Source organism: Mitsuokella apri, from assembly GCF_047974105.1.
Classification (GTDB): Bacteria; Bacillota; Negativicutes; order Selenomonadales; family Selenomonadaceae; genus Mitsuokella.
Window position 1 is genome coordinate 1 of record NZ_JBHYRS010000008.1, and the last position, 57671, is coordinate 57671.

At 49.1% G+C, this 57671-nt stretch carries 47 protein-coding genes, 1 pseudogene and 1 CRISPR repeat array (1 of these 49 running past the window's edge); of the genes and pseudogenes, 43 read left to right on the forward strand and 5 right to left on the reverse strand.

Annotated elements, in window-relative coordinates; all coding sequences use genetic code 11:
- Positions 1-618: pseudogene (locus ACE419_RS09840) on the forward strand (IS701 family transposase); the annotation flags it as partial.
- A 715-nt stretch (positions 619-1333) separates the two neighbouring features.
- On the opposite strand, the gene ACE419_RS09845 reads toward ACE419_RS09840, so the two are convergent.
- Positions 1334-2092, reverse strand: a complete 759-nt coding sequence (locus tag ACE419_RS09845) for a zinc ribbon domain-containing protein (protein ID WP_435721876.1) — start codon at positions 2090-2092, stop codon at positions 1334-1336.
- Between the two features lie 193 nt (positions 2093-2285).
- Here ACE419_RS09845 and ACE419_RS09850 point away from each other — a divergent pair, with 193 nt between their 5' ends.
- From ACE419_RS09850 to ACE419_RS09925, 16 genes are all read left to right on the forward strand, one after another.
- Complete coding sequence (locus ACE419_RS09850) at positions 2286-4172, forward strand: hypothetical protein (RefSeq protein WP_435721877.1); 1887 nt, start codon at positions 2286-2288, stop codon at positions 4170-4172.
- A gap of 1 nt (position 4173) precedes the next feature.
- Positions 4174-6384: a hypothetical protein gene (locus tag ACE419_RS09855; protein ID WP_435721878.1), complete on the forward strand. Its 2211-nt coding sequence runs from the start codon at positions 4174-4176 to the stop codon at positions 6382-6384.
- Positions 6385-6404: 20 nt separating this feature from the next.
- On the forward strand, positions 6405-7469 hold the full coding sequence (locus ACE419_RS09860; RefSeq protein WP_435721879.1) for a DUF4145 domain-containing protein: 1065 nt from the start codon (positions 6405-6407) through the stop codon (positions 7467-7469).
- 321 nt (positions 7470-7790) lie between these two features.
- Positions 7791-12904: direct repeats of the CRISPR family, unit length 37 nt; unit sequence ATTGAGCCTTACCTGATACCGTAGTCGGTATTGAAAC.
- A 478-nt stretch (positions 12905-13382) separates the two neighbouring features.
- A complete protein-coding gene (locus ACE419_RS09865) occupies positions 13383-13760 on the forward strand; it encodes a CRISPR-associated protein (protein WP_435721880.1) in 378 nt (125 codons plus the stop codon).
- Between the two features lie 24 nt (positions 13761-13784).
- On the forward strand, positions 13785-15398 hold the full coding sequence (locus tag ACE419_RS09870) for a Cas10/Cmr2 second palm domain-containing protein (RefSeq protein WP_435721881.1): 1614 nt from the start codon (positions 13785-13787) through the stop codon (positions 15396-15398).
- 2 nt (positions 15399-15400) lie between these two features.
- On the forward strand, positions 15401-16333 hold the full coding sequence (locus ACE419_RS09875; protein WP_435721882.1) for an RAMP superfamily CRISPR-associated protein: 933 nt from the start codon (positions 15401-15403) through the stop codon (positions 16331-16333).
- A gap of 16 nt (positions 16334-16349) precedes the next feature.
- Positions 16350-17993 (forward strand): hypothetical protein, encoded by a 1644-nt coding sequence (locus tag ACE419_RS09880; protein WP_435721883.1) that lies wholly within the window; start codon positions 16350-16352, stop codon positions 17991-17993.
- Positions 17993-19378: an RAMP superfamily CRISPR-associated protein gene (locus tag ACE419_RS09885; RefSeq protein WP_435721884.1), complete on the forward strand. Its 1386-nt coding sequence runs from the start codon at positions 17993-17995 to the stop codon at positions 19376-19378. The genes ACE419_RS09880 and ACE419_RS09885 overlap by 1 nt, the downstream gene beginning before the upstream one ends.
- Positions 19379-19380: 2 nt before the next feature.
- Positions 19381-19941, forward strand: coding sequence for a type III-D CRISPR-associated protein Csx19 (csx19, locus tag ACE419_RS09890; protein WP_435721885.1), 561 nt, complete (start codon positions 19381-19383; stop codon positions 19939-19941).
- A 1-nt stretch (position 19942) separates the two neighbouring features.
- Entirely contained in the window at positions 19943-21820 is a 1878-nt protein-coding gene (locus ACE419_RS09895; protein ID WP_435721886.1) for a TIGR03986 family type III CRISPR-associated RAMP protein, read from the forward strand.
- The gene (gene cas6, locus ACE419_RS09900; RefSeq protein WP_435721887.1) at positions 21817-22653 is read left to right on the forward strand and encodes a CRISPR system precrRNA processing endoribonuclease RAMP protein Cas6; all 837 of its coding nucleotides are present in this window, start codon (positions 21817-21819) and stop codon (positions 22651-22653) included. Before ACE419_RS09895 ends, cas6 begins: the two co-directional genes overlap by 4 nt.
- 94 nt (positions 22654-22747) lie before the next feature.
- Positions 22748-23722: a CRISPR-associated endonuclease Cas1 gene (gene cas1 / locus ACE419_RS09905; RefSeq protein WP_435721888.1), complete on the forward strand. Its 975-nt coding sequence runs from the start codon at positions 22748-22750 to the stop codon at positions 23720-23722.
- Positions 23719-23997, forward strand: a complete 279-nt coding sequence (cas2, locus tag ACE419_RS09910; RefSeq protein ID WP_435721889.1) for a CRISPR-associated endonuclease Cas2 — start codon at positions 23719-23721, stop codon at positions 23995-23997. The genes cas1 and cas2 overlap by 4 nt, the downstream gene beginning before the upstream one ends.
- 22 nt (positions 23998-24019) lie before the next feature.
- Positions 24020-25312, forward strand: a complete 1293-nt coding sequence (locus ACE419_RS09915; protein ID WP_435721890.1) for a hypothetical protein — start codon at positions 24020-24022, stop codon at positions 25310-25312.
- A gap of 12 nt (positions 25313-25324) precedes the next feature.
- Positions 25325-27400 (forward strand): hypothetical protein, encoded by a 2076-nt coding sequence (locus ACE419_RS09920; protein ID WP_435721891.1) that lies wholly within the window; start codon positions 25325-25327, stop codon positions 27398-27400.
- A gap of 127 nt (positions 27401-27527) precedes the next feature.
- Positions 27528-28454, forward strand: coding sequence for an HNH endonuclease signature motif containing protein (locus ACE419_RS09925; protein ID WP_435721892.1), 927 nt, complete (start codon positions 27528-27530; stop codon positions 28452-28454).
- Here the strand turns inward: ACE419_RS09925 and ACE419_RS09930 are convergent.
- The gene (locus ACE419_RS09930; RefSeq protein WP_435721893.1) at positions 28445-29398 is read right to left on the reverse strand and encodes a WYL domain-containing protein; all 954 of its coding nucleotides are present in this window, start codon (positions 29396-29398) and stop codon (positions 28445-28447) included. The two genes, ACE419_RS09925 and ACE419_RS09930, sit on opposite strands and share 10 nt — an antisense overlap.
- Positions 29373-30641 carry a helix-turn-helix transcriptional regulator gene (locus tag ACE419_RS09935; protein ID WP_435721894.1) on the reverse strand — a complete coding sequence of 423 codons (1269 nt, stop codon included), beginning with the start codon at positions 30639-30641 and terminating at the stop codon, positions 29373-29375. The genes ACE419_RS09930 and ACE419_RS09935 overlap by 26 nt, the downstream gene beginning before the upstream one ends.
- Positions 30642-30837: 196 nt before the next feature.
- On the opposite strand from ACE419_RS09935, the gene ACE419_RS09940 reads away from it, so the two are divergent.
- The 10 genes from ACE419_RS09940 (at position 30838) to cynS (ending at position 38974) form a co-directional block, all read left to right on the forward strand.
- Positions 30838-31755 (forward strand): hypothetical protein, encoded by a 918-nt coding sequence (locus tag ACE419_RS09940; protein WP_435721895.1) that lies wholly within the window; start codon positions 30838-30840, stop codon positions 31753-31755.
- A 14-nt stretch (positions 31756-31769) separates the two neighbouring features.
- Entirely contained in the window at positions 31770-32723 is a 954-nt protein-coding gene (locus tag ACE419_RS09945; protein WP_435721896.1) for a DUF1848 domain-containing protein, read from the forward strand.
- Between the two features lie 73 nt (positions 32724-32796).
- Positions 32797-33771 carry a ribonuclease HI gene (locus ACE419_RS09950; protein WP_435721897.1) on the forward strand — a complete coding sequence of 325 codons (975 nt, stop codon included), beginning with the start codon at positions 32797-32799 and terminating at the stop codon, positions 33769-33771.
- Between the two features lie 162 nt (positions 33772-33933).
- Positions 33934-34776, forward strand: a complete 843-nt coding sequence (locus ACE419_RS09955) for a hypothetical protein (protein ID WP_435721898.1) — start codon at positions 33934-33936, stop codon at positions 34774-34776.
- Positions 34777-34879: 103 nt separating this feature from the next.
- Entirely contained in the window at positions 34880-35044 is a 165-nt protein-coding gene (locus ACE419_RS09960) for a hypothetical protein (protein ID WP_435721899.1), read from the forward strand.
- Between the two features lie 257 nt (positions 35045-35301).
- Positions 35302-35583, forward strand: a complete 282-nt coding sequence (locus ACE419_RS09965) for a DUF1294 domain-containing protein (protein WP_435721900.1) — start codon at positions 35302-35304, stop codon at positions 35581-35583.
- Between the two features lie 4 nt (positions 35584-35587).
- Complete coding sequence (locus ACE419_RS09970) at positions 35588-36466, forward strand: metallophosphoesterase (RefSeq protein WP_435721901.1); 879 nt, start codon at positions 35588-35590, stop codon at positions 36464-36466.
- A gap of 255 nt (positions 36467-36721) precedes the next feature.
- Positions 36722-37978 (forward strand): RNA-guided endonuclease InsQ/TnpB family protein, encoded by a 1257-nt coding sequence (locus ACE419_RS09975; RefSeq protein ID WP_435721902.1) that lies wholly within the window; start codon positions 36722-36724, stop codon positions 37976-37978.
- 90 nt (positions 37979-38068) lie between these two features.
- Positions 38069-38329 carry a PhzF family phenazine biosynthesis protein gene (locus ACE419_RS09980; RefSeq protein ID WP_432648259.1) on the forward strand — a complete coding sequence of 87 codons (261 nt, stop codon included), beginning with the start codon at positions 38069-38071 and terminating at the stop codon, positions 38327-38329.
- Positions 38330-38494: 165 nt separating this feature from the next.
- Positions 38495-38974: a cyanase gene (gene cynS / locus ACE419_RS09985; protein ID WP_435721903.1), complete on the forward strand. Its 480-nt coding sequence runs from the start codon at positions 38495-38497 to the stop codon at positions 38972-38974.
- A gap of 86 nt (positions 38975-39060) precedes the next feature.
- Here cynS and ACE419_RS09990 read toward each other — a convergent pair whose 3' ends face one another.
- Complete coding sequence (locus ACE419_RS09990) at positions 39061-39669, reverse strand: Ltp family lipoprotein (RefSeq protein ID WP_435721904.1); 609 nt, start codon at positions 39667-39669, stop codon at positions 39061-39063.
- 470 nt (positions 39670-40139) lie between these two features.
- Between ACE419_RS09990 and ACE419_RS09995 the strand changes: the two genes are divergently transcribed.
- Both ACE419_RS09995 and ACE419_RS10000 read left to right on the forward strand, forming a co-directional pair.
- Positions 40140-41324: an ATP-binding protein gene (locus ACE419_RS09995; protein WP_503128873.1), complete on the forward strand. Its 1185-nt coding sequence runs from the start codon at positions 40140-40142 to the stop codon at positions 41322-41324.
- Between the two features lie 128 nt (positions 41325-41452).
- The gene (locus tag ACE419_RS10000; protein ID WP_435721906.1) at positions 41453-42097 is read left to right on the forward strand and encodes a cyclase family protein; all 645 of its coding nucleotides are present in this window, start codon (positions 41453-41455) and stop codon (positions 42095-42097) included.
- Positions 42098-42172: 75 nt separating this feature from the next.
- Here ACE419_RS10000 and ACE419_RS10005 read toward each other — a convergent pair whose 3' ends face one another.
- Positions 42173-42358: a hypothetical protein gene (locus ACE419_RS10005; protein ID WP_432647673.1), complete on the reverse strand. Its 186-nt coding sequence runs from the start codon at positions 42356-42358 to the stop codon at positions 42173-42175.
- Positions 42359-42986: 628 nt separating this feature from the next.
- Here ACE419_RS10005 and ACE419_RS10010 point away from each other — a divergent pair.
- From ACE419_RS10010 to ACE419_RS10075, 14 genes are all read left to right on the forward strand, one after another.
- Positions 42987-44474: a hypothetical protein gene (locus ACE419_RS10010; RefSeq protein WP_435721907.1), complete on the forward strand. Its 1488-nt coding sequence runs from the start codon at positions 42987-42989 to the stop codon at positions 44472-44474.
- A gap of 128 nt (positions 44475-44602) precedes the next feature.
- A complete protein-coding gene (locus ACE419_RS10015; RefSeq protein WP_435721908.1) occupies positions 44603-45187 on the forward strand; it encodes an OTU domain-containing protein in 585 nt (194 codons plus the stop codon).
- A gap of 34 nt (positions 45188-45221) precedes the next feature.
- Entirely contained in the window at positions 45222-45788 is a 567-nt protein-coding gene (locus ACE419_RS10020) for a cyclase family protein (RefSeq protein WP_432647670.1), read from the forward strand.
- Between the two features lie 21 nt (positions 45789-45809).
- Positions 45810-47330 (forward strand): Y-family DNA polymerase, encoded by a 1521-nt coding sequence (locus ACE419_RS10025; RefSeq protein ID WP_432647669.1) that lies wholly within the window; start codon positions 45810-45812, stop codon positions 47328-47330.
- The gene (locus tag ACE419_RS10030) at positions 47327-47743 is read left to right on the forward strand and encodes a YolD-like family protein (RefSeq protein ID WP_432647668.1); all 417 of its coding nucleotides are present in this window, start codon (positions 47327-47329) and stop codon (positions 47741-47743) included. The genes ACE419_RS10025 and ACE419_RS10030 overlap by 4 nt, the downstream gene beginning before the upstream one ends.
- A 128-nt stretch (positions 47744-47871) precedes the next feature.
- Complete coding sequence (locus tag ACE419_RS10035) at positions 47872-48120, forward strand: type II toxin-antitoxin system Phd/YefM family antitoxin (RefSeq protein ID WP_432647667.1); 249 nt, start codon at positions 47872-47874, stop codon at positions 48118-48120.
- Complete coding sequence (locus tag ACE419_RS10040; protein WP_435721955.1) at positions 48120-48383, forward strand: Txe/YoeB family addiction module toxin; 264 nt, start codon at positions 48120-48122, stop codon at positions 48381-48383. The genes ACE419_RS10035 and ACE419_RS10040 overlap by 1 nt, the downstream gene beginning before the upstream one ends.
- Positions 48384-48485: 102 nt before the next feature.
- Complete coding sequence (locus ACE419_RS10045) at positions 48486-49913, forward strand: M61 metallopeptidase family protein (RefSeq protein ID WP_435721909.1); 1428 nt, start codon at positions 48486-48488, stop codon at positions 49911-49913.
- A 41-nt stretch (positions 49914-49954) separates the two neighbouring features.
- Positions 49955-50557 carry an RNA 2'-phosphotransferase gene (locus tag ACE419_RS10050; protein WP_435721910.1) on the forward strand — a complete coding sequence of 201 codons (603 nt, stop codon included), beginning with the start codon at positions 49955-49957 and terminating at the stop codon, positions 50555-50557.
- Positions 50558-50606: 49 nt separating this feature from the next.
- The gene (locus tag ACE419_RS10055; protein WP_435721911.1) at positions 50607-53111 is read left to right on the forward strand and encodes an excinuclease ABC subunit UvrA; all 2505 of its coding nucleotides are present in this window, start codon (positions 50607-50609) and stop codon (positions 53109-53111) included.
- 37 nt (positions 53112-53148) lie between these two features.
- A complete protein-coding gene (locus ACE419_RS10060) occupies positions 53149-54093 on the forward strand; it encodes an ADP-ribosylglycohydrolase family protein (protein WP_435721912.1) in 945 nt (314 codons plus the stop codon).
- 47 nt (positions 54094-54140) lie between these two features.
- On the forward strand, positions 54141-55610 hold the full coding sequence (locus ACE419_RS10065; protein ID WP_435721913.1) for an ATP-binding protein: 1470 nt from the start codon (positions 54141-54143) through the stop codon (positions 55608-55610).
- A 98-nt stretch (positions 55611-55708) separates the two neighbouring features.
- On the forward strand, positions 55709-56476 hold the full coding sequence (locus ACE419_RS10070) for a helix-turn-helix domain-containing protein (RefSeq protein ID WP_435721914.1): 768 nt from the start codon (positions 55709-55711) through the stop codon (positions 56474-56476).
- Positions 56477-56624: 148 nt separating this feature from the next.
- Positions 56625-57671, forward strand: the 5' portion of a protein-coding gene (locus ACE419_RS10075; RefSeq protein ID WP_435721915.1) for a glycoside hydrolase family 43 protein. Its footprint extends 612 nt past the window's final position; only the first 1047 of its 1659 coding nucleotides appear in the window; its start codon is at positions 56625-56627; its stop codon lies off the right edge, out of view.

Here is a 57671-nt window from a genome sequence, read left to right on the forward strand (position 1 = left end):
CGAAAATATGGCAGACGGCTGACGCTGGACGATTTGTACGAGAATATTTGGAAGAAGACTTGCCAAATGGACCAGCTCCTGGTGACACACAAGGTGGTAAAAGCCAAGATTTTCGGCGATTGCCAGGTCCACGCTTACGTGACTCTGAGCAAAAGCGGCTCACGCCGTCTCTTCCTCAGTACGGTTGAGCCCATGGCTCTGCATATGAGCGTTGCCTGGCAGAGCAGCAAAATACTGCGTGATGCCAGCTCCAGAGAAATGGAATTCTACCCACTTCGTCTCTACAAGCTCCGCTGGGCCATTGAGACGAACTATTACGAGCAGAAGATGTTTTGGCAGCTGAGCCATTACATGGTCCGCAAGCAGACGAGCATTGAGCATCTGATGAATCTCACAAATGCGGGGCATGCCGTGGTGAAAATGCTGCCGTATCTTGACGATGCCTTTCAGTCCCACCAGAATGACAGTCCACAAGAGCTGCGGCATTTACTAAGCTGGCAGATCCAGCGCGAAATAATTTTTGCCACTTTGGCCCAAAAGGCCAAAACTAGCAAAAATCCGAAGGCCTTGCTCAAAGCCTTGCAAGACGTAATTCGGTCTGATGAAGAGGCTGCTTAAAGTTGTAAACTACTGCCCCCTCTAAAAATGAATGTTTCCCTCTTGAGCAAACTAGGACAGCGGCTGATATTTGGCGGCAAAAACTGCGGACTCCCAAGAAAAGAAAGTACCCGTCATCATCGCTGCTATGATATCCCTGCATAGCCAAATGAAAAATGACGGCTTCGATCATCCGTACCATCGAAATCAGCCAACGGCAGGTTCAGGAGACGCAGGTCTCCGGCAAGTTTTGAGTGGCCGCCGGGGCGCGCCATATCTAGGTTAAAAGAGCGTTTCACAGCGTGAAATGCAGAAGTGCGCCTAACAAAAGCCAGGGCGATATTCCCGGCAGCTGCTGTTTTGGATTTTTGCCGAAGGAAGAACTTCTTCTTTCGCCTCAGGAATGTCTGAAAAATGGCAGCATGATGAAGACCGTGTAAAATGATTTGGCAAGGCCTTAGACGAGATCCTGGGAGGTTACAGAGGCGGCTGCATCATGTAAGGGAATTGGAATGCTCAGGATAGATGAAGCTTTTCCCGATGGCCGGTGTCTGTTTTAGAATAGTATAGCACAAAAAAGGCAGCAGTGAATTTTTTACTGCTGCCCAATCAACGTAAGTTTGTTTTGCGGCTTTTACTATGATTTTATTTTATACAGTTGCTTGCCAATTTAAGCAGCATTCCTGCTTAGGCTGCTTCAGAAGCTGTAAGCTGCTGTTGACTTTATGAAGATGCTTCAATTATCACGGTCACCCGGAAGGTCGGTAAGGTACCATTCGCCGTTCACTTTTTTCATCGGCTGCGTACCGAGGCTGACGCCGTTTTTATTGGCGAGAGTAACGATTGCACGATCCCCCTGAATCTTCACGGACTTGACTTTTGCATCGGCCAGCATGTCAATCAAAGAGCTCTTGAGTGCCGTATTTTTGCTGGCTGCACCTGGATGACGGAAGGCCTTGTCGCGGCCCTGCTGCATGCCCTTCACGATGAGGTCACGCTTCTCTTCCGGATAAAGAGAAGCGAACTTTTCAATGTCGTCGTCACTCAGTTCGTCCGGTGTCTTCGCTCCGATTTCAGTCATGACCTTGATGCTGTGGTCTACGGCACGCTCAACCTGTTTTTCTGGTGAAAAATACTCATATCCGCCAAAAGCAATGCCACAGAGAATGGCAACGATGAGGACCAGTTTTACAAGACCGGAAAGTGAATGGAAGCGGCTGACGCCATCATTGAGCATCTGCTTGCCCTTTTCGGCATCCATGTTCTTGATGCTGTCGGCCGCAGCCGAAGCTTTGTCATGGAGCTTCTGACGATTTTCCTCAGAGAAGGCTTCTTTTGCCTTGCTGCCAGCTTCGGACAGAGCCTGTGAGGCACTCTCTTTGATATCATTCAGGCCGGAGCTGTCCGCTGCGCCCTGTGTCAGTTTGATGCCGCAGTCCTTGCAGAAGTTATCGCTGTCCTTGTAGTGTCTGCCACATTTGCTGCAAAATTTCATGATGCATATCTCCTCTCATCTCTCTGCATATGATTCCCGCTCCGGTACCTCGCGGCTCGGAAGCTTATGGTTTTATCATAGAGGATGTGAGGCGCGGCAGTCTGTCAAAAAAACTGTGAGGTTGACAGGGATTTGAGGATTTGCATCGTATATTAAAAGTATGATTACATAACGATTAGAAGGAGTGGGGCTTGTGCGCAGAAATATCATGGTCATGGTTCTGAGTGATGTGCAGTTTTCAGGGCCGAATGTACGTGAATCGTATTATTCGGATCTCGGACGGCAGGTCAGGACTACGAATGAGTCGGCAATCCGGGCCTTGCAGAGGGAGCTGGCAAATAAGGGAGAAAACCTTGACCGGATTTACGCTTTTGCCACACAGACGGTACAGGGCAGGATGATGTATGCGCCAGACAAGAAGAACCATCCGAACGATATGATACCGTATCAGTATAACGGCAAAGAGATTTCACATCTTGCTTACATAGAAGAGCAGGTCAGGGATATTATCCCGAAAGACCGTTGGCATATTATCGAGGAGCGGCATCTCGGTGAAGATAATGTTTCGCTGCCGATGAATCGGACTCTTTTTTATACGCTGCAGATTGCTGACCGGATCCAGCAGGACGTTAGGGAAATCCGTCAGGCAGATCCTGAGGCAAAGATTGTCCTGCATGCAGACTGTACAGGCGGCCAGCGTCATGCCATCATGATGCTGGTCGATATCATCCGTCTCCTGCAGTACAATGATGTTGAAATTGGCGAATTGTTTTACTCGAACTGGAACCGCGATACGCAGCAGGGAAAAGTCGAAACTGTAAACGATGTTTACGCCTTTTATAATCTGATTGCCGGTGCGGAAGAATTCGTGAACTTCGGCAGTGTCAAGGATATGCAGGGATATTTTGAACATCGGAATATCTCAGAAGAATTGCAGGAACTCCTGGAGGCCATGGCTGAATTTGCAGATGAGGTCAAGCTCTGCCGCCGCTGGCGTTTCGTCGATGCTGTTGACCATTTAAAAGCAGCAGTTGAGCGGTTTGAAGCAAAATGGCAGGGCCGGGAAATCTTTGCAGATGAGGTGTTTTTAGCCAATGATGATGTACGCCTCAATGATATGCTGATGTTCCAGCTGCTGCCGCAGATTCACAAGGATTATGGCCAGCTTTTGCAGGAAAGCAAACATACCTCATTGGATTTGATTCGCTGGTGTTTGCAGCAGAATCTTCTGCAGCAGGCGCTGACTCTCTACACAGAAGGAATTCCGGATATCCTGTTCGACCGCGGCCTGATTGCGATGACGGATGAGCCCGCGCAGCATAAAAATCTGGAAAAGATTTATAAGAAACATGGCGGCGAACTGACACAGGGTTTTTATTTTCTCAATCATTTCGGCTATGGCAGTCCCGAGGCCAAGAAAGAGCATGATAAAAAAGTTTCGCAGAATGTACAAGCACAGACATCAGCGCTGAAAATATTATTCTGCGAACAGGTCAATAAGTGTGCCAGTGTTGAAATGGCAGAAGCTGCTTTTCGCGAGCTCGATGAGCAGTCGGAATCCGTGCATATCCAGGGCATTCATGCTCTTGGCAAAATATTTTCCTGGCTGGCCATGCTTCAGAAAGATAATGAACGGATCCATAAGCCTGGCTCGTATCGTGTACTGCAGCAGACCATCATGAAAATGTATTGGCGTACCTTGAATAAAGAAAGAAAAGCGGATAAGCCAAAAGACTGGGATATATTGTCTGCCAGAAAAAAATGCAAGAGATTGACGGGGTTCCTTAAGGGCAATATCACGGAACAAAATGTTGTCAATCTGGCCGGCGGCATTGGCGAAAGAGGGTCGTTCAACATCAGGTGGAGACTATTTGCACACGACGACTTTATCATCCGCACAGACCCGCAGCAGCTGTATCACTTTCTTGATGAGTACGCTGTCATCAAAAATGAACGAAACCACGCAAATCATGCCAAAGAGCAGCAGGGCGTTTTCGATACTGCAGAAAGTCTGATGAGCTTCATGTGGGAAAATCTGAAACAGCTTACATCGTTAAAAGTAAAAAATCCGGAGGAATGAAATGATTACAATTGCACTTGACGAAAATGGAGATTTTGAAGGCTTGGGCAGCGCCGCAAACGAGCCGGTATTTTTAGCCGGACTGCTCTACGATGACGGCGGCGATGAGCAGGACACGGAAAATGAACGCGACCGCGTTGTGGAATATTATCAAAGAGTATGCGCGACCGTTGGCGGCCGTTTCCCTGAAGCTCTGCACATCAGCCATGCCGGCAATAACGGCGGCTATGTCGCAAAAGTCAAAGAGGAAGTCGGCTCAAGCTTAGGCGAATTTTTGCGTCATGGCACCTATAAGAAAAAAGCCCTTTCCCGTTATCCGCGCCGCGGCAAATATCTGCTCTTTATGCAGCTGAAAAGCAATCAGGGCAAGAAGAGTCTGCGCGGCAAAGAACTCTGCCAGCTAGTCAAAGATGATTTTGCCAGCAATCTCTATATGCATATGGCCGAGGATGTCGTATCGCGTTTGATTTTTCATAATCCGTATCGTCAGGATGTCCATAAGGTTCGCTTTGATCTGCCGACCCGTATGATGGTACTCGACAACCATCAGGAGAAAAAGATTGATGAATACCGTAAGATTGGCTATAAAGACTATATTTTCGACGGCAATCCTCCGGCCGATGCCGATAAAAATACGTATCTGCAGATTGCCAATGACAACAACTACCGTGCAGCCATCAGTCGTGAAATCATGGCGTCTGGAAAGACGGACCTCGATGTGGAACGCATGAGTGTAAGCTCCATCTATTACGGTCCTATTGACCTGAAACGGGCCAAACGCATGGCCTTCCTTTATATGGCAGACTCGATCTGCTCTCTTTTGAACTGGAACCGGACGGGCAATAATCCGGTCGAATGGCTTGCATGCTTTGCCAAACAGGCACATGAACTCAACGGTTCTTCGCAGAATATCTTTTTTGCCTATGATGACGTCGACACGCTCTTTAGTCAGGCCTGGCATGCCGCAGAGCAGGGCGATTATTTCAAGGCCCTGAGCCTGAGCTTTACGGCGCAAAAATCGCCGAGCAAGTTTGCCGAGTTTTACCAGAAGAACTGGTTCCCCATTCTTGAAAAAGAAATCTGCCAGCATGCGGAAAAAACAGAACTCGCCCTGTCCCTGCGCCGTTTTCAGGAGTATTCGTATGAAGAAAATCTCGAGCAGGAACGGCTCTGCTATATCTTTGAAAAAATGCAGCAGGCGGTAGAACAAAGAATGCAGGCAGGGGAGATGGACAAAGCAGCGGCCTTTGATCTCTATGATGCCGGTTTCTCTGCCTATAACCATACGGGCCAGAGCAGTCTGGCTGAGCATTGTTTCTACAAATGTAAGGAACTTGCTCCTGCTGTCGATATCGAGGCCTATCTGCGCATGCTCAATAAATATGCCGTCTGGCGCAATGATGTGCTGGACTTTGAAGCAGCAAAAGAGACGGCGGAAATCATCGTGCTCTATGCAAAGGATTTGTCGAAGATGCGTGGGGAGCTCTTTGGCAACGAGTCGGCAGAGTCGGCTACCTACGGCCGTGCCAAGAGTCAGTGCGGTCAAGCGTATGCTTTCCTCAAAGACACGCAGGCCGAAGATGCTTTTCTGGAAGCCCTGAGTCATTTTGATAAGGATTCTGCCGACTACTTCATCACGCTCTCGTATCTGCTTCATTATTATATCGAGCAGGGAGATACCGAGAAATACGACCATTATGCGGAGATTTACTTTGGCGGCCAAAAAGAACCGAAAAAGCAGTTCGACTTCCTGATGCAGGCAGGGCAGGGAGAGCATCCGCGCTTCACGCTGAAATTTGCCTTCTTCGTATTCATCAAGGGACTTTGCAAGCTGCATCGGGCTGAAGTCAAAGGACAGCTGCGCACAGATTTGCTGGAAATCGAAAAAACCTTCCATCGCTATCATGCGGATGAGCAGATCAATGGCCATCCATGGGAGATTATCTATAAATATCTCGGCATCCTGGCGGCACAGCAGGGCAAAAAAGACATTGCAGAAGCCTATATGGATAAAGCTGCAGCCATCATCCCGCAAGGCGGCCCCATCATCGAAGCCATCATCGCCAATGGCAGGAGGGAATTTGCCCTGCTGGTCAATGATAAAGAAAAAGCGCAGCAGGCACAGAAAAAGATGACGGAAGCCGTAGGGCAGACAGGCAATCCTCTGGAGGATGAGGAGATTGTCGAGAGACTCTGCTATATGTATGACTGATCGAGAAATGGGGAATTGCTTTGATTAAAGAGAATCCTTATGGGATAGATACACCGTATGGCTTTAAAAGGTTTGTAATATCCAATGGTGATATCCTCGAATATGAGCAACCGTATGACCTATTAGTATTGTCCGCTAGACAGGGAAGCTATGTGCCGATGGAAGGAACTCTGATTAAGAGCTTATATCAGATCGGCATTGACGTGCATAGGCTTACCCAAAATCTGGAGTTTGATTGGCGCTATGGCAAGCATGTATGGCTGTCTAAGACAATTGATTTTATACCAGTGCCTTTTGACAGAATCGCAGGAATCGAGTTTACACGAAGAAATTGTCATGAACCAAATGCAAGCACTGTTCATAAACGCTTAAAAGCCTTTTTCAGTATGCTGATGGCAGCCGAGTATATGGGAATTCATATCCATAAGATTGTCATGCCAGTATTAGGTGCAAATTTGGAACACGTACCTGCTGATTTGGTCATAGAGGCAATAAAAGACGAGACAGAAGAAGCTTTTATGACAATTCCCTCATTGCTTTCTGTACATATCATAGAACGGGATCCTGAACGTTACCAAATCCTATCAAATGCATTTGATAGGATTGTTGGACGTCAGAAGGTAGATCTGTCTATCGCTAATTTAGATGATGGTGCTCGTGAAAAAATCGTTCAGATTGTCGAACAGGTAAAACAGATTATGACCTTTCGCAAAAGAACGCCAGAGGAAGAAAAGTCTTTTCTGGATGTGATTCATCAATTGGAAGAGATAAAATCTTATCCCTTACATAATGTTCGTTTTCAGATTCGTCTATTAGCAGAGCTCATAGCAACGGATTTGATCGGACTTAAGGGAAATCGCAAATGGAAAAAGAAAACGTTGCTTGAACAAATCGACATTTTAACAAATGAGTGTGGTCTATCTACATGGATTCGTTCGTATTGGCATATTATGCGGGAGTTAGGCAATGAAGCCGTACATATCACCGAAAAGCATCCGAATAGTGAAGATATGAATATCTTGTTTCGATGTGCAGCAGAGGTTGTACAGGCTTGGATGCAGGTTTATCAACAAATGAAAGGGTAGTCGCTTGACTAGAGCAAATACGCTGCATAGCTGTAATGACAGCTGGGGCAGCGTATTTTTATGGTTGACTGATTTGACAAAATCTTATGCCGATGATATACTGCAAAAAGTAGAAAACCTTTTTCAGGCGAAAAAACGGCGTAGGTTTTCCGATTTATTTTCGAACACCTTCATTCCTTGTGATATAAGCGCTCTGGCAGATGCGATTCACTGAAAAGCGAACATCGCATTCGTTCAGGAGTGTCAAAATGCACGGATTTTGCCGAGGTTTTCCAATTTACTTATCTGGGGCCAGTAACCCCAAGGGCTCACAGGCTCAGTATTGAGCCTTACCTGATACCGTAGTCGGTATTGAAACAGCTAGTGTGCTCTTTACCAAATACACGAATGATGTATTGAGCCTTACCTGATACCGTAGTCGGTATTGAAACGCGAAAAAGAGCGGCAGAAAGGAGGCTTCATCATGAAATTGAGCCTTACCTGATACCGTAGTCGGTATTGAAACCGTGGCCGTGTAGAGAACGCCGTTCACGTACTCTTCTATTGAGCCTTACCTGATACCGTAGTCGGTATTGAAACATTGATGGTGTGCGGGGTGAGGTTAATGAGTTCCATGAATTGAGCCTTACCTGATACCGTAGTCGGTATTGAAACAGATCGACAAGATTTGACAGCGTACCGATATCCGTATTGAGCCTTACCTGATACCGTAGTCGGTATTGAAACCTCCTAACGGTAAGAATCTTCTTCTCTCATTCCTTCATTGAGCCTTACCTGATACCGTAGTCGGTATTGAAACGGCATAAGCCTCAGCAAAAGAAACAACAGAAACGTTATTGAGCCTTACCTGATACCGTAGTCGGTATTGAAACACGCAAAAATAAAATATCTTAATTGAGGGCACGAAGATTGAGCCTTACCTGATACCGTAGTCGGTATTGAAACTAACGGTGAATTAATTCTGGCGTGATACGAACGCCACATTGAGCCTTACCTGATACCGTAGTCGGTATTGAAACGTTTTGATACCGATACCAGTCTTGCCGAATACAATTAAATTGAGCCTTACCTGATACCGTAGTCGGTATTGAAACCAGCACATAGGGCATCGAAGCGTGCGCGATTACCATTGAGCCTTACCTGATACCGTAGTCGGTATTGAAACAGCCAGCGCCTTATTCAGACGAGTCTTGCTGATGTGATTGAGCCTTACCTGATACCGTAGTCGGTATTGAAACACGAGCTTTCGCTACTCTTCTTGTCGAGAACAATACGGCATTGAGCCTTACCTGATACCGTAGTCGGTATTGAAACCGCCCATTTATAAATTAAAATATTCGCTTTGCCGTCATATTGAGCCTTACCTGATACCGTAGTCGGTATTGAAACACTGAAGCCTCGTCAAGAGCAGCTATCATCTGGATATTGAGCCTTACCTGATACCGTAGTCGGTATTGAAACATGATGACGAGGCGCCCTGCAAAGCGGGTACCTTCTATTGAGCCTTACCTGATACCGTAGTCGGTATTGAAACTGCCCTCGGAATCCTTGACATAGAATCCTTCGGATTGAGCCTTACCTGATACCGTAGTCGGTATTGAAACAAACATTTCTCCTTTCGAGATATAAAAAATAGCTACATTGAGCCTTACCTGATACCGTAGTCGGTATTGAAACACGAAGTCCGGATCGACATGGACCGTGCAGCCATCGCATTGAGCCTTACCTGATACCGTAGTCGGTATTGAAACAGCAGCGAGCGATATCCCCGGAAGTCGGGATGTCAATTGAGCCTTACCTGATACCGTAGTCGGTATTGAAACTTGACCATCTTGTGCGCCGGTTTTGCTTTCGGAAATTGAGCCTTACCTGATACCGTAGTCGGTATTGAAACCTGCCGCTTCTTTTTGCGGCCGATAAAAAAAGTACGCTATTGAGCCTTACCTGATACCGTAGTCGGTATTGAAACCGCAGAGTGTTGCGAAACGGGCTTTGTTGCCACAAGCATTGAGCCTTACCTGATACCGTAGTCGGTATTGAAACGTGCGCGACTCGGCTTGGTGAGATGCTCCTCGATGATATTGAGCCTTACCTGATACCGTAGTCGGTATTGAAACAGCTCGGCTTCTCTCTTCTCGGCATTTGCTCGACATTGAGCCTTACCTGATACCGTAGTCGGTATTGAAACGCTAACCAATTCTGCGGGTTCGCTGTCAATATACTATTGAGCCTTACCTGATACCGTAGTCGGTATTGAAACTCGACATGGTAAAACCTCCGCGTATTTCTATTGCGCTATTGAGCCTTACCTGATACCGTAGTCGGTATTGAAACCACGCCAGTTTAAACCAGACTTTCACTGGTACCCCCATTGAGCCTTACCTGATACCGTAGTCGGTATTGAAACACAAGGTAGTGACGCAGCCATTTCATGGGAAACTCATTGAGCCTTACCTGATACCGTAGTCGGTATTGAAACCCGTGGATCAGGAATCCTTAAGCAAGATACACCGGTATTGAGCCTTACCTGATACCGTAGTCGGTATTGAAACCGACGTACCGCCGAGCGGGGTGTAGCGGATGACCTGCAGATTGAGCCTTACCTGATACCGTAGTCGGTATTGAAACGAGATCGAAATCTCCCCAAGAAACGACTTATTCTTCCAATTGAGCCTTACCTGATACCGTAGTCGGTATTGAAACGCGGAGGAGTTATGGCTCTTCTCGGAGAAAAGAGAGATTGAGCCTTACCTGATACCGTAGTCGGTATTGAAACTGCCGGGAAGCTCGTCGTGATCTGCGACAACAAGCAGATTGAGCCTTACCTGATACCGTAGTCGGTATTGAAACAACGTCCGGAGCGGAAAAGAACTTGCGCATATCCTGATTGAGCCTTACCTGATACCGTAGTCGGTATTGAAACGTGTCGTCGCGTTCTGGCGGCACGCCTTGACGGAGGCATATTGAGCCTTACCTGATACCGTAGTCGGTATTGAAACGAATACCGTCATCTGGCCGAGATTTTTCGCCTCGGATTGAGCCTTACCTGATACCGTAGTCGGTATTGAAACCCATTGGCACGGAATGCCATGATGTTGTAGCTACGTCATTGAGCCTTACCTGATACCGTAGTCGGTATTGAAACCCAGCGTCAATTTTGCCATCGGCAAAAGAGTAGACTTTGGATTGAGCCTTACCTGATACCGTAGTCGGTATTGAAACGACCAAACGCCAGCTACTGAGAATGAAAAACATGCAGATTGAGCCTTACCTGATACCGTAGTCGGTATTGAAACTCGGAGGCATGAAACCGACGGCCCGCATCTGCCTATTGAGCCTTACCTGATACCGTAGTCGGTATTGAAACCCTTATTGGAGATTTTACAACCGTTACAAATCTTCATTGAGCCTTACCTGATACCGTAGTCGGTATTGAAACGCCTCGAAACGCATCGTCGATCTCGTGCCTGTCCCGGAGATTGAGCCTTACCTGATACCGTAGTCGGTATTGAAACTCTTCCTTTAAAGGAACAGTCCAAGATCTTTGACAAGATATTGAGCCTTACCTGATACCGTAGTCGGTATTGAAACTAAAGTCATTAGCTGTTCCCTTAATCCAATTCCAAGCTGATTGAGCCTTACCTGATACCGTAGTCGGTATTGAAACATCTGTGATAAGCTGCGGATAGTAGCTGTCCGGAATTGAGCCTTACCTGATACCGTAGTCGGTATTGAAACCCATTGGCACGGAATGCCATGATGTTGTAGCTACGTCATTGAGCCTTACCTGATACCGTAGTCGGTATTGAAACCCAGCGTCAATTTTGCCATCGGCAAAAGAGTAGACTTTGGATTGAGCCTTACCTGATACCGTAGTCGGTATTGAAACGACCAAACGCCAGCTACTGAGAATGAAAAACATGCAGATTGAGCCTTACCTGATACCGTAGTCGGTATTGAAACTCGGAGGCATGAAACCGACGGCCCGCATCTGCCTATTGAGCCTTACCTGATACCGTAGTCGGTATTGAAACCCTTATTGGAGATTTTACAACCGTTACAAATCTTCATTGAGCCTTACCTGATACCGTAGTCGGTATTGAAACGCCTCGAAACGCATCGTCGATCTCGTGCCTGTCCCGGAGATTGAGCCTTACCTGATACCGTAGTCGGTATTGAAACTCTTCCTTTAAAGGAACAGTCCAAGATCTTTGACAAGATATTGAGCCTTACCTGATACCGTAGTCGGTATTGAAACTAAAGTCATTAGCTGTTCCCTTAATCCAATTCCAAGCTGATTGAGCCTTACCTGATACCGTAGTCGGTATTGAAACATCTGTGATAAGCTGCGGATAGTAGCTGTCCGGAATTGAGCCTTACCTGATACCGTAGTCGGTATTGAAACAAATTCTCTTTTCGTAAAAACGCGAAAAGCGGAAATTGAGCCTTACCTGATACCGTAGTCGGTATTGAAACGAAGAACTTATCTTTGGGGGCAACCTGAAGAATACGAAATTGAGCCTTACCTGATACCGTAGTCGGTATTGAAACTACTAAGCGGCGAGCATTGATGCCGGAAAGGCCGTCACGCATTGAGCCTTACCTGATACCGTAGTCGGTATTGAAACCACGATCCACTGACCGTCGCTGTGACCCGTGTTGCATTGAGCCTTACCTGATACCGTAGTCGGTATTGAAACTGTCTCATGATGATCAACAACGTCCTTTACGATATCCATTGAGCCTTACCTGATACCGTAGTCGGTATTGAAACGGTATGCATGGATCTCGATGGTCACGCCTGCGGGGAATTGAGCCTTACCTGATACCGTAGTCGGTATTGAAACGCCTCGTCGAGCTTTGTGTCAATGACGCGCACGGCCTATTGAGCCTTACCTGATACCGTAGTCGGTATTGAAACACATGACTATACGACAGTTCCGTTTCCTGGCAGAACATTGAGCCTTACCTGATACCGTAGTCGGTATTGAAACTGCTAAATTTATGATTGAGCCTCCGGAGGAGATATATTGAGCCTTACCTGATACCGTAGTCGGTATTGAAACCGCAGTAGCCGCAAAGTACGGCTGGTTTACGCGTACTATTGAGCCTTACCTGATACCGTAGTCGGTATTGAAACCTCCCATATAGAGAATATGGGGAAGAGGCACGAAAATTGAGCCTTACCTGATACCGTAGTCGGTATTGAAACCTTAAAGTGAATGGATTTATTAACTGTATCCATTACCCATTGAGCCTTACCTGATACCGTAGTCGGTATTGAAACTATACTGCTGGCGATATACGATACCTCTTCTCTTGATTGAGCCTTACCTGATACCGTAGTCGGTATTGAAACACCTGCGTGGGGTGCGCGACCCGGCTTGGTGAGATGCTCATTGAGCCTTACCTGATACCGTAGTCGGTATTGAAACTCCTTTCTCTCCCTCCGGAGAAACACCAGACCACGGAATTGGGCCTTACCATTTACCGTTTTCGGTTTAAAATATAATGATTGGTTAGAAGAGAGTGAAGGCAGTGCATACCATAGGATTATTCTTATTCGTCGTCGGTCTGATACTTCAGCTGTTGGAATCGAAGTATTTTGGCTAGGATCATCTAATGCCAAGAAGTAATACGGAATATATTGCCGATAAATTTTGCGAAATAATATGGGTCACCGGTCTGATTTTTATGGCCTTTCTCGCTTAGCCGCTAAAACCTCACAGTTTTTTTGATGCATGGGAAAAATCCCCGACTGCTATACTGAAAACATCATCGGATGCTGCAGATAGCGTCGGGGATTTTGTTGTGTTTGGCAGGATTTTGATTAAAGTATGTTGAATTCAGTATTAAATTGTGGTTATAGCCTGTTTTAGAGAACGGCCATACATTTTAGAAAGAGATGATGCTATGGATGCTGTTTTTGTCAATCATACGAATCATCCTTCGGCACATTGGGCAAAAGAGGAGCTGCAGGCGGCGAGGTCTTTTGGTGAGGTTATGGATATTGGCTTTCCGGCCATTCCATCAACGGCCGAGGAAGCTGATATTTGGCAGCTTGCCAGAGACAATGCGAGGCATATCGCAGAGCTTTCGCCGGCAGCCGTGCTTTGCCAGGGGGAGTTTACGTATACGTACGCACTTGTTACAGAATTATTAAAGCGTAATATCTGCGTGCTGGCAGCCTGCAGTGAACGGATTGTCGAGGAACATGTCGAGGCAGACGGCTCAACACGCCGTATTTCACAGTTCCGTTTTACGCGGTTTCGCCGTTATGGCTGCCTGTGAGCAGCAAGAGGGAGGAGTTTTTTCATGGAATTTCGAGCAATACTCTTTGATACGCGATCCATCCAGAAATACATTTTCTCCGGTAATCGCCTGAAGACGAATATCGGGGCATCTTATCTGGTGGACCGCGTTTTTGATGATGCCCTGCTGCCCGTCATTCGTGAAGTTCTGGGAAAGGATGAGCTTGACGATGTGACCTGGCAGAAGACGGCAGAGCCGGATTGGTCGGTCATGACGACGAAAGCCCGCGTCGGCTACATCGGCGGCGGCAATGCGCTGATTCTTTTTCAGCCGGATATGGAAGAAGAGACTCTGCGCGAAATAGTCAGCCGTTTTACAAAACATCTGCTGGCTGCCTATCCGGGGCTGCATACGGGCGCTGCCATCGGCACATTGTCTTTGGATGCCAGTGGCAATATGAGTGAACCGCATAACTTAACGGCACTCGTCCATCAGTTGAAGGATAACCAAAATACGATTTTCCCGGTCGTCAATGTCCCGTATACGGGCTTGACGCTCAGCTGCGAGGTCAATGGCGAAGCAGCGACGACATATGACCGCGATGAAAAGCGTTTTTTCTCCGCCGAGGTGGAGTCGAAACTACTGGCCGACCGCAAGTCGAATGACGAAGAGGCTCCGGCTGAGCGCGAACTGCTGCGCAAGCTCAAAAGCGTACTGCCAGAGGAAAAAGCAGCAGACTTTTTGAAGGAATTCACTTTCCCGATGGAGATTGGCGAGCTTGGTCAGAGGGAAACCGAAGATTACATCGCGATTGTCCATATCGATGGCAACAACATGGGCGCGAAATTTGCCGGCTGCAATACCCTGACGAAACGCAAGAATATGTCTCTTGCGATTCGCCGTAAGACAATCCAGGCTTTTACGGAGCTCCTGGAAAAAGTCACGGCTGAATATGATACCTACAGCAGCTATCTGACACTCCATAAAAAGGATGGAAAAGGCTTCCTGCCAGTGCGTCCGCTCGTGCTTGGCGGCGATGATATGACCTTCGTCTGCACGGCAAAAGTCGCAATAGCGTATGCCAAGTTCATCATGGAGTCCCTGCAGAAAAAAGAGATTGCCAGCTGCGGCGGTATTGCCATTCTGCCGTCGTCGTATCCGTTCTTCCGCGGTTATGAGATGGCAGAACAGCTCTGCGACGCCGCGAAAAAGAGCATGCGTGCCCTGAAAGCCAAGAAAGACACGGAATCGTGCTGGCTGGATTTTGCTCTGCTGCATGGTGAGCAGGCCCCGACTCTTGAACAGATTCGTGAGCAAGAATACCATGGCGTTCTTGGCAACATGCATTTCGGACCGTACCGTGTCGATGCTGACGCAAGTCAGGCTGACAGCCTTGCTGCCCTGCTGCAGGGCATTGCAGAAATGCGGGATGGCAGGCACAAGATGCCGCGCAATAAAATCAAGGAACTGCGCCGCGTCCTCGCCAGAGGCGCGCATGAGCAGAGGGAATTCCTTGTTCAGTTCAAGTATCTGCAGCAGTCGGGGGAAGCGATGCGTCTGCCGCAGGTCGCAGCCTGGAAGCCTTATGAAGAGAATCTTTGGGAGCACGGACGGACGCCGTATGTCGATGTCATTGAGCTCCTTGACTATGTACCGGCGGCAAAGGAGGATGAGTGAGCATGGCAAAGCATAAAATGACACCAGCAGAGCGGCGTAAACTCGAAGCGGAAAAACGTAAAAATCGCGGCAAGCAGGCCTCTGAAGCCAATCGTGAGAAGCAGCTGAAGGCTCAGGGTCAGCAGGAAAAGCCAAAGTACAAGAAAAATCCTTCATCTGCTCCTGTTCAGCCGAACGGTCCGGCAGCAACAGGGGTTGCTCCGAAAAAGACCTGGCAGCATGAAGAAAATATCGAGCCCTTAACCCTTGCCTATAAATCCTCTGCGAAGATGAAGGAGATTGATTTTGGTGCACCCATCACAATTCGTGTGCAGTCGCTTTCCCCAATCCATCTTGGTTCCGGTCAGGCGGATGTCAATGTCGATGCAGAGGTCATCCACGATGATGTGGGCCTGCCGTATTTTCCGGCCAAGCGCTTTAAGGGCCTGCTTTATGAAAGCGCCCTTGAGGTAGCGGAAATGTCGGAGCTTGCTGGTCTCAAACTATTGGATAAAGCAGAATTGGATGAATTATTCCAGCATGGCTGCCTCGGCAGGACGCAGCTCATTGTGCCAAATCTCTATCTGGAAGGTTATGATGAGATGCATGAGAACTGGCAGGCACTGGAAGAGAACTTTCCTGCTCTGTTCCAGCCGTCTGATGTGCTGGAGCAGTATACGAGCCTGCGCTACCAGACAAAGATTGACCGCGAGACGGGCACGGCTGCTGATACGTCGCTCCATAACATGCGCGTTGTCGATGAAGGCCTCTGCTTTACGGGTACGATGACCATCGAGCACAGCAGCCGCCGTGCCTTTGAGATCCTCGCACTGGCCCTGCGCAATCTCAGTCGGTCTGGTCTCAAACGCACGCGTGGCTTCGGCCATATCGCCTGCACGATGGAGCAGAATGGCAAGGATATCCTGCGGCCGCTGCTCAGGGAAATCTTACATTAAATAGAAGGGAGCAGAAATGATGAAACAACTTACCATGAAAATCCGGACACTTGCGCCGGTCGTGCTCTCTTCGATGAGCAATGCCACGGTCATGACAGCGTCCCATACATATTTCAGCGGTTCAATCGTCCGCGGTATGCTTGCCAGCCGTTATATCAAAGAACAGAATCTTGGCGAACACGCTGAGGAAGATGAGGATTTTCTCTCTTTGTTCTTTGACAAACTGCGCTTCACGGCAGCTTACCCGCTGACAAAAGAAGGAAAACGCACTTTTGCCCTGCCATTTTCTCTCCAGAGGAGCAAGGATGGCAAAGATTTACTGGACCTCCTTCAGGATGAAGGAAAGGCGGGATTCAAGTCTCTGAAAGGCTTTGGCGTCATGACGGAAGAGGGGATTCTGCCCGTCGATGTCCGCAAAACCATCAACCTGCACATGAGCCGCAGTGACCAGAAGAATAAGGACGGCAAGGAACGGCTGGCAGGCCGGTCTCTTGCCGGCGGCATCTACAATTATGAAGCCATTGATGCCGATCAGGACTTCATGGGCATTATCTACGGCGAAGAAGCGGAGCTTCGGAAACTGCGTGACAGAGTGAATGCCGAAAGCTGGCAGTCGCAGGCAGGCCGTTCCCGCTTTACGCAGTATGGCACCTGTGAAATTTCACTTGGCCCTGTTGAAGATGTACCAGTGCCGGCTGTCGAAACGAAGGATGGTGCTGTCTGCCTGCGTGCCGATGCACCAATTCTGCCGTATGAGCCATTGGCAGCCAAGGCCGCTGAAGCGCTGAATCCGCTTCTTGAGGAGATGGAAGAAAAAGGCGGCTACATTGATCCGGATAAGGATGAGCCTGAGCCGCTGCATTTCGAGATTGACACAAAGCCGCAGTCATTCTTTGGCAAGACGGAAATGGTTGAAAACTTCGTTGGCGTATGGGGAATGAAACGGCCAAGAGAGCAGGCACTCTCGGCAGGTACGGTCTTTTGGCTGCGCAAGAAGGATGGCGATTTCACGGAGCGAGATAAAAAAGCCCTGCAGAGCGTCCTTTATGAAGGTGTTGGCAAGCGTACAGAAGAAGGCTTTGGCCAGCTGCGCATCTGGAATGGTTCACCAAAGAAACTGGTGACAAAACAGCCTAAGGCTGAAGCCAGGATGAATCACCTGCAGGATACTGTCCGTAAACACGCAGAAGCTATTCTCATGAAGCATTTTGTGGCACAGGTGCAGGTCTGGGCTGCCGAAGATGTACAGGCTGCGAAGGGATTTTTCCCTGAGAACGGCGCACATTTCTTCTCACGCCTCGATGCCCTGCTTGGCGGCCAGGTGAAGAAATCACAGGAGCATCTGGCAAATGGCATCGCGTATGAGATGGGCAATGGCTCAACGCCGTTTGCCAAGGGGCTGCAGAAAGTTTCTGCCTGCGACCGCAAACTGCGGTATTATCTGACAGAGGCCAAGCTCTCGGAGATACCGTACAACCAGAGAGACTGGCAGAAACTTGCTGAGGAAATGCATCTTAAGGAAGCGATGCAGGCAATCGGCATTACGGATGGTCTCGGCAGGTTCCAGTCATCTGAAACACTCTTTTATACGTATTGGCATTGGTTCTTCCGCTATGGCCGCAAGGCTGCTGCCGGAGCAGGGAAAGGAGACGAGGCGTAATGAAGAAGGAAAGCATCGCCGCAAAAATTATGGCACAGGGCGAGCTCGTTCTTGATGCACCGCTGCTCATAGGTTCTGGCGGCAGTGATGACAGCGAGGACCAGAAAGATATCCATGTACTGCGCAACAAGGACGGCATTCCGTATATTCCGGGAACTTCGCTTGCTGGTGTATTGCGGGATTTCATCGAAGCCGATGATCCTGAGATGGGAGCGCTGCTCTTTGGCACGCCGCAGGAAAGCAGGAGCAGCGAACGGGAGCTGCAGAGTGCGATTTCGCTGTATGACGTCAAGCTCAGCAATGCTGATGTCATCGTACGCGACGGCGTCAGTATCGATGCAGTTACAGGCGTGGCCATGGCTCATCATAAATTCGATTATGAAGCCGTGGACAGCGGCGCGCATGGCATCCTGCAGGCAGAAATCACACTGCGCGGCATTCATGCCGAAGCAGCGGAGCAGCTTGAAGGCACTCTGACGCGTCTGCGCGACCGTCTGCTTGGCGGTTTTTATCTCGGTGCCCACACGACCAAGGGCTTTGGCCGCGTGCATCTCAAGGACCTGACCGTGGATTATTATGATTTCAGTCAGCCAAAGGACGTACTGGCCTGGCTGAGTCCGGAGCGCGGCAGGGCACAGCAGCATGATGAATATACCGGCAGCACGGAGAAACGCGTTTATGCCGAACAGGATTTTGTCGTAGATGCCGACTTTGCTCTGGCCCATTCCCTGATTGTCCGCGACTACGATAAAACAGCCCGCGATGCGGCAGGTTCGGGAGATACGTCCATTGCTTCTGTCATGAAGACGGACAGCCGCGGCAATTACATTATCCCCGGTACGAGTCTCAAAGGCGTCCTGCGCCATCGGGCCGGATACATCCTGCAGAAGCTCGGCAAAGATGAAAAAATGGTCGAGCGCATGATGGGCCCTTCCCCCGAAACCATGAAGCTTATGCCAAATGAGGCGAAGATGCGCAGCAAATTTCGTGTCGATGAAGCTGTTATTTCGCAGGGCGTTGTCAGCAAAGAGCAGTCGCGCAACCGCATTGACCGCTTTACCGGCGGCACCATTGACACAGCGCTCTTTACGACTAAGCCAATCTGGCAGAAAAAGAAAGATGAGCCTGTCGTGCACCTGCATTTCGGCGTGACAAAGGCAAAGGCATGGGAAGCAGGTCTTACCTTGCTGCTCTTGAAAGACCTCTGGCTCGGCCGCACAGCTGTCGGCGGTGAAAAGAGCATTGGCCGTGGTACTCTTGAGGGCCTCTCGGCCGAAATCTCGTATCAGGGCAGAAAGTGGCAGCTTCATAAGGGAACAAACGTGAAAGAAGCAGAAGCAAAAGAATTGCAGCAGTTTGTCACGGCACTTGTTGAGGAGGCATAAGCATGAATCAAGAATTCTTGAAGATAAATTCCGGAAAACGCCTTGTCAGACCCGTTTCCATATCAAAAGTGGAGACGCTGCTGACGGCTCTGCTTCAGCATGTGCATTTCACGGAAGGCACGGTCGTGGTCTGGCAGGTTGACAAGATTCGCTGGGGCAAATGGGCTGACGGCAAATTCACGTTTGCAGATGGCCAGCCCGAAAATATCAAACTCTGGCTGGAATGCCGCGTCTTCAATGAACAGGCTGAGCTTCATCTGACCAGCAGGAAGCTGCGCTTATCCGGCCACCTCGTTGAAGATGGACAGGGGGAGCCTGCAGAATATGTGGATGCCTGCTCCCGCTTCTGGGGCGAATGCCAAGAAAAAGATGCAGACTGGATGACACTTCATGATGAAGACCGCAAGCTTTCGCAGAAAATGCCAGCTGTTGCCGACGAAGCAAGATTCTATGGCCTCGTGACACGCAACTACATTGGCATTAATGAAAAGACGGGTCAGGCTGGCTATGTAGATTACCGTTATCTGGCCGTTCGTTCGGCAGATCAGAAAGGGGATGCATAAGATGCCAAATTATTCCAATAACAGGGGGCGCAATTCCTTTAGCGCACGCGATGATGAAAAAGCAACAGCTGCTTACAACTTTGTATCCCTGCCCGATAAGATTCTGCCTTCTGAGCTCGATGACTATCGTCAGGACCTCTTGTCGGATGATGAAGAACGCATTCATAGGGCATTTTGCTCTTTCCTGCAAAAGAAAGGCAAGCTGTCCGGGCATATTGACTTGGACATGGAGACGTTAACGCCGCTTTTCATCGGCGGCAACGGTGAACAGCCCTTTTCTCCGGCAGGCCGCGTCATCCTGCCGGGCAGCACCATTCGCGGCATGGTCAAGAGTCTCTTGAAAATCGTCAGCTGCGGCAGCTGGCATGGGGACGAAGACATCAATGACCGCCATGTGTATTTCCGCTGCCTGATGGCACCGAGCAAAGCTCCGCTATGGATGAAAGATTTGCATAAACTTTATAGCAATCGCATGACGACAGGGAAACAGAAAAATACAAAAATGGGAATTCTGGCTAAGGATACGCATGGAAATTACTTTGTTTATCCTTTATTACCGAATCGTACGCCACAGCGAATCCTGATTCGTGAATATGAAGAAAATTTCCGGGGAGGGGCGTCTATTCCAATTCGAAATTCTTCAACCATTGAATGGCATGAGGATCAGGCTTATATCATTACAGGCAGCCAGAAGAGAGAAAAATTAATCAATACACAGGCAGCCTATGACCGCCTGTCTGGTGATGAAAAGAAGAAAAAAGGCAAACAGATGATACGATATTTCAGTCTCAAAAATGTGGACTGGAGCATAAAGCATCGTTTTCCTGTACCGGATGCTGTTGTGAATGATTATGTTGAAGATACAAATCGCCGCGGCGTTAATCTTTTGGAAAATAAGGATGGACGTCTTTCAGCGGACAGAGCGACAGCACTTGGTGCCAATGTAAGTGAAGATATCGTTTCAGTTATTCCTTGTGGTTATCTGGCTGAGAATGGTGAAATTACGGCATTTGGTCATGGCTTGAGTTTCCGTATTCCTTATCAGAATGGCATCATGGATGCCGTCCCAGCTGCTTTAAAGAAAGACACGATTGATTTTGCTGCTGCTATCTTTGGCAATAAGGAACGCTGGGCCAGCCGTGTCTTTTTTGAAGATGCGGAACCGGAAGGGAATATAGAGAAATTAGCTACGGCCACTGCTCATCCACTTTTGCAGCCGAATCCGACGTCTTATCAGCTCTATCTGAAGCAGGATGGCAATAAGCTCAAGCATTGGGATGCCAACGGTGCCAAAATTCGTGGGTATAAGATGTACTGGCATGATAAAACGTCTGACTGGAAAGCGACACCAAATGAGGAAAAGCTGACCAATGTCGTACGCAGAATTACGCCAATCAAGCGCGGCAGTAAGTTCCAGGCAAAAATCCGTTTCCAGAATCTCAGTGAGCTTGAGCTCGGTGCGCTGCTGATGGTCTTTGATCTGGCCGGCAATCGTCAGGCAGCAGCTTATAAGATTGGACAGGGCAAGGGCCTCGGTCTTGGCAGTGTCAAGATTAAGTCGAAGCTTTATCTGGATACGCCGGAAACGTATACGACGCTCTTTACCGACGGCATATTGAGTGAAAATAATGTGCATGATAGCGGCAAGACGTATCTCGATGCTTTTGAAAAATACGTAAATGAGCAGGGGCTTTCGCGCTGCTGGCAGCAGACGATGCGCGAAGTGGCAGAGATGCTTGACTGGAATCATGCCGAGAAGACGGCGGGCTGGGCTGAACGCGTCAAGTCGATGAGCGGCGATGTCCAGAACGACACAGTCGATGAACGCTTCCGGACGCGCGCCATCCTGCCGACTGTCGATGAGGTATATAAGGGATGATTGGTGCTATCGTTTATCGGCTGCGGGCAGAGGGCTCTGCCCGTCTGCCGAAGTTTCACGGCCGGCTCATGCATGGCCTGATGTTCCATTTGCTGCAGTCGTATTCCGATGAACTCGCTTCGTTCATCCATGATGAACTTGACTACAAGCCGTTCACAGTATCCCTGCTGCAGGAAAACATCGGCCAGACATATCGGTTGGAAAAGCGCGGCACGGGCAGGCAGAAAGAAGAAGCGTTCTATATAAAAGAAGGGCAGTCTTATTTCTGGCGTGTAACCTCTCTTCATGACACGCTTCTGCAGCTTTTGGTCGCTCTGCCGCAGGGGGCAGTGCTGCAGGTTGGAGATGCTCCGATGCGCCTTGAAGAAGTCATCGTCGATGGCCGTTATCATACGGGCGTCGTCGATGAAAATGAGCTTGTGGCAGGGGCTTTATCGGTGTCCTCGCTGCAGCGCGTTGCTTTCCGCTTTTCGTCTCCTGTGGCCTTCCGCAATTATGACCGCGATTATCCACTGCCGCTGCCGGATCTCGTTTTTGGCTCTCTGGCCGATAAATGGTCGCAGATGGAAATGCCCTTGGAAATTGACCGCAAAGCCGTACGGGAAGCTGCTCTTGGCATATCTCCGCTTGAATGGCAGGGCTTCAGCCGCAGGGTTTATTTCGGCCACGACAGGGGGACACTCGCCTTTACAGGCATCTTCGCCTATGATATGCGTGAGCTTTCCGAGGATATGCAGCGCATCGCCCTGATGCTCGCGCAGTTTGCCGAGTTTTCCGGGACGGGCCGTCTGACGGCACAGGGCTTTGGTCAGACAAAAATCGATTGGCGCTGACATCACATTATTTTTGACACGAGGAAAGCCCTTCTTTCTGCTAGGATGAAAATATCAAGCAATTCCTAAAAAATGGCAGAAAGAAGGGCTTTCTATGTGTGTCATATATTTGCTTTCAGAACAGACGAGACTGCGTCAGGTGGGAGGACGCTTCCTTCTTGAGAAAAATGGCCGGCGCGCAGCCAGCGTTCCCATGGATGAAGTGGAGTGTGTCATTCAGGGAAAGTCGGCCGAGATTACGACACCGGCGATTTATGAGCTCCTCGCACGCAATATCAGTATCTTTTATGTCGATGGCCGCGGCCGCCTGCTTGGGCAGCTTGGCCGCATGGATTTGTCGTGGGAGCGCAGCCGCATCCAATATGACAATTTCCGTGATGAAAAACGGCAGGCAGAGCTCATTCGCGATATCATCCGGAGCAAGATGGACGGACAGATTGAACTGCTGCGTTACTATGCCAAAAATAAAAAGGATTTGGAGCTTGCATATCTTGCCGATGAAGTCCGCAAATATAAGAAGAAGCTCGCAACGACAGCATCAGTCAATGAGCTGCGCGGCCTTGAAGGTATGGCTTCACGCAAGTATTTTGATGGCTTTCCGCTCATCCTGAATCAGCAGCTGTGGGAATGGAACGGCCGCAACCGCCGGCCGCCGGAAGACCCCGTCAATGCGCTTTTGAGTTATGGCTATGCCTTTTTAGAGCGTGAAGTCCGGCTTGCCATTTTAGGGGCCAGGCTCGATGTACGCGTGGGCTTCCTGCACAGCAACAATGGCCGCAAGGACAGCCTGGTCTATGACCTCATGGAGCCATTCCGCCAGCTCATTATCGACCGCTTTGTGCTGAAGCTGCTCAACCGCGGTCAGTTCCATCCCGATGATTTTTCTTATGATGATGTCCTTGGCTGCCGCATTGCCGAAAAGGCACGGGAGACGTGGATTCATTGCTATGAAGAGATGATGCAGAAGCCCTGCCGTGAATATGAAGGGCTTTCTCCCCGCGAATGGATTCGCAGCTGGATTCGTCAGTTCGCCGATGAATTGTTCCGCAATGCCGTTTCTGCCGTATGAAGTACCTGATTTGTTATGACATTGCCGAGCAGCGCATTCGGCAGCGCGTGGTCAAGCTGCTCGAGCGCCGCGCTCATCGTCTGCAGTACAGCGTCTTTCTCGGAGAGTTCAAGGAATGTGAATATAGGGCATTGCGGGAACAGCTCCTTGACATCACGGCAAATTCCGAGAGACGCCTGCTGCTCATTGTGCCGATGTGCGCCATTTGTGAGGCCAAGACATGGATGGCCGGCAAACCGATGGAAGAAACAGATCCATCGTGCTTTGTCATTTAAGGATATGAGGGAGGGATTCTTTTTGGATTTGAAAGAGCTGCATCAGCAGCATCAGTATGAAGAAATTTGTTCCTGCTGGGAGCAGCATAAAAGCACAGATGAAGAACAGCCCTGGCCGGAATGGAATTACGTCTTTGCCATGAATGCTCTTTATAAACTGAAGCGATATTCAGACTGTCTGGACCTTTATCGGGAATTCCACAAAGCCTATCCTCAGTCGAATCTCATCAACGACCGGATGGGCTGGGCCGTTTACCATGTCTGCCTGAAAGGGCACGACTTCAAAAAGGGAGATAACGGGCGTTATCTCAAACAGGTCGATTATGTCCTGCATCATTGTGAGCCTGGCCCATATTCTCCTGTGGCTCTGGTGGTCGGACAGGCCGTTAAAGCCATTCTCAGCGGCAGCCTTGGCAGCAAAATCGATTATCAGCGGGCCAATGATTATCTTGATCTTCTGGATCCGAAAAGCTTATCACAGGAAGCACGGATATTCCAGCAGGAGGATGGCAAGACTCGCAAGTTATCCTCACAGCAGGAAAAATGGTACGCCTCGAAATGCAAGGTGCTGCTGCATCTAAAGAGATACGATGACTGTGTTGCCTGCTGTGATCAGGCACTTTCTGTCATCGATCATTTTCACAGCAACAATGACGTCTGGCTCAGGAGACTTAAGATTGAGGCTCTGCTGCAGCTTGGGCGTGTCGCCGATGCCAAAGGTACTTTTGAGCAGATGCTCACGAGTCCGTTCCATCCGTGGGTACTTTATGAACTCGGCTATTATATTGCCGTTGCAGAAAAGAATCCGGCATCTGCCCTGAAGTATATCGGAACCTGTGCTTTAGCCGACCAGAGTCACGAGATGCGCGTGAAATTCTACGAGGTTTCGTCCGATTTCCTGTATCAGCACGGCTTTGAACACATGGCCATGCTGCAGGCCCATCTTGTCGATCTCATCCGTCAGGAAAAGGAATGGAAAGCCCAGGTGCATCGTCATAAATGGCAGATTGCAGAGGATGTCACCGCGCTCGATAAAAAAGCCACGCTTAAGGAACTGCGGGCATTCTGGCAGGAACAGCGCGATAAAGACAAGGTATTTCTGGAAGGGACTGTTAAGACGGTATTGCCTTCCGGCAGAAATGGGTTTATTAAAAGCCAAACGGGCCCTGATTACTTCTTCTCGTTTGCTGACGTAAAATCTGGCCGCCAGCAGATAAAAGAGGGGACACCTGTACGCTTTACGCTGGTGAAAAGATTAGACCGCAAGAAAAATCGCCTGTCTGATAATGCCGTGGAGATTACGGTCCAAAAATAAGGGGATGATTCTATGGGGATAATGGATTCGTTCAATAAAGATAATCTTGCCAGCGGTTGGAAGACGGTCACGGATGTAGCCGGCAAAGTCGCTAAACAGGGGGCAGCCGGCGGAAAATTTGTCGGCGAAAAGGCAGTGCAGGGGGCCGCAGCCCTGAAAGAAAACGTGCAGGAGGATCTTGCGCGCCGTAAGGAGACCAGGCAGATTCAGGCGGCCTGCAAAGAAATCATCGAAAAGAATCAGCTGCAGCTTGCCGTATCGCAAAAAATGCTGGAGGAAGAGGTCGCTTCATTTAATGAAGCCGTTGAACAGCTTGCTAAGACACAGCTCTATGTCTACATGCGGTTTTGTCAGTATATGAAGGAGCATCATCAGCAGGACCTTGCCAAAAGTTCTTTCGATGGTGCAGCATCGCCGGATGATATGCATGTCTGGCAGGGAAAAGGCTATGCCGCAGGAGCTGTGGCAGCCGGTACAGCTGCGGGAGCAGCTACACTTGGCCTCGTAACGGCCTTTGGTACGGCGAGCACAGGGACGGCACTTGCCACGCTTTCAGGCCCTGCCTATGTGCATGCCACCCTCGCGGCACTTGGCGGCGGCTCATTGGCAACAGGCGGCCTCGGCATGGCCGGCGGTGCCGCCGTACTCGGTGCCGTTGTTGCCGCGCCGATGCTAGCGGTTGCCTCTTTTGCAGCCGACCGCAAGATTCGCAGCGATTACGATGAAGTCAAACGCTGGCAGCTGGATGTCATTCGCTACAGCGAAGAAGTGCAGGATGCCTGCCGCAACAATAACCAGCGCCGTCAGTCCCTGCGTATCTTAGGTCAGGATATGCATGCCTTTGGTATCTTCTTTCAGGAAATGCTCAATACCGGTCTTGGCGCTGCGGCCTGCGATGAAGGCAAGGCGTATATGCCGCTGCTCAATGATGCTGCTACGACGCTGATTGCCTACAGTCAGCTGCCTGTGGGCAAAGGACAGGCACGGGAAAATAATCTGCAGGACTTTGAAACCAAACGGGAGCAGCTGCATGAGGTAGAACGCCGCTGCAAGCTGGAATTCTATCATTACTGCGGCTCTTTGAGTGCGCCAAAACAGCTGTTTTTGGAAAAGGCACGTGAACAGGACTCTTTCGTGCTGGCAGACCGTCTGCAGGAGGCGATTGCAGAGCTTCGAAAAGTCTTTCTGGAAGGCCTGCAGGATGTAAAGCAGAACGTTCAGACCATGCATGTGGAGATGAATACACGCTTTGATGCGGTCGACGCAGCCTTGCTCGATGTCAAAGGGACACTGGCGAATATGTCCGGCGATATCCGCCGTCTGCAGCAGGAAACCGAACGATATCTGGCAGCGGAAGAAGATGATCCCGAGGGCCGCGAGAAAATCTTACAGGACTTTACCGACCAGCTGACCAGCCGTTTGCTCGACTCTTCGCTTTTACGCAGCCATGATCTATGCGCCAGAGAGCAGGAGATTCTCGAAGAGCGCTTCGGCGATAATTGGCAGCGCTTAAAACCAGAGTCGCAACGTTTTTTGATTACGGCACGTGTTTTATTTTCGCAAATGGAGGCCGTTTCCGACCAGCTCGATTATTCCGGCGTCTGCATCCTGATGCTCAAGGCTTTGGAATGCGAACTCCATCAGCGCTTTTTCTGCGATTATCGCGATTTTATGGAGTCGAAACATCCTTTTTCGCAGCAGGCAGCCGCTTGGCCCAGCGTACTTTGCTATCATGACCGTCAGGGAAGATGGCATCAGCTGGCAGAAGAGCGTTTTACACTCGGCAGTGTGCCATATTTCTGCAATATCCGTGTGCCAGAGCATATTTCGGATAAGGCCAACGAACATGACCGTGACTGCCTGCTGGCTTATGCGAAAGAAAAACTCTTTTCACGTGGCCTCACGGAGAAGCAAATCTGGCAGGACCTTACACAGATTGGCCGGGATGCGGAGCGCGTGACCAAGCGCTACCGCAACCGCGCTGCTCATGTCGATGCCCTGCAGCATAAAGAAGCCCGCGAATGCATGGATTTCCTGCTTGATGTTCAGCAGGTCATGGTCTGGATGATGAAAGAATTCGCCGCCTGACCATAAGCCACAGTTTTTTTGACACATAAGAATACACGTCCCCTGCTATCCTAGAAGTAGCGATGAAAGAACGGAAAGGGCAAAAATGGCTGCCTTTCCATGTACCTTGGATAGGAGGGGATTCTTTATGGATAATAAGGAAGAAAAAACTATTGAACAGCGTCTGTCGGAGACAGCCGATGAGCTGCAGGAACGCATCCGTTATTATGGGGAAAGCAAGGAAGGGCAGGAAGAGGTTCGTCAGACGGTTTATCAGGCGGGGCGCGTCATTGGCGGCGCGGCCAATCTCATCTGGACCATTGCCAAAAGCGCGGCAGGCTGCATGGCACGCAAAGCCTGTGATTATTACGAGGCGGGCCAGAAGGCCAAAGAGGGGCAGTACAAAGAGGCAGGCAAAAAAATCGTGGATATCCAGATGCGGCGTGTAAAAGGTACCGCCATGGCCGCGGCGACGGCAGCCGGCACGGTCTGCAACGGCGTCAAGGCAGCCTGCACGAGTGATACGGAGGCTGCAAAAAAATTCCGCCATGGACTGCGCAACTGCGCAATCGTTGGCGGAACGGTTTTGCTTGCCTCAGAGGCTGTGGATGCTATTGATGGGATAGATTCGGAAGAAGCAGCTTCTGCCGATGATGATGCTCACGACATAGGTACAGATTATGGTGATCCTGCAGATTTGCCGGATGCCGATGGAGCAGGCGATTTATTGCCATCAACCGATATCGATGATCTGCCCGGTGTCGAAGACGGTATGCTCATTGATGATTCGCCCAACAATTTGGCCGAAATGGCCGAAGCCGGCGAATTCAATGATACGCATCATGTAAGCGAAGTCATCCGCAGTCAGGATGCCCGCATGGAATTCTTAGCACAGCATGATCTTGAACGCATCCCGAGCGGCTGGGAAATTCACCATGTCGTACCGCTCTGCGAAGGCGGTGCAGATTCGCCCGATAATATGGTCCTCTTAAAAGCAGAAGACCATGACTGGATTACCACGCAGCATCGTCTTTTCTACGGCTGGCCAGGTCCGGAATATTGGGGTCAATCCTGAATATTTTGCCAGGCAGCCAGCAAACGCTCTATGATGGCCTGACGCATCGGCTCCGGTGATAAAACGGCAGCTGCGGCACCGAGCGAAATAATCTGCTGCAGGATATCTTCACGGTCAAAATCATAATAATAGATAGTCAGGGTGTAGATATCCTGGTCTTCGTCATAACTGGCTTCTTTGTCGTAGGACGCAAACATCATAAAACAGCGTTCTACGGCATTATTTTTACGCGAAACTTCAATGCATACGGACCGCCGACGGCTCTCCAAGAAGTCCTGAAAGGCCTGCTCCGTGGATGCCGGAATGGATTTCTCCAAGATATGCACGTCAATCAGACTGGCGATATTGATTTTGACTGCACGCTGCTCTTCTTCCTGCCAGATGATTAAATGACAGCGATTGGCCGCCGCATCATACTCCAGCCGACACGGTGCACAAGCCCCCTCATGCAGCCGTCCCTGCTGATCGCGGCTGCGGTAATACAATTTTTTCTTCTGATGCAGGGCCTGCCAGATGACAGTTAATTTATCCTGCAATGTCGAAAAGTCATCACCCCGCTCGTGTACGACCTGCCAGATACTATTCAATGACCACGCAGACATGTCCTGCAATGCGGACGCAAGCTTTTGACGCAGCTCCATGGGCAGCAAAAAAGCCACGCGCTGATCCTGCAGCATGAGATGCAGCCAGACGAGTTCTGCAGCAGACGGACGATAATGAATGGGCTTATCGAGAAACAGTACAGCATGACCGTTCGTTCGAAACAGGAACAGGGTATCGATGAGTTCCTTGACGCGCTCCTGAGTGTTCCAGTCCAGGTTCGGCAGTTCTTTCAGGATATCCTGGCGCGTCATTTCCCGTCCCTGATGAATTTCATTGATGATGCGGCACAGAGCTAGGAAAAGCTCCGAATGAACTTCATGAAAGAGTGGGGCATAGGCCATAATTCTTCAGCGCCTCCTCAATATCATCACGCATGCGTTCCTTTAAATGAGCCGGGCCGTCCTTTTCAATGCGGACGTGCGGATAAAAGGTCCGCAGCCACGGCATCAATTTGAGATCGTCGACAACAGACAGCGTACAGCGAATAGTGCCTTGCTCGTCATCTTCGAGTACAGCTGTTGGAGCATGCTCTTGAATTCGATAAAGCAAGTGCTTTTTGCTGGCTTTATCTGTATAAGTAAACAAAATCTGCATATCATGCGGGGCAGTTTCTTCAAGTCGCGGAACTAGAGGTACGGCCTCTCCCATCTCCATATCCTGAATCAAATCCACACGAAAAGACTGGGAAATCGTAAACTGTTTTGAGATATTGCGGCGCTTGCGAACGGCTAAAAGGTATTGACGTCCCGTTTCAAAGTCCGTTACCAGCCGCTGCGGGATGGCCGATATTTTTTTCTTTCGATAAGAGAACTGTACCGACATATGATGCACGATGCCGTAGGCCAGCGCATAGACGACATCATCATCGAGGATGCGCGTAATCGTCGTATGTTTGAATTGGGCCGCCAGTGCGGGGAGAGTCACATCCGGATACATCTCTTGGAGCGTCTGCGAAAGGAAATACCCCGGTATACCGACGGCCGAGATATTCCGATAAAAGGCAATCGCGTCCTGAAGCCAACTAACTTCCTCCGCCGTTAAAGCGGCTAAAGGATTGGAGGCAAGCTCGTACCGGAATCGTCCATTTTGACTCTGACAGGTCAAGAATCCCTGTTCCGTCAATTCCTTGAGATAGCGGTGCAGCGTGCTGCGGCTGATTTCCTCATACTGCGGCGGGAACTCCTGATCCGTGGGAACCAGCTCATATTGATACAAGGTTGCTTCGTCGAGTGGCTCATCGCTGTCCGAGAAAATTTGCAGTATGCAGATGAGCGCAAAGGCGGCTGAGCTGGTTAACGTCTTGATTTCATATGTCCTGGCCAGATCATTAAACGAGCTGCGATAGGAATCACCCTTTAAGCTGTGAATCTCGCGATGCCCCTGCCGGACCGCCTGCAGCCGATCTTCCGGCAGGAAAAAGCGCACACGCGCCCAATTATCCTCATAACTCCTGGCACTTTGATGAAGCTGATGTGCCAGGTATTTTTTATGGTAACAGCCATACGAAATATACCGCAGAAACGCACGCAATTTATCATAATCCGCGATATACTTATTAAGGCTGCGCGATGTTTGTTTTGCCATAAGCGAATCCTTCCTTTGCTTATGTACTTTATGCAGAAAAGAATACTATTATAAAATTTTACAAGATGCCGGCAATATCCTGCTTTTTTTCCGCGAACTTCGCAGTTTTTTTGACACGATACAGGTCCTAATTTTTTCTACAATAAAATCATCAAAACGATGCATAAACGTAGAAAAAAAGAAAGGGGCCTGCTGTATGGAACAGAATCTTTATCAGCGTATCATGGAAAAAACGTATGGTGAACATCGTGACCTCAGCCAATTGGGAAAGCAGAATATCGAAGCCATACGCCAGGCCGTAAGGGATCTGCGCCTGAGCTATCAGAAAGGGGTCTGCGCGAAGCGATACGACTCGGAGGAAAACCGCAAAGCCTATATGCTCGCGTATTATCCCAATTACGTAGAGCCGGCGCATCAGATCGTCAGCCGCTTCGTCGTGCCGGCACTCAAAAAGCACCAGTCGTTTTATCCGACTTTGAACCTGGCTTTCTTTGCTGGCGGTCCCTGCCCGGAACTTTACGGCACGATGAAGGCATTTCAGGGCAAGCAGGTTTACGGCAGCGCGATGGTTTCCATCCTGGATTGGGAAAGCGGCTGGCAGCCCGAACAGGACATCAGCTGGCAGCTCTGCCAGGAAGATGGGCTTCTCGATGCTCACGATGACGGACTCCTGATCTACCGCTGCGATAATCTCCATCGCTGCGAGAGCTGCTCGCACGGCCATCTCTGCCGTCAGCGCATTTATGAGAAGGCCAATGTTTACTTCCTGCAGAACTTCCTGAGTCATGTGAAGCCGGAAGAAGAAGACTGCTTCTTCGAGAAAATGCATACCTGCATTGAAAGGGCTCAGCAGGGCTCGGTCTTCGTCATTATGGACCTGCCATATGCGAACAGCCTGCGCCTGATGCTTGACCTGGATGAGCAGGAAGGCCTGCCCTGGTCGGCTAACGTCAAGACGCTCGGCACGAATATCTACAACGACGGCCAGCCCGAGTGGAGCCAGTGCCCCTACGAAATGCCGCTGTCCCTGCGGGAAACCGTCTTCACGGGAGAAGATGGCCTGATTCCGAAAAAATGGACAAAATACTATTACCTCGTTTTGCAGAAATGCTGAAAGGATGAAGATTAATGATAATCAGTGCAAGCCGCCGGACGGATATCCCGGCCTTTTATAGTGAGTGGTTCATGAATCGCATCCGCGCGGGCTTCGTCGATGCGATCAATCCCTTCAATCGCAAGCAGGTCAGCCGCATTTCCCTAAAGCCTGAGGACGTCGACTGCATCGTCTTCTGGACGAAGAATGCCAAACCGCTGCTGCCTTATCTTGACGAACTCGACCGTCATTACAAATTCTATTTCCAGTTCACGATTACGCCGTATGACCGCGATGTCGAGCCGGCTTTGCCGGCTAAGAAAGACCTTATCCATACATTTCAGGAGCTGTCAAAGCGTCTTGGCAGGGACCGCGTCATCTGGCGCTACGATCCCATCCTGCTCAACGAACGCTACACCATCCAGCAGCACTTCCATGACTTTGCCGAAATGCTTGAGAAGCTCGCACCGTACACGGACCGCTGCGTCATCAGTTTCCTTGACCTTTATAAAAAGACTGAGCGCAATACGCGTCCTTTGCAGCTGCAGCCGCTTGGCCTGGCCGAAATGAATGTTTTAGCCGAAGGCCTCGCAAGGCTCGCGAAAGGCTCGGGCGTGACGCTGCAGTCCTGCTCCGAAGAAATTGACCTCGATGCTTATGGCATTGCCCATGGGGCCTGCATTGATAAGGAACGCATCGAAAAAGTAATTGGCGCTCCCATTGACGTCAAGAAAGATCCGACTCAGCGCAATGTCTGCCACTGCATGAAAAGCGTTGACATCGGCCAGTACGATACATGCCTGCACCGCTGCCGTTACTGCTACGCCAATACCAACGGCAAAATTGCGCTGGCAAGCTACGCCGACCATCATCCAGACGCCACCATTCTCTCCGGCAAACTTCGCGGTGATGAAAAGATCACCGAAAGAAAAGTTACCCATCTGCAGAAGAAAGTCAGTATCGAAGAAAGGATGGATTCACTGTTCTGATATCAGGCATCGCCATACAAGCTATCACAACAATATTTTCTTCAATAGGAAGAAGAGAGAGGAGGATGTTATTATGTATTTTCTGTATGGAAACCGGATTCCTGGGATGTTCGTATTTTGCGCTGATTGGGAACAGGCGCATGACTATGCTCCCATTCCTCTTATAGATAAGAATATTCGTCGCCTTTCGGATGATACGACCTATGATGAACTGGTTGAGATAGCAGGTATCATTGGCGATAAAGTACTGCTGCCTATTCTTTATAAAAAATTGTCAACATATCGTTCCAAGTACAGTATCCCGGAACCGAAACACGATAAAAATCGATATGGGGTATATCTTTCTCCGGAAGAGATCGACATTTCCCCGGATACCACGGAAGAATCGGCATCGAAGCCAAAGACCGATATCCCTGCTTTTGAAAGCAAAGCTATGACTGTGGACATGACACGTCCGCTCAATCGATATACGGAGGCTTCAACAAATATTGAAGCAGCAAATCCTTCCTTTGCTGTTCAATTATGCCTGCCGCAGATCGTGAACTTTTACGTTGATGGCAGCTGCCTGGAAAATACATTCGGCGGCTTTGCTGCGATTGCTTTAGACGGCGGCCGTCCGCTTGCTTTCCTGTCCGGCTCAGCAATCGTGAGCAGCTCAAATGAAGCGGAATGGCGTGCGGTTTATCTCGCTCTTAAATCCATCATGACGGAACATCATCAAGTCTTTATCCATACAGACTGCATGGACGTTGTTCGCATCATGAATGGTGCGCAGAAAGTTGATCATCGCTCGGATGACTTCATTCAGATCCTGCAAGAAATCCATACCCTTTGTCAGAATCACGATGTAACAGTTTCGTATATACGCGGCCATAGCGGCAATGAATGGAACGTAGTAGCAGACGCCCTTGCCAAACGACAGGCTGCAGATTTTCGACAGTCCCACCCAGTTATGGCTCCTACGGTCAAGAGAAAAAAGAAGCAGCAGACAAGCAGCCAGGAAGTAATGCAGGAATGCCTTCATTTTCCGAATGTACAAGCTGTATAATCGGGTTCGCCAAGAGCGGGTTATGATGAGATAGATTTATTGAAAGAAACCATATCACATTTTTTCTGACATGAAGGCAGAGTCATTTTCTTCTATAATTAGGATGAAGCAAATAAGAAGAGAAGAACTCATGGATTTTATATTTTGAAAGGCGGTCTCATTATGTGTCAGGATTATAAAAAAGCTCAGAACAACATTGCTGCCATGACGCATGAAGCGTATGAAGGCAGTGTAGGGGCCAGAGCCTTGGCTCGTGCGGGTCAGTGTCCCAATCTCAAAGGACATGTCCATGAAGTTATGTTCTGCGATAAAGTCAACGCCAATCCGGTGAATATCGCAAAAGGGCACCATGCAGAGTTGACGAAATCCAATGTCGCTAAAATGAAGGATATCATCGTCAGGAACAGACAGGGAAAAATTGTCTCGCATGCACAGCTGAAAGACACGGTAAGCTCATCGGGTGTGGCCAAAACAGCCAGACAGATAAAAGCCGGTCATTACAATAAAACCAGAGTATACGGTACCGAAGAAACCACTGCGAAATTAGCAGGCAAGACCACACAGAAAGTGCATTCCTCCGGAATTTCTTCTGAGACGACTCAGCGCGTTGCCGATAAAGCATTGGGAAAGATGCCAAGTCTTTCCAGCATAGGTTCAGCCGCAAAGTCTGGTGGCGCGGCGGGTGCTGCTATCGGTGCAGGCATTGAGGCGATTTCTTCGATTTCTGACGTTATCGACGGCAAAAAAGATGCTGCAGACGCGGTCGTCGATATTGCCGGTGCTGGTATCAAAGGCGGCGTCACCGGCGCTGCTTCTGCGGCAGCTGGCAGTATGGCAGCCGGTGCTGCAGGAGCTGTGACGACAGCCGTAACCAGCACAGCCATTGGCGGAGCGGCAGCAGCTACCGCCGTAGGAAGTGTCGCCGTCGCCGCAGCGCCACTGGTCGTCAGCTTTGGCGTGGCTTGCGCTGTAGGAAGTTTTATTTCGTCTCTTTTTGATGATTAAGTTCGCTCCATTCATATAAAGGCATAGAAAAGAGGTGCATGATTTATGGGTGAAATCGTCGTCGTTGATGATTGAATCATCTATTTACATGGGGGATGGTCGTTTGAAAGATTACATGTGTGGGGAGGAATTAGTTTTGACGGATCTTAGGAATGAAATCGTGTTCAAAGAAGAAGACTATGAAGAGGATGCTTGCGAAGAAGAATACTACGACGAGGAGCCAATCGAGAACATAGAAGATACAGAAGGTGATGAAATTTTATATTAAAGCATACTTATAACGGTTGAACCTTAACGAATAATGTCAGATACTAGAGTGACATTTTTTATGTAGACAACGAAGTCAATTGGCTTTGTTGTCTTTTTCTTTTCCTGGAAGGAGCTCTTTTGTTATAATGAAAGGACAAAGATCTCAAGCAGACTTCGGCAAGAGATTTGAGAAAATAATGAGATGGTAGGCAGGATTCTAGATGCCCACAAAAATACTAAACAAACACTGGTTCTTGATTAAACTTGGAGGGAAAAATGGAAATTGACGTGCATAGCGCAGCCGCTTGGTATTTTGCCATTATAAACGCAGTGACCATAGCGGTCTACGGCTGGGACAAGCTATGCGCCATCCGTAAGTGGTGGCGTGTGCCGGAATTGGCCCTGCTTGGTACAGCAGCCATTGGTGGCAGTATAGGAGCTCTGGTGGCGATGAAACTGTTCCATCATAAGACGCTGCATCTAAAATTCAAATATGGTGTGCCGTTGATATTGGCACTGCAGGCCGCTGGCCTTATATATCTGCACATAGCGAGATGATGAAATGATTTATCTTATCACGGACACACATCTTGGCCATAAGAACATGATTCAAAGCTGCAATCGGCCGGAGAATTTTACGAATCAAATTCTGAAAAACTGCCAGAAAATGATTGGCAAAGATGATCTGCTCATCCATCTGGGTGACGTGGCCTGGTATCAGGAAGTGATGCAGCGCTTCCTAAAGCTGCCGGGACGCAAAATCCTCATTCGGGGAAATCATGATAAGAAGTCGACAGCGCATTACATGCAGGCCGGCTTTATGCTGGTGGTCGACGAGATGACCATGACTTTGAACGGCATGAAGGTGCTCTTTTCGCATGCCCCTGTTTACGGTCATTCTGCCGACATCAACATTCATGGACACCAGCACGATCTGCATTATGAGGACCAATTCTATCGGTATTGGCCTCTTTCGTTGGAGCATATGGGTTATAAACCGATTGCGCTTGACGATGAAGTACTCTCGACTCTTCGCTGCTGGGTGGACCGCAAGCGAAATCCAAACATCCATGAGCTCATGGCACTTCGGCAGGATTATCTAGGCAAGGCATCTGCGCGGGATTACATGGGAAATATCCGTGCCAGCATGTTAAAGCCCCTGCAGATTTACTTAAGCGATGGTACCGAGATCGTTTTGAGGCAGGATGATATTGTATCGTTTCACCGCCATGAAGGCTGCATTTTTCTTGCCATCCCGCAAAATTTGTATCACGAAAAACTCAGCAGATATCCCCTTGAAGCGATTCAAGTGCCGGAGAAAGAACCTCAAGCCGACCTACTTTACCTCATCCAGAAGACACTCACCTACACGATGATGCCAGAAGAAATCTGTATGCCGCAGCGAATTCAGCTCTTATGGCTTAAGACTAGTTCTGCTTAATTGCCAAAAAAGAAGGTGTCTTTTGGCCAATGAGGATAAGTTCTGCAGAAAGGATAATATTATGAAACAGTACATTGTCGATGCTTTTACCTTCATTCACCAGAAGGCTCCTTCCTCTTAGGTAGGGGATGAATGGCGCTGTCTTGGACTGGGCTCGAGCCTAATCCAAGACATTTTTTTGCAATATACCTTGCAGTCAATCCTACCGTATCCTACAATAAAATTAGCAGATGACAAGAAGGGAGGTGCAACAAGATGTATCTGACACAATCGAATGTAATTCGCAAGCTTTCCAAGGAAGAGTATGCCATGCTTCGCGAGATGTGCCAATACAGTAATAACCTGTACAATGTGGCTCTCTACAATATCAGACAACGCTATTTTCAAGAGAAGAAGTATCTTCGGTATGAAGAAAACTGTCGTATCTGCAAGGAAAATGAAAACTACGGATTGCTTCAGGCTGGCGTAGCACAGCAGACGCTAAAAGTGGCCGATCGAAGCTTCAAGTCGTTTTTTCAGCTCATCAAGAAAGCAAAGGCAGGCGACTATTCATTTCAGAATATCAAAATACCTCATTATCGGGAAAAAGGTGGCCTTTTCAATCTGATCCTCTCGACCAATGCCATCAGCATTAAGGATGGATATCTGACCATTCCGATGAGCCGCAGCTTTGCCAGACTTCACGGAGGCAGAAAAATCAAGATTCCGTTCCCTGCAAGGCTTGCAGGAAAAACCATCAAGGAAGTGCGGATTTGCCCCATCTATCAAGGCAGGTACTTCAAGATTCAGTATTGCTATCTGCAGGAAATCGAAAAGCAGAACACGAATCCTGACAACGTTCTCGCCATCGACATCGGGCTTGAAAATTTAGCTGCTTGCGTAACCAGTACTGGGACATCGTTCCTCATGGACGGTCGTAAACTCAAATCCATCAACCAGTATTGGAATAAACAGAATGCTCATTTTCAGGCAATAGCCGCAAAGCAGGGGACGAAGAAAACACGCAGACTCCATGCTCTTGCGCAAAAACGGAATAACAGCATACAAGACTATATTCGCAAAACGGCCCGTTGCATCATAGACCACTGCCTTGCGCATCAAATCGGCACCGTAGTCTGCGGCTATAATCCAGACTTTAAACGCAGCATGAACCTTGGCCGAAAAAGGAACCAGCAGTTCACGCAAATCCCATTTGGCAACCTGCGTGAAACACTGCGCAATATTTGTGAACGCTATGGTATGACATACGCCGAGCAGGAAGAATCCTACACATCGAAGGCCAGCTGCCTCGATTTGGATGACATTCCCGTCTATGATTCTGAACATCCCTATCCAGGTACATTCAGAGGCAAGCGCGTACAGCGTGGGCTGTATCAATGCGCAGATGGCAGAACGGTAAATGCTGACCTTAACGGTGCGGCAAACATACTTCGTAAAAGTAAGCAGAACTTCGATTTCGAAGGACTGTGTAGAGGGCTCTTGGGCAGCCCATTGAGAATAAGGGTATCCTGACAGCGGACTCCTTCGGGATAAGTCTGTCAGGCATTGTCCAGATATCAAACTTCTCAAGAATCTCCCGCTTCTATAAGTGGGAGAGGTTCAATGCACACGACGGCTCAAGGCCAGGATTTTGACTGTATCTCTAGGTCTTTTGCACCAAAACTTTCTATCGTCGAAGACCCGGTATGCGGCAGCGGCCACTGCCACATTATCCCTTATTGGGCAAAACGTCTCGGCAAGAACGAAATCAAGGCATTCCAGGCCAGTGAACGCACAGGCGTCCTCTATTGCCGTATGGCAGGGAACCGTGTGAAATTGGCCGGTCATGCAGCCTTATTTTCCAAGTGTGAGCTCTTTGTCTAGAGGCTTTATGGCTGAAAATAAAAACAGCCATAAATTAGTCGAAAAATATAAAACACTCCTATAAATTTTCATTGACTAATAAACACCAGAGTGATATCTTAAATGTAGACAACGAGGTCAATTGGCTTCGTTGTCTTTTGCTTTTTCTGGAAGGAGGAACGTATCATGACACCTATGAGTAATGCAGATTATTTGACGCGCATCAAATATGCAGACGAACTGGAGAAATTGTGCGAAGCAAAAAAGAAATCAGGTCTTACCTATAAAGAGCTCGCAGAAAAGCTCGGTGTAAGCAAGATGTGGATAGCCTCTGTCTTTGACGGCCAGCAGTACGTGCCTGCAGAGTATTGCAGCAAGCTGGCTGAGGTACTTGGCTTGACGCCGGCCGATACAGCCTTTCTCTCCGAGCATCCTTATAAAGGAAATACGGATCCTATCCTGTATCGCCTCCATGAAGTCATCGATACGTATGGTCCTGCCATAAAATCTATCATTCATGAAGAAGGCGGCAATGCCATCATGAGCGCCATCGACTTTGGTCTTGATGTTGATGTCATCACCGATGCCGAGGGGAATCACCGCGTCATCATCAAAATGGATGGCAAATTGCTGCCATATGCTAAAAAAGGCAAATATCCTTGGTAATGCTATACAAGTGAACAGCCATTCATATTTTATGAAACAAAAAAGCCATTCATCAGAATGGCTTTTTACATTAATTCTCATTTAAATTACTTCTGTAACTTGCTAATTGCATAATCAACTTCGTCTTCAGTAAAGCCTTCAAAATTCAACAATTGATTACGGATTCCTTCCGTGCTCATATTTTGGCTTTGCTGATAACTCTTTGCTTTACGAGCGGCTACTTCCTTGAAATCAACATTTAAATTATTGACAGCATAATCAGCCTGTTCCTGCGTAAACCCCTCAAATTGAACCAGCTGATTTGGAATCTTGGATTTTGCCATATTTACCGTCTGGGTATATGATTCAGCTTTCTTTAGTGCGACCTTATTCCAATCAATATCGGTAAGTTTGCTAACGGCATAATCAGCATCAGCCTCTGAAAATTTATCAAATTGGACCAGCTGATCACGAATTTTATTCAGTGACATATGCATGGTAGTAGCATAGCTGTATGCCTTCTTGACTGCGTTCTTTTGATCCGCAGTAGCGTTAGGATCAACTTTAGGCGCTCCTTTTTTAGCTTGTGACTGCTCTGCCGATGCTGCTGATGACGACGTAGATGAATTAGAAGACGACTGCCCATTATTACTGCCACAGGCAGCAATGGCAAAAGCAAAAATTAGTGCCATAAAAATGGATAGAACTTTTCTCATAGGGATACCTTCTTTCTTATAAATAGATTTTTCGTTTAACTCTAATATATATTTCTATATTCATTAAAATATTCCTTCTTTTATGAGTTTATTTTAAATTTTGAATTTTCATTATAAATCACTTGCATCAATTAATATATACATCTAAAAGATAGTTATTCATGTATTCATTAAGTAAAACAAGTATTCAAAAAGGTGTACCTTATTGAATACCTGTATTTTTTATGATTTTATGTTCGTAAATATTACAAATTTAATTTATGAATATGTTCGTTTAATATTATACTTTATCGAACACAAATTAGCATAGGAACTTGGGTATGAAAGAGTTTTTTAGAATAAAGTCTTTATATATGATATAAAAATCATAAATATAGAATAAATTCCATATTTATGATATAATACGGATAAATATGGATTTATTTTCATAATGGAGTGAAATCATGAAATTGTTAGAACGAAAAGAATATATGTCGTTTTTACAGCGTCACAAAGACAGACACATCATCAAGGTCGTTTCTGGTGTCAGACGCTGCGGAAAATCAAAGCTCTTCGAGCTGTTTCAGAATGATCTTTTGGAGCAGGGCGTTTCGAAAGAGAATATCATTAGCATCAATTTCGAAGATCTGGCATTTGAAGACCTGCAGGAATATCATGCGCTTTATCAATATGTTACGGCGCACATGCAGCCTACGGGGATGAACTACATTTTTTTGGATGAAATCCAGCATGTGCCTCACTTTGAAAAAGCCGTGGACAGTCTGTTCATTAAGGACAATACGGATGTCTATATTACCGGCTCCAATGCCTACTTCATGTCCGGAGAGTTGGCAACCTTGCTTTCTGGCCGCTATGTGGAGCTGAAAATGCTGCCGCTGTCGTTCAAGGAATATTATGAGGCCAGCAATTTGTCAGCGAATCACACGCTGCGGGAAATCTATGAGCGTTATATCACAGAAAGTTCTTTTCCATATACCTTACAGCTCGAGGGCCGTCAGCAGGATATTCATGAATATTTGACAGGACTTTATAATACCGTCCTTCTGAAGGATGTCATAGGCCGCTTGCATATCAGTGATGTAAAGATGCTCGAGAGCATCGTAAAGTACCTGTTTGCCAATGTTGGCAGCTTGCTGTCCATCCGCAAGATTGCGGCTTCTATGACCAGTGCCGGACGAAAGATTGACAGCAAGACAGTCGAGAAATACCTGACTGGCCTGCAGGACAGCCTGCTCGTCTATCAGGCAGACCGCTTTGATATCAGGGGCAAGGAACTCTTGAAAATTAACCCGAAGTACTATGTCGTCGATGCAGCACTGCGCTATCTAAAAGTCGGCAGGCACGGGCAGGATACCGGACATATCCTGGAAAATACCGTTTATCTGGAACTTTTACGCCGCGGCTATGAAGTATATGTAGGCTCCATGACAGGTGGTGAAGTCGATTTTGTTACCAAAAATGAACAAGGCCTTGCTTATTATCAGATTTCGGAATCGACATTGCAGCCAGAAGTGATGGAGAGGGAATTAAAGCCTCTGCAGCGGATCCGGGACAACTATCCGAAATTTTTGCTCACCCTTGATGAAATCGAGTCTGCGGCTGACTATAACGGCATTTGCAAACAAAATGTTCTGCAATGGTTATTGGACAAATGAGACTGTTTTTCAAGGCCTCAATTTTTATCCTATATCGGATGCTTCGCCGTTCATGTTATCCTTATGCTATACTGAAAGCATCCAAGTAAATAAGTAAACATTGATTAGGTGCAAGCTAGGAGAATGCTATGCAAGTCATTGATTTAACCCATACGATACGAGAGAATATGCCTGTATATCCCGGAACGGACCCTCCTGCATTGCTGACAGCCAATACTTATGAAAGAAACGGCTTCAAGGAAACACTGATTAAGATGTATTCTCATACTGGCACGCACATGGACCCGCCGGCTCATCTGTTTGCCGGAAGAACGACCTTGGACCAGTTCCCGGCAGAGCAGTTTATCGGCAAAGCCATCGTCATCGACTGCCGCGACCTGCAGGAAGGGCAGTCGATCACCATGAACTGCATCAAAAATGCCGGCGATCAGGCAAATCAGGCAGACTTTCTGCTTTTCAACCTTGGCTGGGACAAACGCTGGGGGACTGAGGCCTATTTTGGCGATTATCCTTGTATTGACGACGAAGTCATGGATTATATCCTGCAGGGCGACTATAAAGGGATTGGCTTCGATGTGATTGGGCTCGATCCGATTGCCGACGAGAATTTAACGAGGCATAAAAAGCTGTTCCGCGAAAAGAATATCGTGAACATCGAGAACCTGAAGAATCTCGACTTGTGCGGCAGGGACCTTTTCTGGTTCAGCTGCTTTCCTTTGAAAATCGACGACTGCGATGGTGCTCCCATCCGTGCTGTCGCATGGTTCGCATAAAAATAGCAGCTGCATCAATAAATGATAGCAACTGCCATTATCTTCCATTTGGTTACGAAAGAGGTATCATTTGTCTTATGCACTCTTTCCGTTCATGAGTTCCATTACCTTCTGCATAAGTGCATCAACTTCCTCTTCCGAAAGCCCCAAGTATAACATTATTTTTTCTTTTGGTTCCCCATTTTTTATCATGATACGCGCGGAAGCCACAGCTTTATTATGTTCGCCGCGTTTCTCAACGCCCTCACTCAGATTGCACATTTCATCGACCCCCTTCGTTAGATGCGGCGTGACCGATTAACTTCGCGCCGCAAGCCCTTAGCTTAAGCTATAGGGATAGGCGCGTAACGCAATCAATCAGCACGTAGAGTAATCTGCGTGTAGAGCCGTGCCAAGACATGGACAGGACAGCATCTGAATTGCTGGAATCCCCTAAAGCCAAGAGAACGACAACGCAGCCCTGAAAGAAAGGCCAACGTGAACGTGGCGAAAGTAGAAAGAATCACTTGGATGGTGCAAGGTCAAATCCTAAACACCGAATCGCACAATGGGCAATCAGCAGCTAAGCTCCGAACAGGAGAAAGTTCAACGACTATTCCTCCCGAGGGAAGTAGGGGCAAGCGCCCCGAAGTGGATGAGACCCTACTGCGTGCAGCGCAGAGGAACAAGATATAGTCTGTGCTTGCAGGAGACTGCAAGAAGTTCATAAGAGAACTGTATCGGGAGCAGCGCCCCGATATGAACGACAAACTCCCAATCGCATGGCTGAAAAGCCAGAGGGTTCCCTTAAAATTTCATACCTGAAATCCGTTTTACAGCAGCCTTTGGCAGCTGCCCTCGAAAAAGCATTCTGCTATAATGAAGGGAGAAACCAAAGGAGGCTGCATCTATGGCAAGCAAAGCATCTGCACCGCATTTCGTGCTGAAATTCAAACTGAAGACCGAGCCGTGGCAGGAAGATGTCATGGATAAGCGCTTTGAAGCCGGCAGGCAGATCTATAATGCCTTGGCAAACGTCAGCCTCAAACACTGGAACGAACTCAAGAAGACGAAGAAATATCGTGCCTTGCTCGATTCCCTGAATCACGATAAAGCACACGATAAGCCAGTCTGGGCCGAGATCAACCGTCTGAGATGCGAAGCAGGACTTACGGAGTACGGCCTTTCCAAGATGATCACGCCAATCCGTAAACACTTCGAGAAGCATATCGGCGCACACCTCGCGCAGAAGCTTTCCCTGAGCGTATGGCGCTCCTTCGAGAAACTGTTCAAAGGAGAGAGCAAGGCCATCCATTTCAAGAAATACGGCCAGCTCAATTCCCTTGAAGGCAAGACCAATACCACGGGAATCCTCTTCAAGCCAGAACGCAGGGAATGCATCTGGTCGAATCTCAGGATGCCCGTACTGGTCGATGAAAAGAATCCCTATGAGATGGAAGCCTTGAAGATGCCCATTGCCTATTGCCGAATCCTTCGGGAATCTGTCCGAGGGAAAAGAAAGTACTACCTGCAGGTCGTATTCAAAGGCAGGAAACCAGCCAAACGGCACAAGTCCGATGGCACTTTCGTTCATCTGCTCGGCAAGGGCGACGTCGGCATCGACATCGGCACATCCACCATTGCGTATGCCTCAGAAAAGGAAGTCCGCATCGAGGAGCTGGCAGACAAGGCACAAGGTTACGAGCGTGAACGGCATCGCCTCCTGCGAAAACTGGACCGAAGCCGCAGGGCAACCAATCCCGACCAGTTCCATGAAGACGGGACAGCAGTCCGGCACGCGAAAGGAAACCGTCCGATATGGCACCGCAGCAAGCGTTATGAAAAGGTTCTTGCAAGACTCAAAGAGACTTACCGCAAGCAGCGGGAAGTCCGCAAGCTCCAGCATGAGCTCCTAGCAAACCACCTGCTCACGCTCGGCGATACCTTCTATGTCGAAGACATGAACTTCAAAGCCCTGCAAAGGCGCTCCGCCAAGACCGAGAAGAACGAGAAGGGCAGGTTCAAGCGAAAGAAACGCTTCGGCAAATCCCTAGCGAATCGGGCACCAGCCATGCTTCTCAGTATTCTCAACCGCAAGCTCCAAGAATTTGGACGCACCCTCATCAAGATTGATACGCGGGAAGCCAGAGCTTCCCAGTTCAACCACGTTGAAGGAACGTACAAAAAGAAGAAGCTGTCCCAGAGATGGAACCTCATTGCTGGATTGAAAATCCAGCGGGACATGTACAGCGCGTTCCTGATTCAGAACGTCAATCCCGATTTAAAAACCTTCGACTTAGAGAAATGCAACCGCAGATTCCCTGATTTCATCCAGATGCACAACGCAGAAGTAACCCGCCTGCTCGGAAACCATAACCTGAGCAGTATTGGAATATAAAACAGATTTCAGGTATCCGGTCTTGAAACGGGCCGGACAGACGCTAATGCGTTCAATGGAACGCTTGTCTGTGAAATTTTTGAGGAAGCATAGCCAGTCCGATATCCTTTCGAGGATATTGGGAAGTTATGTACGTACTCAAGAACCCCCTCGCTTTAGCCATGGGGAGTTTCAGGGCGTGCGACTGCTGCATCTATCTGGCACGTTACCATGGCATGATGGAGCTGTACCCATATGATGCCAATCATGTGACCAAGGCCGATTACATCCGCTTTGCAGAGCAGGATATGCAGCCGTATCTCTATCCGCGGCCTACAGGTATCGACAAACTTGAAACGTATATTGATGGTTTTTCCGGCTATCTGCAGGAGCGGGGAAATACGATCCTGCATCTGCAGCCGTGGCCGGGGAAAGAATCTCTCGAAGATACAAAGGCTATCATTTGTCAGCAGATTGACAAGGGCATGCCGATTCCCTGCCTGACTCTTCGCCACAAAAATCCATTGATGGAGCCGTATGTCTGGCATTGGTATTTGCTGACGGGGTATCAGAACTTCGGCGATGTTTTTCTGGTCAAAGTCGTCACCTACGGTCAATGGCAGTGGCTGGATTTGTCGGTCCTGTGGGACACGGGCTATTCGCGTAAAGGCGGACTGATTCTCTTCGACAAAGTATCCCAAGGTATTACCAATCGGACTGACAGGGTGAAATGAAGTAATTTTATATTTATGGAAGGGTTATGAGCATATGAAGATTGATATTACCTTGGAAATAACCCCAGAACTAGTCGATGATGCACGAAGAAGTCTTCATAAATTCAACATGGAACATTTCGGCACGCATATTGATGTGATGGACAAGGCCTTCCCGCTTGAGTATGTGGAGCGGCAGGGCATATTTTTTGATATCAGCGATATTCGGGACCGGGAAGTGACGACTTCCGATATCGACCTTGATAAAGTGAAGGCCGATATGTTTGTCGGGTTCTATTCCGGCTTCATCGAGGCAAAGGGATATGGGACAAAAGCTTACCTCGGTACGCATCCCTGCTTGTCAAAAGAGCTGATTGATGCCCTGCTGAGCAAAAAAATCTCCCTTATCGGCGTGGATTTTTCCGGCGTGCGCAACGGCAAGGAACATAAGCCGACGGATCAGTACTGTGCGGACCGCGGTGTCTTCATCGTGGAAAATCTCTGCAGCTTGAGAGATGTGGTCAAGGCCGGCGGACAGGGCAGGGTCAGCACGTATCCGGTCCGTTATGCGGATATGACGGGACTGCCCTGCCGGGTGGTCGTCGATATAGCCGATATATAGATATATAAAGGAAGTGAACGCATGCCTACGTATCTTGCCATCGATCTCAAATCGTTCTATGCGTCGGTGGAATGCCGTGAGCGGAATCTCAATCCTCTCACGACAAATCTCGTGGTCGCTGACCCGACACGCACCGCAAAGACCATCTGCCTTGCCGTATCGCCGTCTCTCAAGGCCTACGGCATTCCGGGGCGTGCGCGTCTTTTTGAGGTCATTCGCTGCGTGGAAGAGGTCAATCGCAGGCGCCGTTTCTTTGCACCGCGTCGGATGCTGACGGGCAAATCGTCAGATGCGGAGGAACTCGCTGCTCACAAGGATTTTGCCGTCGATTACATCGTCGCCCCGCCGCGCATGGCCCTTTACATGAAATACAGCACGCAGATTTACCAGATTTATCTGCGCTACGTCGTGCCCGAGCTCATCCACGTCTATTCGATTGACGAGGTCTTCATCGATGTGACGAATTACTTGAAGTACCGGAACATCACGGCCCATCAGCTGGCCCGCCAAATCATTCAGGACATCCTCGACGAAACGGGCATCACGGCCACGGCCGGCATCGGCACGAATCTGTATCTTGCTAAAATTGCCATGGATATCGTGGCCAAGCATATGCCGGCAGACAAAGACGGCGTACGCATCGCCGAGCTCGACGAGATGAGCTATCGCAAAAATCTCTGGCATCACGAGCCATTGACGGATTTTTGGCGCGTCGGCAAGGGCTATGCCAAAAAGCTGCAGGAAGTCGGACTGCGCACCATGGGCGATATTGCCCGCTGTTCCCTCGGCCAAAAATCGGACTATTATAATGAAGATTTACTTTACAAAATGTTCGGCGTCAATGCCGAACTCCTCATCGACCACGCCTGGGGCTGGGAGCCCTGCACGCTGGCCGATATCAAAGCCTATCAACCGGAAAATCACAGCCTCGGCTCGGGGCAGGTCCTGCAGGAGCCGTACACGCACGAAAAAGCCCGTCTCGTGACTTGGGAAATGACGGACCAGCTCGTGCTCGACCTCGTGGCCAAGCAGCTCGTCGCCGACCAGCTCATCCTGACCGTCGGCTATGATATCGAAAATATGAAGAATCAAGCCGGCCACAAAGCCTATAGAGGCCCCGTCCACGTCGACCGCTACGGCCGTACCGTGCCGAAAGCTGCCCATGGCTCCATCAACCTCGGCAAATACACGTCCTCAAGCCGCCTGATGCTGGCGAAAATGATGGAACTCTTCGACAAGATCACCAATCCGGACCTGCTTGTGCGCCGCATTACGATTGTAGCCAACCATACCATGCGGGAAGAAGATATCCCGAAAAAAGCACCGGCAGCTGAGGAAATGGACCTTTTCCGTGACTATCAGGCCGAGGCAAGGCAAAAAGAGCAGGAAGCAAAAGACGAGCAGCGTGAGAAAAAGATACAGAAAGCCATTTTGGCCATCAAGGACAAATACGGCAAGAACTCCCTGCTGCGTGCCGCCAACCTGCAGGAAGGCGCGACGATGATTCAGCGCAACGGGCAGATTGGAGGTCATAAGGCATGAGCGAGCAGAGAAATTACGATGATATCATCAACCTGCCGCATCCCGTCTCCAAGCATCATCCGCAAATGCCGCGCGAAAAGCGAGCAGCCCAGTTTTCACCCTTTGCCGCTCTGACCGGCTACGACGATATCCTCGCCGAATCCACGCGGCCGCTCGTCCAGCGCATCGAGCTGTCCGACGATGAAAAAGAGCAGCTCGACCGCAGAATGCAGGAACTCATGGCAAGAATTCAGAAGCATCCGAAGGTCACAATCACCTATTTTCAGCAGGATATGACGGCTGATGGCGGAACCTATATCACGGCCACCGGACGCCTGCAGAAAATCGACACCGTGAGGCATTGCCTGCTTCTGGAAGGAAGTCAATGGATTTGTCTGACCGATGTTTTATTTTTTAACAATTATAACTGTTAAATTTATACATAATAAGAATTTTATCAGTTATAACCGATGAATGATACGCATAGAAAAAGGAGATGTTTTCAAAAATCTTGCCGCTCTACACTATGTACGCTATAATGTACGTATAGGGAGGGGATATTATGCAGATCATGAATGCAACGACATTTCGTAAGAATATCTATCAGACGCTAAGTCAGACGGTCGAATACAATGAGCCCGTATGCATTACAGGGAAACAGGGGAATGCGATTCTTTTGAGCGAGGAAGATTACAGGGATATGCTTGCTACGCTGGAACTCTCAACGAATCCTGCCATGCAGAAAAAAATAGTGGATGGTCTTAACACACCTTTAACTGAATGCCTTGACGAAGATGCGGTGAAGTGGTGATGTGGAAACTCTACTATACAAAGCAGGCTGCAGCAGATATACCAAAGCTAAAGGCAGCACACCTTGATAGCAAAGCAAAAAAATTAATCGCAGTCATAAAAGAAAATCCCTTTCAAAATCCGCCGCCATACGAGAAATTAAAGGGAAGTCTTTTAGGAGCATACTCCAGGAGAATCAATATACAGCACAGATTAGTGTATCAGGTGTATCAGGAAGACAAGGCTGTAAAGATTATCAGCATGTGGACACACTACGAATTTTAGCAAACCACAGCCTGCAGACTCTATCTGCACATGTATCCATCCACTGAACGCAAAGAGGCTGAACAGTTTTGCAGTCCGACAGTAGAGGGAGCGTGATTGCCAATGTATTTTCGCAAAAGTTTAGGGGTGGCTGTTCTGGCCAGTGTCTTTCTAGCCGGCTCTGTTGAGGCGTCGGGGATGTTTCCTTTGGGCACGAATGTTCTTGCCCATAAGTCTCCGGACGGAAATGTCGCTTTTGTAACAGGCCCAGACGTGCCGCTGCTCAAGGTATACAGACCAGACGGCAGTGCAGCTGTCTATTATTTCGAATTTTGGGATCAGAGCCGCAAACTGGCTAAGCAGCAGGGACCGATTCACGCCCGCCTGCTCGCGGACGGGCAGGAAATTCCGCTGACACCAGTGGGCAGTGAAGCCGATATGCATGCAGCCGACATTTTTTCGGGGCAGTACTCTGTCAGCGAAGCAGCTTTGCAGCAGGCCGCCGGGGCGAAGTCGTATCAATTCCAGCTGGTCAATGAGGAAGGGAAAGTCCTTTGGCAGCAGGAAGGCAAGGGCAAGACGACACAGGCCATTGGCAGACTCTTAGCGGCCAGGCCGCAAAGTTATTTGCGCGAAGGCGTGATCCGTGATGAAAAAGCGTCGGATTCGGTCCGCCGTGACGCCAGACCGCGCATCTTTTTGCCGAATGTCTCTCCGACGCAGGTGCAGGCATGGCTGTTTCTCCATCGTCAGTCTCTGCTGAAAGACAAGCTTGGCAAGGCTCTGTACGAGAACTTTGATTTTTATTATCATAAAAAGGATTCGGATATCGTCGTGTTTTCCGGCAGACCGCTTGGCGATGGACTGCCGCTGATTACGTTTGAGACACGCCCGTATAACGGCGGTACCATGCTGGCGCTGATGAAAGACCAGGAGAGGTACGACCGCTGGCAGGGAGCATCTTATACGACTGGCACGATGCAGGCCGACGATGACATCGTGAGTCTGACTTCGACTTGGCGTTTTCTTGATGACCAGTGGGATGGATTTTTGAACGATGCCTACAAGGCCTTTAATGATTACGCGGACTTCGGCTTCGCCTTGAACATGACTCATAAAAAAGGCGAGGGCAACCGTTTCTTCGTGGCTTCCGTGCGCGAGGATCTCCCTGCTTTGGCAAAAGGGGACGAACTTCTGTCTCTGAATGGCGAGAACGTGGCCTGGTACAAGCCCAATGAACTGCAGCTGAAACTTTTGCAGATGAAAAAACCGGCAGTATTCCATATTCGCACGTCAGCGGGGGAAGAACGCGATGTGAGCATTGCGCCTGTCATAAAGAGCAAAGAGAATGCTTCTGTCCTGCCGACTGACCGGGACGCATTTTTCAAAGCGCATAAAATAAAAGGCGACAATTCTGCCGATGTCAATGCCGGCAACTATCCAGAGCTTTTCATGCTTGCGGATTCTACGTACAAGCAGCCATCGGTACGGGAACTATGGGAAAAGGCACAGCAGGAAAAAGCAGCGGCAAAGGCCGCTAAGAAAAAATAGTCTGCACGGACGGACAGTGCCCGGCAGGGGAAGGGAAATCTATGGAAGACGACGAATTAACTTCGCAGGAAGTCAGGCACAGCCGCAAAATTGCCTGTGTTCTGCGCCATCATCCGGAGCAGATTGGCATCCAGCTCGACAAACACGGCTGGGCCGATGTCAGGGAAATGCTGCAGGCTTTAGCTGCACATGGTACGGAATGCTCCATGCAGGAGCTTGAGCGCATTGTCCTCTATAATGATAAGAAACGCGTTGCCTTTAACGAGGACAAGACGAAGATCCGCGCCAGACAAGGACATTCTATCCCTGTGGATGTCGAACTAAAGAAGGCTGTACCGCCTGCAGTGCTCTATCACGGCACGATTGAGCCGAACCGTATGAGCATTGAGGAAAAGGGACTCCTGCCGATGAACCGCCTGTATGTGCATCTTTCGCCGAATATCGAAACAGCCAAACGCGTGGCTGGACGGCGCCAGAAGAAAGGGCCTATCCTGATTTACGAGGTAGATGCCAAAGCCATGCTGCGTGACGGCTGCACGTTTTTCCTGTCGGAAAATGGCGTCTGGCTTACGCAGATGGTAAAGCCTGTTTATTTGAAGGCGCTTGAATCCATGGCATGCTGTCACCATGACTTCAAAAAATGACAGCCATGTGTGAGACGGTGCAAATCGGTAAAAGAAAAGAGTTGCGTTCATGATGAACATAACGGAACAGCCGCAAAACATCATAGTAAGAGGTGCGCGGGTTCATAATCTCAAGAACATTAACGTAAATATCCCGCTTCATGGCATTACCGGCATTGCCGGTGTGTCGGGCTCGGGCAAGTCCTCCCTTGCCCTTGGCGTCCTGTACGCAGAGGGCTCGAGGAGGTATTTGGAGTCACTTTCGACCTATACGAGAAGAAGGATGACGCAGGCATCCCGCGCGGATGTGGATGAGGTGCTTTACGTACCGGCAGCACTTGCCCTGCACCAAAGGCCCGGTGTCCCGGGAATCCGCTCTACTTTTGGCACTGGAACAGAATTGTTGAACAGCCTGCGATTGATGTTTTCCAGACTGGCTTCACACAGATGCCCGAATGGCCATTATGTAGAGCCGAGCTTCAATGTGGCCCTGATGCAGGACCTTGTCTGTCCGGTGTGCGGCGAGCATTTTTTAGCGCCCGGTGCTGAAGATTTAGCCTTTAATTCGAGCGGCGCCTGCAAATGCTGCGGGGGAACAGGCATGGTCCGGACGGTGGACCGGAGTACGCTGATTCCCGATGAAAGCCTGACCATCGAGGAAGGAGCCGTGGCGCCATGGAATTCTCTCATGTGGTCGCTCATGACGGATGTCTGCAGGGAAATGGGCGTCCGGACGAATGTTCCTTTTAAGGACCTGACGGACAAGGAAAAAGCCATTGTCTACGACGGCCCGATGGTGAAAAAACACATTCTTCACCGGCCAAAGAAGGCCACGACGGCGGATGCGGTCGAACTGGATTTTACCTACTACAGCGCGACAGCTACGGTCCTTAACGCCCTGAACAAGGTCAAGGACGAAAAAGGCATGAAGCGCGTAGAAAAATTCCTGAAAGAGGATGTCTGTCCGGAATGCCACGGAACGAGACTTTCAGATGCAGCAAGAGCGCCGAGAATCATGGGCATCTCGCTGGCAGATGTCTGCAAAATGACGCTGAAGGATTCCATCGCGTGGGTCAAAAAAGTGCCGGCTTCCCTGCCTGAGGACATGAGGCCCATGGCGAAAAATATCTGCGAGTCTTACTTGGAAGTCGCTGCAAGGCTCATGGACCTTGGTCTTTCGTATCTGACGCTCGACAGGGCATCCGCTACGCTCTCGACAGGGGAACGGCAGAGAATGCAGCTGGCAAGGGCTGTGCGGAATCGGACGACAGGCGTGCTGTACGTTTTGGATGAACCTTCCATCGGCCTTCACCCTGCCAATATCGTGGGCCTGAATAACGTGATGCATGATCTCGTGCGGGATGGAAATTCCGTCCTGCTGGTTGACCATGATACGCAGATACTAAAGGAATCGGACTGGCTTATCGAAATGGGGCCGGATGCAGGAGCAAAAGGCGGTACGGTCATCGCCGAGGGAACCATCCGCGATATGGAAAAAAACAGCTCCTCCATCATCGGCAAATACCTCAGCGGCAAACAACATGCCCAAAGAAAAGGCGCACGGGAAAAGCCTTTTGCCAATGGTGAAATTTTTATGCAGACAGAAGCACTGCATACGGTAAAGCCTCTTAAGATTCATATTCCCAAGAAAGGACTTACCGTGGTCACAGGCGTGTCAGGGTCAGGCAAAACGACCATGATCTTGGAGAGTCTGGTGCCGGCACTCGATGCACTCTGCAACGGCAAAGCGATGCCAAAACACGTAAAGAAAATCGAGGCAGAGGGCATATCGCATGTAAAACTGATTGATGCCACGCCAATCGGCATCAATGTCCGCTCTACCGTCGCGACTTACGCGAATATCCACGATGAACTCAGGAAACTATACGGACGAACAGCAGCTGCAAAAGAGCTTGGCTATAAAGCAGGCGATTTTTCCTATAACACCGGCAGACTGCGCTGTCCGGTCTGTGATGGAACGGGACAGATTTCACTGGATGTACAGTTTTTGCCGGACGTGAATATCCCGTGCCCATCGTGCAGGGGTTCCCGTTACAGTAAGGAAGCAAAGAAGATACGGCTGCAGAACCAGGCAGGAAAAGAGAGTTCCCTGCCGGAGCTCATGGCCATGGATGTCAATACGGCACTCGAGTTTTGTGCAGATATGAAAAGAGTACAGTCAAGGCTCCAGATTCTCCGCGACCTCGGGCTCGGCTATCTCACACTTGGCGAGGAAACGCCCGGACTTTCGGGTGGCGAGGCCCAAAGATTGAAGCTGGCTTCAGAAATGGGCCGGCAGCAGGACGATTCCGTATTTGTCTTTGACGAGCCTACCATAGGCCTGCACCCGCAGGATACGGAGACACTCCTGCAGGTGTTCCAGACCTTGATTGACAAAGGCGCAACCGTCATCGTCATCGAACATGACTTGGACGTTATGAAAAGTGCGGATTACATTATCGATATGGGCCCCAGCGGCGGTGAAGAAGGCGGCAGGGTTGTCGCGAGCGGCACGCCGGAAGAAATAAAGGCATGTAAAGAGAGCATCACGGGAAGATTCCTGACTTCATGGTAAGGGAAAATTGCAGGGCGTAGAAAGAGAGGAATATACGATGCGCAAAGAAATGATTCGTGCGATGATTTACGGCCATGCGGTAGGCGATGCCCTCGGTGTGCCGGTAGAATTCAGCTCAAGAGAGCAGCGAAAAAAAGACCCCGTCAAAGAAATGCGGGGTGAAGGAACGTATCATATGCCAGCCGGCTCGTGGTCGGACGACACGAGCATGACGCTCTGCCTGCTCGAGAGCCTGAATCGGCTCGGCAGACTCGACTGCGATGACGTCATGAAGAATTTCACACGCTGGCTTTACGAGCAGGAATTCACGCCGACCGGGGTTGTCTTTGACGTCGGCATGACGAGTCAGATGGCCGTCCGGCGCCATGTTGACGGCATCGCGCCGCTTGCCTGCGGCGGACGGGGCGAGCGCGACAACGGCAATGGCTCGCTCATGCGCATCGCGCCGATGGTCATCTATTGCGAGGAACATGGCGGACTGACGCTCAATGAAGAAATGGCCGCAAAGATTCACGATGTTTCGGCCCTGACGCATGCGCATCCGAGAAGTCAGGCTGCCTGCGTCATCTTTGTCGCGACGGCCTTAAGGCTGCTGGCAGGAGAGCCGATTTCTTTGGCCATCGAACAGGGCGTTCAGGAAACGCACCGCCTCTATCAAGATAAACCGGAATACCGAGAAGAACTCCTGCATGCCTATCATCGCCTGTTGAACCTCTCCGCCTTCCGCCGTCTGCCGGAAGAAGCCATCAAGAGCAGCGGCTATGTCGTCGATACTTTGGAAGCGGTCTTCTGGTGCCTGCTGCACAGCAATAGCTACAAGGAATGCGTCCTGCGTGCCGTCAACCTCGGCGAAGACACCGACACCATCGCGGCCATCGCCGGCGGACTTGCCGGCATTATCTATGGCTATGAAGCCATTCCATCCGAATGGGTAGAGGCACTGAAGGGAAAAGAGCAGATTGAGACCGCACTCGGTAATTGATGCAAAAGTCTCGTCTACACATTTTACAGACGAGACTTTTTGATTTTGTGACGCCCCTAAAATATTATATTTTAAAATATAATATTTTAGAGTATAATATTATAAAGACTATTTTAGAGGTGATTTCGATGAAATTCGTAGACCGTGACCGTGAATTGCGGACGCTGCAGCAGGAGTATGCGCGTACGTCTTCGTCTATGGTTATTATTTATGGACGTCGGCGCGTCGGCAAGACGGAACTCATTCGTCATTTCATCGAGGATAAGCCGTCTCTTTACTTTTTAGCTACGGAAGAATCCGAAGCAATGAACCGCGAAGCATTTCAGCAGCTGACAGCTGATTTTCTTGACAACGATCTGCTTCGTGACAGCGTGCTTACGCGCTGGGAGCCAATCTTTCAGCAGCTTGCGCAGGCAGCTGAAAAACAGCGCCTCATCATCGTTATCGATGAATTCCAGTATATTGGCAAAAGCGATCCGGCTTTTCTCTCCGTCTTTCAGCGCATCTGGGATACAATTCTGCAAAACGCCAATATCATGTTGATTTTATGCGGTTCGCTCGTTTCCATGATGATGTCGCAGACCTTAAATCAAAGCAGCCCTCTCTACGGGCGCCGTACCGCGCAGCTCCATGTACGCCCGATTCCATTTGCTCATTATCATGAATTTTTCCCTTCTTCCTTTTCTCAGGAAGAATTGATCAAGCGCTACAGCATCACCGGCGGCGTACCGAAATATATTGAAATGTTTGCCAAAGATGAGGAACTCGCCAAGGCGGTACAGGAAAGTATCCTGACCCCTTCAAGTTTTTTGTTTGATGAGCCGACTTTCCTCCTGCAAAAAGAAGTCTCGGATATCGGCAGCTACTTTTCCATCCTGCGTGTCATCGCTGCCGGCAATCATAAGCTGTCGAAAATTGCAGCCATGCTGCAGCAGAAGCAGACCAATCTTCCGCGCTATTTGAATGTCCTAATTGACCTCGACTTATTAGTACGGGACGTTCCCGTTACCGAAAATAATCCAGCCAAGAGCAAAAAAGGAATTTACCAAATACGGGACAATTTCATCCGTTTCTGGTTTCAGTTCATCTATCCAAATCGGAGCTATCTGGAAATGGGCCATACGGACATCGTGCTCAACCGCCTGAAGCGAAACTTCATCGATAATCAGGTCAGTTTGGTTTACGAACAAATCTGTCAGGAAAAGCTCTGGTCACTCTCTGCCGAAGGAACGTTTCCCGGCCTTCTGGAACGGGTTGGACGCTGGTGGGACAATGCACACGAAATCGATGTTGTCGGTCTGTCGGAAGCAGATCAGCTGTTAGTGCTTGGTGAATGTAAGTTTTGGGCCGGTCCTGTCGGCATAAATGTTCTCACTGCATTGGAACAAAAGGCCGCATTCGTGGACTGGCACAAGGAAACGCGCACAACCATGTACATCTTGTTCAGCATCCACGGCTTCAATGAGGATCTTCGTGCGGCAGCGGCGGTCCGCAAAGATATACTGCTCATTTCCTAAATGGATGAGCCAGAACAAGAATATAGGAAAAAGAATAGAATGCCTTGCAAAAAATAGAGCATCTATGTAGGGAAAGATGCACAAGGGGGAATGGTCAAATGATGTGGGAAGAGGAAGATTCAAAGCAGGCGCGAATGCTGCAGGAGATCCAGCGCCGGATTCTGGAAATTAATATGGAGCGGCGGGAGTTGTCTCTGCCGCATAATCCGTACGATCAGGAGGAGCGGGAATTCTCGAGCATCGAGCAGGGGGACAGCGAAGGGCTAAAAAAGGCCCTCGCGGAAAAACGTACGGGCACGATGACGGGTAAGCTTGCCGACACGCCGCTTCGCTCTGCGAAAAATATCGGCATCGTAATCCTGACGTTGGCTTCACGTGCGGCCATCCGCGGCGGACTCGATCCGGAAACGGCTTTTACCGTAGAAGACGCGTACTCTCAGCAGCTTGAAAAGCTGGAAACAGAAGAAGAGGTCGATAAACTCGCGCGGGAAGCGGAGTTTTATTATACTTCGCTCGTAGCAAAGCTACGTCAAGCCAAGCGGGATGACGATTTGACTGCACGCTGCAAAAACTACATCCAGCAGCATATTCAGGAACCCCTGCGCCTCAATACCATCGCCAATGATTTCAATCTGTCAACGGATTATCTTTCCGCGCATTTTTCGCAGATTACAGGCGTTCCCCTGAAAGAATATATCCTGCAAGCCAAAATTCGTCAGGCAACTGACCTGCTTCGCTACACAGATCAGCCCATCAACATTATCAGTTCGTATTTATCCTTTTCATCGCAAAGCCATTTTGGCAGTGTTTTTCAGAAGTACACTGGGCTCACACCAAAAAAGTATCGAAATAAATACAAAGAATAAAATCTAATACGGCATTTCTTATATTTAGGACGCATTTTTTATAGAATGCGTCTTTTTTATTCGGTATGATATAGGTATAGACGATGCGTGTACGTGAACGCACAACGTACAAATATATACGATTCATAAAAAGAGAGAGGGGCTGTATATGGGGACGATTCAGAATCCAATCATTCCGGGCATGGCACCGGACCCAAGCATTTTGCGCGTAGGCGATGATTACTATATTGCGACATCCAGCTTTCACTGGCTGCCGGGTATTCCTATTTATCATTCGAAAGATCTCGTGAATTGGCAGCTGTTGACGCATGTGCTGCAGGGCAGCGAAGTGGACCTGCGTGGCACGAACACGCCAGCAGGAATCTGGGCCCCGCATCTTTCGTACGATGAGCAGACGAGAAAATATTGGCTGGTCTTCTGCCATATGCAGAACATGGCTGGACGCGAATTCAATGCCGAAAGCTACGCCATGTCGGCCGATGACATCATGGGCCCATGGTCAAGTCCGCTTTACCTCACGTCGATTGGCTTTGACCCTTCGCTTTACCACGAAAACGGCCATCATTATTTGGCGGTTCTCGAATGGGAGACGCGCAGCGGCTATCAGGCGCCGGGCACCATCGTACTTGCAGAAATCGATTTGCAGACCGGCAAGCTCATGAGTAAATGGCAGCGCATCACCAATGGCTTTACAACAAGGGGCTGCGTTGAAGCACCGCAGCTTTATAAACACGGGGATTACTATTATATGATGGCAGCATCCGGCGGCACGGGCTATGCCCACGGCGTTGAAATCGGCCGTTCAAAAAATATCTTTGGCCCGTATGAGCCAAATCCGACAAACGAACCGATTCTCACGTCATCGCCACGCCATCTCTTTTCCCTCGGCGATCCGGATGCCGGCCATTTCGAGATGTATAATCCGCATTCCCTGATGCAGAAAGCCGGCCATGGCTCGCTTGTTGAGACGCCCGACCATGAATTCTACATTGCGCACCTGATGTCAAGGCCTCTTGCGGGAACGACGCGTAATCCGCTCGGACGCGAGACCTCCTTGCAGAAAGTCCGCTGGATGGAAGATGGCTGGCTCGAGCTTGAAGACGGCACAAATCTTGCCAAGATGACGACGCCGGCACCATCTTCTGCGCCAGAAGATGCAAAGCCGGCCAGTCAGGATATCTACGATGCTTTTTCC

Excerpts from the sequence above, each read along its gene's own strand:
- ACE419_RS09845 (WP_435721876.1), bottom strand. The coding sequence starts at position 2,092 with ATGAAATTTTGCAGCAAATGTGGCAGACACTACAAGGACAGCGATAAC.
- ACE419_RS09855 (WP_435721878.1), top strand. The coding sequence starts at position 4,174 with ATGATTACAATTGCACTTGACGAAAATGGAGATTTTGAAGGCTTGGGC.
- ACE419_RS09865 (WP_435721880.1), top strand. The coding sequence starts at position 13,383 with ATGGATGCTGTTTTTGTCAATCATACGAATCATCCTTCGGCACATTGG.
- ACE419_RS09870 (WP_435721881.1), top strand. The coding sequence starts at position 13,785 with ATGGAATTTCGAGCAATACTCTTTGATACGCGATCCATCCAGAAATAC.
- ACE419_RS09875 (WP_435721882.1), top strand. The coding sequence starts at position 15,401 with ATGGCAAAGCATAAAATGACACCAGCAGAGCGGCGTAAACTCGAAGCG.
- ACE419_RS09880 (WP_435721883.1), top strand. The coding sequence starts at position 16,350 with ATGATGAAACAACTTACCATGAAAATCCGGACACTTGCGCCGGTCGTG.
- ACE419_RS09885 (WP_435721884.1), top strand. The coding sequence starts at position 17,993 with ATGAAGAAGGAAAGCATCGCCGCAAAAATTATGGCACAGGGCGAGCTC.
- csx19 (WP_435721885.1), top strand. The coding sequence starts at position 19,381 with ATGAATCAAGAATTCTTGAAGATAAATTCCGGAAAACGCCTTGTCAGA.
- ACE419_RS09895 (WP_435721886.1), top strand. The coding sequence starts at position 19,943 with ATGCCAAATTATTCCAATAACAGGGGGCGCAATTCCTTTAGCGCACGC.
- cas6 (WP_435721887.1), top strand. The coding sequence starts at position 21,817 with ATGATTGGTGCTATCGTTTATCGGCTGCGGGCAGAGGGCTCTGCCCGT.
- cas1 (WP_435721888.1), top strand. The coding sequence starts at position 22,748 with ATGTGTGTCATATATTTGCTTTCAGAACAGACGAGACTGCGTCAGGTG.
- cas2 (WP_435721889.1), top strand. The coding sequence starts at position 23,719 with ATGAAGTACCTGATTTGTTATGACATTGCCGAGCAGCGCATTCGGCAG.
- ACE419_RS09920 (WP_435721891.1), top strand. The coding sequence starts at position 25,325 with ATGGGGATAATGGATTCGTTCAATAAAGATAATCTTGCCAGCGGTTGG.
- ACE419_RS09925 (WP_435721892.1), top strand. The coding sequence starts at position 27,528 with ATGGATAATAAGGAAGAAAAAACTATTGAACAGCGTCTGTCGGAGACA.
- ACE419_RS09930 (WP_435721893.1), bottom strand. The coding sequence starts at position 29,398 with ATGGCCTATGCCCCACTCTTTCATGAAGTTCATTCGGAGCTTTTCCTA.
- ACE419_RS09935 (WP_435721894.1), bottom strand. The coding sequence starts at position 30,641 with ATGGCAAAACAAACATCGCGCAGCCTTAATAAGTATATCGCGGATTAT.
- ACE419_RS09940 (WP_435721895.1), top strand. The coding sequence starts at position 30,838 with ATGGAACAGAATCTTTATCAGCGTATCATGGAAAAAACGTATGGTGAA.
- ACE419_RS09945 (WP_435721896.1), top strand. The coding sequence starts at position 31,770 with ATGATAATCAGTGCAAGCCGCCGGACGGATATCCCGGCCTTTTATAGT.
- ACE419_RS09950 (WP_435721897.1), top strand. The coding sequence starts at position 32,797 with ATGTATTTTCTGTATGGAAACCGGATTCCTGGGATGTTCGTATTTTGC.
- ACE419_RS09955 (WP_435721898.1), top strand. The coding sequence starts at position 33,934 with ATGTGTCAGGATTATAAAAAAGCTCAGAACAACATTGCTGCCATGACG.
- ACE419_RS09965 (WP_435721900.1), top strand. The coding sequence starts at position 35,302 with ATGGAAATTGACGTGCATAGCGCAGCCGCTTGGTATTTTGCCATTATA.
- ACE419_RS09970 (WP_435721901.1), top strand. The coding sequence starts at position 35,588 with ATGATTTATCTTATCACGGACACACATCTTGGCCATAAGAACATGATT.
- ACE419_RS09975 (WP_435721902.1), top strand. The coding sequence starts at position 36,722 with ATGTATCTGACACAATCGAATGTAATTCGCAAGCTTTCCAAGGAAGAG.
- ACE419_RS09980 (WP_432648259.1), top strand. The coding sequence starts at position 38,069 with ATGCACACGACGGCTCAAGGCCAGGATTTTGACTGTATCTCTAGGTCT.
- cynS (WP_435721903.1), top strand. The coding sequence starts at position 38,495 with ATGACACCTATGAGTAATGCAGATTATTTGACGCGCATCAAATATGCA.
- ACE419_RS09990 (WP_435721904.1), bottom strand. The coding sequence starts at position 39,669 with ATGAGAAAAGTTCTATCCATTTTTATGGCACTAATTTTTGCTTTTGCC.
- ACE419_RS09995 (WP_503128873.1), top strand. The coding sequence starts at position 40,140 with ATGTCGTTTTTACAGCGTCACAAAGACAGACACATCATCAAGGTCGTT.
- ACE419_RS10000 (WP_435721906.1), top strand. The coding sequence starts at position 41,453 with ATGCAAGTCATTGATTTAACCCATACGATACGAGAGAATATGCCTGTA.
- ACE419_RS10005 (WP_432647673.1), bottom strand. The coding sequence starts at position 42,358 with ATGTGCAATCTGAGTGAGGGCGTTGAGAAACGCGGCGAACATAATAAA.
- ACE419_RS10010 (WP_435721907.1), top strand. The coding sequence starts at position 42,987 with ATGGCAAGCAAAGCATCTGCACCGCATTTCGTGCTGAAATTCAAACTG.
- ACE419_RS10015 (WP_435721908.1), top strand. The coding sequence starts at position 44,603 with ATGTACGTACTCAAGAACCCCCTCGCTTTAGCCATGGGGAGTTTCAGG.
- ACE419_RS10020 (WP_432647670.1), top strand. The coding sequence starts at position 45,222 with ATGAAGATTGATATTACCTTGGAAATAACCCCAGAACTAGTCGATGAT.
- ACE419_RS10025 (WP_432647669.1), top strand. The coding sequence starts at position 45,810 with ATGCCTACGTATCTTGCCATCGATCTCAAATCGTTCTATGCGTCGGTG.
- ACE419_RS10030 (WP_432647668.1), top strand. The coding sequence starts at position 47,327 with ATGAGCGAGCAGAGAAATTACGATGATATCATCAACCTGCCGCATCCC.
- ACE419_RS10035 (WP_432647667.1), top strand. The coding sequence starts at position 47,872 with ATGCAGATCATGAATGCAACGACATTTCGTAAGAATATCTATCAGACG.
- ACE419_RS10040 (WP_435721955.1), top strand. The coding sequence starts at position 48,120 with ATGTGGAAACTCTACTATACAAAGCAGGCTGCAGCAGATATACCAAAG.
- ACE419_RS10045 (WP_435721909.1), top strand. The coding sequence starts at position 48,486 with ATGTATTTTCGCAAAAGTTTAGGGGTGGCTGTTCTGGCCAGTGTCTTT.
- ACE419_RS10050 (WP_435721910.1), top strand. The coding sequence starts at position 49,955 with ATGGAAGACGACGAATTAACTTCGCAGGAAGTCAGGCACAGCCGCAAA.
- ACE419_RS10055 (WP_435721911.1), top strand. The coding sequence starts at position 50,607 with ATGATGAACATAACGGAACAGCCGCAAAACATCATAGTAAGAGGTGCG.
- ACE419_RS10060 (WP_435721912.1), top strand. The coding sequence starts at position 53,149 with ATGCGCAAAGAAATGATTCGTGCGATGATTTACGGCCATGCGGTAGGC.
- ACE419_RS10070 (WP_435721914.1), top strand. The coding sequence starts at position 55,709 with ATGATGTGGGAAGAGGAAGATTCAAAGCAGGCGCGAATGCTGCAGGAG.